General features: G+C 71.9%; 52 protein-coding genes (2 of these 52 cut by a window edge). 20 read left to right on the top strand and 32 right to left on the bottom strand.

The genetic code is table 11. The features are described from left to right. Positions 1-12: the 3' end of an MBL fold metallo-hydrolase gene (locus tag H343_RS28930; protein ID WP_051264622.1), read on the top strand. It extends 981 nt beyond the left edge of the window; the window shows 12 of its 993 coding nt (coding positions 982-993); its start codon lies beyond the left edge, outside the window; it ends in the stop codon at positions 10-12. Positions 13-47: 35 nt separating this feature from the next. Here H343_RS28930 and H343_RS0104805 read toward each other — a convergent pair whose 3' ends face one another. Further along, positions 48-701 carry a VTT domain-containing protein gene (locus H343_RS0104805; RefSeq protein ID WP_037902568.1) on the bottom strand — a complete coding sequence of 218 codons (654 nt, stop codon included), beginning with the start codon at positions 699-701 and terminating at the stop codon, positions 48-50. Between the two features lie 14 nt (positions 702-715). Then, positions 716-1519 (bottom strand): MBL fold metallo-hydrolase, encoded by an 804-nt coding sequence (locus H343_RS0104800; protein WP_028430208.1) that lies wholly within the window; start codon positions 1517-1519, stop codon positions 716-718. 186 nt (positions 1520-1705) lie between these two features. Here H343_RS0104800 and H343_RS28925 point away from each other — a divergent pair, with 186 nt between their 5' ends. Next, positions 1706-3889, top strand: a complete 2184-nt coding sequence (locus H343_RS28925; protein WP_051264585.1) for a phage holin family protein — start codon at positions 1706-1708, stop codon at positions 3887-3889. Between the two features lie 81 nt (positions 3890-3970). Here H343_RS28925 and H343_RS0104790 read toward each other — a convergent pair whose 3' ends face one another. The 9 genes from H343_RS0104790 to H343_RS28915 form a co-directional block, all read right to left on the bottom strand. Then, positions 3971-5047: an acyl-CoA desaturase gene (locus H343_RS0104790; RefSeq protein ID WP_028430207.1), complete on the bottom strand. Its 1077-nt coding sequence runs from the start codon at positions 5045-5047 to the stop codon at positions 3971-3973. A gap of 143 nt (positions 5048-5190) precedes the next feature. Then, positions 5191-5499 (bottom strand): YrhK family protein, encoded by a 309-nt coding sequence (locus H343_RS28920; protein ID WP_486586786.1) that lies wholly within the window; start codon positions 5497-5499, stop codon positions 5191-5193. 148 nt (positions 5500-5647) lie between these two features. Next, entirely contained in the window at positions 5648-6676 is a 1029-nt protein-coding gene (locus H343_RS0104780) for a PHP domain-containing protein (RefSeq protein WP_028430206.1), read from the bottom strand. Positions 6677-6748: 72 nt separating this feature from the next. Continuing rightward, the gene (locus H343_RS0104775; protein ID WP_028430205.1) at positions 6749-8386 is read right to left on the bottom strand and encodes an alpha-amylase family glycosyl hydrolase; all 1638 of its coding nucleotides are present in this window, start codon (positions 8384-8386) and stop codon (positions 6749-6751) included. After that, positions 8383-9399, bottom strand: a complete 1017-nt coding sequence (locus tag H343_RS0104770; RefSeq protein ID WP_051264621.1) for a glycoside hydrolase family 130 protein — start codon at positions 9397-9399, stop codon at positions 8383-8385. The genes H343_RS0104775 and H343_RS0104770 overlap by 4 nt, the downstream gene beginning before the upstream one ends. A gap of 76 nt (positions 9400-9475) precedes the next feature. Beyond that, positions 9476-10282 (bottom strand): carbohydrate ABC transporter permease, encoded by an 807-nt coding sequence (locus H343_RS0104765; RefSeq protein WP_051264620.1) that lies wholly within the window; start codon positions 10280-10282, stop codon positions 9476-9478. 33 nt (positions 10283-10315) lie between these two features. Then, positions 10316-11230, bottom strand: a complete 915-nt coding sequence (locus tag H343_RS0104760; RefSeq protein WP_028430202.1) for a carbohydrate ABC transporter permease — start codon at positions 11228-11230, stop codon at positions 10316-10318. A gap of 9 nt (positions 11231-11239) precedes the next feature. Beyond that, positions 11240-12526, bottom strand: a complete 1287-nt coding sequence (locus H343_RS0104755; RefSeq protein ID WP_028430201.1) for an extracellular solute-binding protein — start codon at positions 12524-12526, stop codon at positions 11240-11242. Continuing rightward, positions 12520-13611: a LacI family DNA-binding transcriptional regulator gene (locus tag H343_RS28915; protein ID WP_051264584.1), complete on the bottom strand. Its 1092-nt coding sequence runs from the start codon at positions 13609-13611 to the stop codon at positions 12520-12522. Before H343_RS28915 ends, H343_RS0104755 begins: the two co-directional genes overlap by 7 nt. Before the next feature lie 327 nt (positions 13612-13938). On the opposite strand from H343_RS28915, the gene H343_RS0104745 reads away from it, so the two are divergent. Beyond that, positions 13939-14343 (top strand): nuclear transport factor 2 family protein, encoded by a 405-nt coding sequence (locus tag H343_RS0104745; RefSeq protein WP_028430200.1) that lies wholly within the window; start codon positions 13939-13941, stop codon positions 14341-14343. Here the strand turns inward: H343_RS0104745 and H343_RS0104740 are convergent. The 3 genes from H343_RS0104740 to H343_RS0104730 form a co-directional block, all read right to left on the bottom strand. Then, positions 14333-15133, bottom strand: a complete 801-nt coding sequence (locus H343_RS0104740) for a helix-turn-helix transcriptional regulator (RefSeq protein ID WP_028430199.1) — start codon at positions 15131-15133, stop codon at positions 14333-14335. The genes H343_RS0104745 and H343_RS0104740 overlap by 11 nt on opposite strands. Positions 15134-15305: 172 nt before the next feature. Then, positions 15306-16028, bottom strand: coding sequence for a C39 family peptidase (locus H343_RS0104735; protein WP_028430198.1), 723 nt, complete (start codon positions 16026-16028; stop codon positions 15306-15308). Between the two features lie 81 nt (positions 16029-16109). Further along, positions 16110-17096: an esterase family protein gene (locus H343_RS0104730; RefSeq protein WP_028430197.1), complete on the bottom strand. Its 987-nt coding sequence runs from the start codon at positions 17094-17096 to the stop codon at positions 16110-16112. A gap of 254 nt (positions 17097-17350) precedes the next feature. Between H343_RS0104730 and H343_RS0104725 the strand changes: the two genes are divergently transcribed. Together H343_RS0104725 and H343_RS0104720 are read left to right on the top strand one after the other, a co-directional pair. Continuing rightward, entirely contained in the window at positions 17351-18337 is a 987-nt protein-coding gene (locus H343_RS0104725) for a transcriptional regulator (protein ID WP_028430196.1), read from the top strand. Positions 18338-18423: 86 nt separating this feature from the next. Next, positions 18424-18738 carry a 4a-hydroxytetrahydrobiopterin dehydratase gene (locus H343_RS0104720; protein WP_028430195.1) on the top strand — a complete coding sequence of 105 codons (315 nt, stop codon included), beginning with the start codon at positions 18424-18426 and terminating at the stop codon, positions 18736-18738. A 102-nt stretch (positions 18739-18840) separates the two neighbouring features. Here H343_RS0104720 and H343_RS0104715 read toward each other — a convergent pair whose 3' ends face one another. The 3 genes from H343_RS0104715 to H343_RS0104705 form a co-directional block, all read right to left on the bottom strand. Next, complete coding sequence (locus tag H343_RS0104715; protein WP_486586785.1) at positions 18841-20061, bottom strand: S1 family peptidase; 1221 nt, start codon at positions 20059-20061, stop codon at positions 18841-18843. Between the two features lie 326 nt (positions 20062-20387). After that, entirely contained in the window at positions 20388-21038 is a 651-nt protein-coding gene (locus H343_RS0104710) for a fasciclin domain-containing protein (protein WP_028430193.1), read from the bottom strand. 129 nt (positions 21039-21167) lie between these two features. Then, positions 21168-22787, bottom strand: coding sequence for a molybdopterin-dependent oxidoreductase (locus H343_RS0104705; protein ID WP_486586797.1), 1620 nt, complete (start codon positions 22785-22787; stop codon positions 21168-21170). A gap of 263 nt (positions 22788-23050) precedes the next feature. Here H343_RS0104705 and H343_RS0104700 point away from each other — a divergent pair, with 263 nt between their 5' ends. From H343_RS0104700 to H343_RS0104680, 5 genes are read left to right on the top strand one after another with little or no spacing between them, the layout of a single operon-like run. Then, positions 23051-24370: an FAD-dependent oxidoreductase gene (locus tag H343_RS0104700; protein WP_037902336.1), complete on the top strand. Its 1320-nt coding sequence runs from the start codon at positions 23051-23053 to the stop codon at positions 24368-24370. Beyond that, a complete protein-coding gene (locus H343_RS0104695; protein WP_051264618.1) occupies positions 24367-25122 on the top strand; it encodes a DUF1365 domain-containing protein in 756 nt (251 codons plus the stop codon). The genes H343_RS0104700 and H343_RS0104695 overlap by 4 nt, the downstream gene beginning before the upstream one ends. Positions 25123-25130: 8 nt before the next feature. Next, positions 25131-26438, top strand: a complete 1308-nt coding sequence (locus H343_RS28910; RefSeq protein WP_078505047.1) for an SAM-dependent methyltransferase — start codon at positions 25131-25133, stop codon at positions 26436-26438. Further along, positions 26435-27742, top strand: coding sequence for an SAM-dependent methyltransferase (locus H343_RS0104685; protein WP_028430189.1), 1308 nt, complete (start codon positions 26435-26437; stop codon positions 27740-27742). Before H343_RS28910 ends, H343_RS0104685 begins: the two co-directional genes overlap by 4 nt. After that, complete coding sequence (locus H343_RS0104680; protein ID WP_028430188.1) at positions 27739-28563, top strand: DUF1295 domain-containing protein; 825 nt, start codon at positions 27739-27741, stop codon at positions 28561-28563. The genes H343_RS0104685 and H343_RS0104680 overlap by 4 nt, the downstream gene beginning before the upstream one ends. A 192-nt stretch (positions 28564-28755) precedes the next feature. Here H343_RS0104680 and H343_RS0104675 read toward each other — a convergent pair whose 3' ends face one another. From H343_RS0104675 to H343_RS0104660, 4 genes are all read right to left on the bottom strand, one after another. Then, positions 28756-29667, bottom strand: coding sequence for an anti-sigma factor (locus H343_RS0104675; RefSeq protein WP_037902332.1), 912 nt, complete (start codon positions 29665-29667; stop codon positions 28756-28758). Beyond that, positions 29664-30251 carry a sigma-70 family RNA polymerase sigma factor gene (locus tag H343_RS0104670; protein WP_028430186.1) on the bottom strand — a complete coding sequence of 196 codons (588 nt, stop codon included), beginning with the start codon at positions 30249-30251 and terminating at the stop codon, positions 29664-29666. Before H343_RS0104670 ends, H343_RS0104675 begins: the two co-directional genes overlap by 4 nt. Positions 30252-30709: 458 nt before the next feature. Further along, complete coding sequence (locus tag H343_RS0104665) at positions 30710-31546, bottom strand: aldo/keto reductase (RefSeq protein WP_028430185.1); 837 nt, start codon at positions 31544-31546, stop codon at positions 30710-30712. 249 nt (positions 31547-31795) lie between these two features. Then, on the bottom strand, positions 31796-33622 hold the full coding sequence (locus tag H343_RS0104660) for a long-chain fatty acid--CoA ligase (RefSeq protein WP_028430184.1): 1827 nt from the start codon (positions 33620-33622) through the stop codon (positions 31796-31798). 292 nt (positions 33623-33914) lie between these two features. Between H343_RS0104660 and H343_RS28905 the strand changes: the two genes are divergently transcribed. After that, on the top strand, positions 33915-35039 hold the full coding sequence (locus tag H343_RS28905) for a bile acid:sodium symporter family protein (protein ID WP_078505000.1): 1125 nt from the start codon (positions 33915-33917) through the stop codon (positions 35037-35039). Between the two features lie 157 nt (positions 35040-35196). On the opposite strand, the gene fdhD is transcribed toward H343_RS28905, so the two are convergent. The 7 genes from fdhD to H343_RS0104620 form a co-directional block, all read right to left on the bottom strand. Beyond that, positions 35197-36057 (bottom strand): formate dehydrogenase accessory sulfurtransferase FdhD, encoded by an 861-nt coding sequence (fdhD, locus tag H343_RS0104650; protein WP_028430183.1) that lies wholly within the window; start codon positions 36055-36057, stop codon positions 35197-35199. Between the two features lie 101 nt (positions 36058-36158). After that, positions 36159-37025 carry a 2Fe-2S iron-sulfur cluster-binding protein gene (locus H343_RS0104645; RefSeq protein ID WP_028430182.1) on the bottom strand — a complete coding sequence of 289 codons (867 nt, stop codon included), beginning with the start codon at positions 37023-37025 and terminating at the stop codon, positions 36159-36161. Beyond that, the gene (locus H343_RS0104640) at positions 37022-38995 is read right to left on the bottom strand and encodes an NAD(P)H-dependent oxidoreductase subunit E (protein ID WP_028430181.1); all 1974 of its coding nucleotides are present in this window, start codon (positions 38993-38995) and stop codon (positions 37022-37024) included. Before H343_RS0104640 ends, H343_RS0104645 begins: the two co-directional genes overlap by 4 nt. 8 nt (positions 38996-39003) lie before the next feature. Beyond that, complete coding sequence (locus H343_RS0104635; RefSeq protein WP_028430180.1) at positions 39004-40956, bottom strand: molybdopterin-dependent oxidoreductase; 1953 nt, start codon at positions 40954-40956, stop codon at positions 39004-39006. Next, entirely contained in the window at positions 40953-41930 is a 978-nt protein-coding gene (locus tag H343_RS0104630; protein ID WP_028430179.1) for a 2-dehydropantoate 2-reductase, read from the bottom strand. Before H343_RS0104630 ends, H343_RS0104635 begins: the two co-directional genes overlap by 4 nt. A gap of 191 nt (positions 41931-42121) precedes the next feature. Next, positions 42122-42277 carry an MFS transporter small subunit gene (locus tag H343_RS35485; RefSeq protein ID WP_199778871.1) on the bottom strand — a complete coding sequence of 52 codons (156 nt, stop codon included), beginning with the start codon at positions 42275-42277 and terminating at the stop codon, positions 42122-42124. Beyond that, positions 42249-43655, bottom strand: a complete 1407-nt coding sequence (locus H343_RS0104620) for an L-lactate MFS transporter (RefSeq protein ID WP_199778877.1) — start codon at positions 43653-43655, stop codon at positions 42249-42251. The genes H343_RS35485 and H343_RS0104620 overlap by 29 nt, the downstream gene beginning before the upstream one ends. 201 nt (positions 43656-43856) lie before the next feature. Here H343_RS0104620 and H343_RS28900 point away from each other — a divergent pair, with 201 nt between their 5' ends. Beyond that, positions 43857-44288 carry a hypothetical protein gene (locus tag H343_RS28900; protein WP_037902328.1) on the top strand — a complete coding sequence of 144 codons (432 nt, stop codon included), beginning with the start codon at positions 43857-43859 and terminating at the stop codon, positions 44286-44288. 126 nt (positions 44289-44414) lie between these two features. Here the strand turns inward: H343_RS28900 and H343_RS0104610 are convergent, their stop codons facing one another. Both H343_RS0104610 and H343_RS0104605 read right to left on the bottom strand, forming a co-directional pair. Beyond that, positions 44415-45188 carry an MBL fold metallo-hydrolase gene (locus H343_RS0104610; RefSeq protein WP_028430177.1) on the bottom strand — a complete coding sequence of 258 codons (774 nt, stop codon included), beginning with the start codon at positions 45186-45188 and terminating at the stop codon, positions 44415-44417. A gap of 16 nt (positions 45189-45204) precedes the next feature. Continuing rightward, entirely contained in the window at positions 45205-45903 is a 699-nt protein-coding gene (locus H343_RS0104605) for a class I SAM-dependent methyltransferase (protein WP_028430176.1), read from the bottom strand. Between the two features lie 326 nt (positions 45904-46229). Here H343_RS0104605 and H343_RS0104600 point away from each other — a divergent pair, with 326 nt between their 5' ends. From H343_RS0104600 to H343_RS0104570, 7 genes are all read left to right on the top strand, one after another. After that, positions 46230-46907, top strand: a complete 678-nt coding sequence (locus H343_RS0104600) for a GntR family transcriptional regulator (RefSeq protein ID WP_028430175.1) — start codon at positions 46230-46232, stop codon at positions 46905-46907. 340 nt (positions 46908-47247) lie between these two features. Next, positions 47248-48429 carry an ROK family transcriptional regulator gene (locus H343_RS0104595; RefSeq protein ID WP_028430174.1) on the top strand — a complete coding sequence of 394 codons (1182 nt, stop codon included), beginning with the start codon at positions 47248-47250 and terminating at the stop codon, positions 48427-48429. A gap of 251 nt (positions 48430-48680) precedes the next feature. After that, the gene (locus tag H343_RS0104590; RefSeq protein ID WP_028430173.1) at positions 48681-50222 is read left to right on the top strand and encodes a sugar ABC transporter ATP-binding protein; all 1542 of its coding nucleotides are present in this window, start codon (positions 48681-48683) and stop codon (positions 50220-50222) included. Further along, positions 50219-51229 carry an ABC transporter permease gene (locus tag H343_RS0104585; RefSeq protein WP_028430172.1) on the top strand — a complete coding sequence of 337 codons (1011 nt, stop codon included), beginning with the start codon at positions 50219-50221 and terminating at the stop codon, positions 51227-51229. Before H343_RS0104590 ends, H343_RS0104585 begins: the two co-directional genes overlap by 4 nt. After that, positions 51226-52299: a substrate-binding domain-containing protein gene (locus tag H343_RS0104580; protein ID WP_037902324.1), complete on the top strand. Its 1074-nt coding sequence runs from the start codon at positions 51226-51228 to the stop codon at positions 52297-52299. Before H343_RS0104585 ends, H343_RS0104580 begins: the two co-directional genes overlap by 4 nt. 85 nt (positions 52300-52384) lie before the next feature. Next, positions 52385-53605, top strand: coding sequence for a Gfo/Idh/MocA family protein (locus H343_RS0104575; protein ID WP_028430170.1), 1221 nt, complete (start codon positions 52385-52387; stop codon positions 53603-53605). A gap of 87 nt (positions 53606-53692) precedes the next feature. Beyond that, a complete protein-coding gene (locus tag H343_RS0104570) occupies positions 53693-54694 on the top strand; it encodes a sugar phosphate isomerase/epimerase family protein (protein ID WP_028430169.1) in 1002 nt (333 codons plus the stop codon). Between the two features lie 239 nt (positions 54695-54933). On the opposite strand, the gene H343_RS0104565 is transcribed toward H343_RS0104570, so the two are convergent. Both H343_RS0104565 and H343_RS0104560 read right to left on the bottom strand, forming a co-directional pair. Continuing rightward, positions 54934-55119 carry a DUF397 domain-containing protein gene (locus tag H343_RS0104565; protein ID WP_028430168.1) on the bottom strand — a complete coding sequence of 62 codons (186 nt, stop codon included), beginning with the start codon at positions 55117-55119 and terminating at the stop codon, positions 54934-54936. Next, positions 55116-55946 (bottom strand): Scr1 family TA system antitoxin-like transcriptional regulator, encoded by an 831-nt coding sequence (locus H343_RS0104560; protein ID WP_051264583.1) that lies wholly within the window; start codon positions 55944-55946, stop codon positions 55116-55118. The genes H343_RS0104565 and H343_RS0104560 overlap by 4 nt, the downstream gene beginning before the upstream one ends. Before the next feature lie 484 nt (positions 55947-56430). Here H343_RS0104560 and H343_RS0104555 point away from each other — a divergent pair, with 484 nt between their 5' ends. Beyond that, positions 56431-56658, top strand: the beginning of a protein-coding gene (locus H343_RS0104555) for a PQQ-dependent sugar dehydrogenase (protein WP_078505046.1). Its footprint extends 2157 nt past the window's final position; 228 of the gene's 2385 nt are visible here — the first part of the coding sequence; its start codon is at positions 56431-56433; the stop codon falls past the right edge of the window.

Raw genomic sequence — 56658 nt, 5'->3', positions numbered from 1 at the left:
GTGCTGGAGTGAGGGCCCGCGGACCGTCCGTGCCGCCGTGCACCCCGTCAGCCCGTCTCTCCCCGCCTTCGCAGCCGCCGCCACATGCGGGGCACCGCGCTGACGGCCAGGGTCAGGGCGACCGCCGCCGCCACGCCCTCCCACGGCTCGGGGAAGAGGGAGCCGCCCAGGATGCCGATGAGCCCGTAGGTCACGGCCCAGGTGAGACAGGCCGGCAGGCTGCCGCGCACGAAGTCGCGGAGGGGCATCCGGTTGAGGAGGCACGCCAGCATGACGGGTATGCGTCCCGCGGGTATCAGCCGGGAGAGGACCAGGACGGCGACTCCGTGTTCGACGAGCCTGTCGCGGGCCTGGGCGAGCCGCTCCGGGGCGGAGTGCTCGCGCAGCCGCCGCAGCCAGCGCGAACCCTTATTCGAATCGACGCCGCGCCGGCCGAGCCAGTAGAGCGTGATGTCGCCGAGGAAGGCCGCGCCCGCCGCAACGGCGAAGACGGCCGCCAGTGACGGCGCCGGGGCGCTGTGGTGCAGAGCGACCACACTGGCGCCGCTGACGAGAGCACCCGTCGGTACGACGGGGACGAGCGAACCCACCACCACGAGCAGGAACAGCGACGGATAGGTGACCGCCTCCTGCGTGGACTCCGGCGGCACCGCCGCACCGAGCCCGGCGGCAAGGCCCGGGCCCTCCTCCAGGGCCGCCATCGCGGAGGGGAGGGTCACCGGACCACCTCCAGCGCTCTGCTCTCGCCGTGTGCGAGGCGGTGCACGTCCACCGCGGGCGCCAGCCTTCCCGCCTTGCGTGCGAACTCGTCACCCGGGGCGTGGAATTCGTGCGGGCGCACCGCGTCCATCCCGATCGGCCAGTACGTGCCGTAGTGCACCGGCACCGCGTGGCGCGGCCGCAGCCGCACCAGCGCCTGCGCGGCACGCTCCGCGTCCAGATGTTCGCTGCCCAGCCAGGGCCCCCAGCCGCCCACGGGCAGCAGTGCCACATCGACCGGTCCGACGGCTTCCGCCATGTCCTCGAAGAGGCCGGTGTCGCCGGCGAAGTACGTACGGGCCTCGCCCTGGACGACGTAGCCGAGCGCGGGCGCGTGATGCCGTCCGCAGGGCATGCGCCGGCCGTCGTGGGAGGCGGGCACCGCGTGCACCCGCACCGGCCCGGCTCCCTGCGGCCCGCCGGCGGCGGCCGCCGTGAGCGACTCACCGGGCGAGACCTCCTCCAGACGCAGCAGCCCCGCCAGCCGCCGGAGCCGGGGCAGAGCCCGCAGGGCGCCGCGCGGGACGACGACGCGCGTGCCGGGCGGCAGCCGGGCGAGCGAACCCAGGTGCAGATGGTCGGCGTGCAGATGGGAGATGAGCACCACATCGGCCACCGCGGCCCCCGGGGGCGGCAGTTCACCGCGCCGTCTGCGCAGGTGCGCCATGCGGCGCACCAGCAGCGGGTCCGTCAGGACCGTCACCCCGGAATCGCGGACCGTGGCGGTGGCATGCCCCCACCACGTCACTTCCACCGGCACCCGTGCACCTCCCGCGCGCGAGCGGACCGGGCAGGCCGCCGGCCGCGCCTCCGAGCGTATGCCCAGGGGGACGTGGCGGGGCATCCGAGGCGTCACCGGCTCCGCACACTGTGAAAAAGTGGAGAATATCCCGCGCGCGGGGCGGGTTGTCGTGTTGGTGGGAACGTACGGGGCCGAGGAGGAAGCATGCGGCTGAGGTGGTCGCCTCCGGTTCCGCCGGGGGCGTGGCCGCCGCGCTGGAGGAGCGCCGGCGCCGCCACGTTCCGTGTGCTCGCGGTGTGGGCGGTCAGCACCCTCACCATGCTGCTGCTCGCGGGGCTCCTTCCGGACTTCCGGCTCCAGTCCTCCGACGGCGACAGCGCCACGCTGATCGGCACCACCGCGGCCATAGGAGCGGGCGTGTTCGGTCTGCTCGGTGCCCTGGTGTGGCCCGTGCTGGTACGGGCGCTGCTGCTGGTGCCCGCACTCGTGCTGGGCCTGCTGGTCTTCTTCCTCAACGGCTCGCTGCTGTGGCTCGCGCTCTCCCTGGTTCCCTACGGGAGCGGTTCGGCCGACCCCGGTACGGCCGTCGTCGTCGCCGCGGTGATGTCCGCGGCGTCGTCGGCGACCAGTACGGCACTGGCCGTACGGGACGACGGCGCCTACCGCCGCCGCCTCGCCCGTCTCGCGGACCGCAGGCGGCGCCGGGAGGGTGCCGAGGGCAGGCTGCCGGGCACCCCCGGCACGGTCTTCGTCCAACTCGACGGCGTCGGCCACGACATGCTGCGCGAGGCCGTGACCGCGGACGGTCTCTCGCCGCCGCTGATGCCGGCGCTCGCCGCGATGCACGGCACGACGCACCGGCTGACCCGGTGGCGCACCGACCTCTCGTCCCAGACGGGCGCCAGCCAGCTCGGCATCCTGCACGGCACCAACAGGGACGTGCCCGCGTTCCGCTGGTACGAGAAGGACCGCGGCGAGGTCCTCATCAGCAACCGCCCCAGCGGTGCCGCCGAACTCCAGCGCCGCGCCGTCGCGGCCACCGGCCGTCCGGGCCTGCTCGCCAAGGACGGCGCCAGCCGCGGCAACCTCTTCAGCGGCGGCGCCGGACAGGTCGCGCTCGTGCTGTCCGTCGCCGCGCGCAGAGGCCGGGAGAACCGCTCCCGCGCGGGCTACTTCGCCTACTTCTCCGATCCCGCCAACGCCACCCGCACCGCGGTCTCCTTCGTGGCGGAGGCCGTGCGCGAGCTCTTCCAGTCCACCCGGGCCCGGCTGCGGGGCGAGCGGCCCCGCGTACCGCGCGGCGGGCTCTATCCCCTCATCCGTGCGTTCGCGACTGTGGTGCAGCGGGACGTGGTCGTCGCGGCCGTGCTCGGCGACATCTTCAGCGGCCGTACCGCCGTCTACGCCGACCTGGTGGCCTACGACGAGGTGGCGCACCACTCCGGTCCCCGAAGCCGCGACGCCCGGCAGGTGCTGCGCCGCCTCGACCGTTCCGTCGCGCTGATCGTCAAGGCGGCCCAGCGCGCGCCCCGTCCGTACCGCGTCGTGCTGTTGTCGGACCACGGGCAGAGCCACGGGGAGACCTTCCGCGCCGCCTACGGGCTGACGCTGGAGGACCTGGTACGGGCCGGCTGCGGGAGGCCCGTCTCGCGGCGCGTGGGGCGTACGCCCAGCGGCGCGGAGGCGCGGGAGGCGGCGCGGGCGGCGCTGCAGGGGCCGGTGCGGGCCGCTCTGCACAGGCCGGAGGAGCCCGCTCAGGAGGAGGAGCGGAGCCCGTCCGCGCGCGAGGAGCCTCTCGTGCTCGCCTCCGGCAACCTCGGACTCGTCTCCTTCCCGGACGTGCCGGGCCAGATGTCGGTGGAGCAGGTGGACAAGCGGTATCCCGCGCTGCTGCGCACACTCGCCGACCACCCCGGCATCGGCTTCCTGCTGGTGCGCAGCGAGGATCTGGGCCCGGTGGTGCTCGGCGCGGGCGGGTGCGCGCACCGGCTGGAGACGGGTGAGATCACCGGTGGGCGCGACCCGCTCGAACCCTTCGGCCCGGGGGCGGCCGAGGCCGTGCGCCGTACGGCGGGGTTCCGGCACGTCCCGGACATCATGGTCAACTCGGTGGTCGAGCCGGAGTCCGGCGCCGTCCACGCCTTCGAGGAGCAGATCGGCTCGCACGGAGGGCTGGGCGGGGAGCAGAGCGACGCCTTCCTGCTCTCCCCCCTCGAACTGTCCGCACCCGCCGGGGACGGTGAGGAGGTGGCCGGTGCGGAGCGCGTGCATCAGGTGCTGCGCCGCTGGCTGGAGGAGTCGGCCGCCTGCCGGGTGCCGGCACCGGGGCCGGGCGGCTCCACGCGTGCGGACCGGGCGGACGATCTGCCCGCGCCTCACCCGGCCTGACGGGCGGGAGCGGGAACGTCGGGGCCCGCCCGGTCGCGGGCCTCGGGTCCGACGTTTCCGCTGTCCGCGGCGTCCTGTCCCTCAGGCCCGTCCCGCCTCTCCCTCCCGGCCCTCACGGAGGGGGACGCCCACCTCACGCAGGTGGCGCAGCGCCTCGCGCCAGGAGGTGACCAGTCCCGTCTCGTGGTAGCTGATGCCCAGTTCGGCGCAGTACTCGCGGACGATGGGCCGGGCGCGGCGCAGATGCGGTGAGGGCATGCTCGGGAAGAGGTGATGCTCGATCTGGTAGTTGAGCCCGCCCAGCGCGATGTCGGTGAGCCGTCCGCCCCGTACGTTGCGCGAGGTGAGCACCTGGCGGCGCAGGAAGTCGGGCCGGTCCCCGGCGGTGAGCACCGGCATGCCCTTGTGGTTCGGGGCGAAGATCGATCCCAGGTAGACGCCGAAGACGGCCTGGTGGAGGAAGAGGAAGACCACTGCCATGAGGGGCGGCAGGACGAGGAAGAGCGCCGCGAGATAGCCGCCCAGATGTGCGAAGAGCAGCGCCCCCTCCAGCATCCGCCTCTTCATGTGCGGTTCGCGCAGCGCCCGTACGCTCGAGACGTGGAGGTTGAAGCCCTCCAGCGTCAGCAGCGGGAAGAACAGTCCGGCCTGGTGACGTCCGACGAAGCGGGGCAGCCCCCTCGCGGCGCGCGCCTGGTCCTGGGACCAGACCAGGATGTCGGGCCTGACGTCGGGGTCGAGTTCCTCGTGGTTGGGGTTGGCGTGGTGCCGGGTGTGCTTGTTCATCCACCACCCGTAGGACATGCCGATGCCGAGGTTGCCGACGAGGCGGCCGGCCGTCTCGCCTGCACGGCGCGTGCTGAAGACCTGCCGGTGGGCGATGTCGTGCGCGGCGAGCGCGAGCTGCCCGAAGACCAGGCCCATCCAGACGGCCACCGCGATCTGCCACCAGCTCTCGCCGAGCGTGAGGAACGCCGACCAGCCGGCCGCGAGGGAGAGAGAGACGAGCGTCAGCCGGAGCACGTAGTATCCGGGCCGCCGGCGCATCAGGCCTGCCTCCTCGATTCGCCGTGTCAGCCGGGCGAAGTCGCTGCCCCGGGAGGGCCGTGCGGTGCCGGTGAGGGGGGCCGGGGCGGGTAGGTCGGGTGCTGTTGTCATATCTCCAGCCTGTCGAAGGGCTGCAGGTGGTGCGAGCCGTGCAGCACGCCGGGCCACCCGGGGGCTGTCCCCCCGCGGGGGTGGCGCTGGGTACACCCCCTGCGTGCCGTCATGCGTTCCGCCCTGTTTGCCTGCCTCGCGCGTCAGAAGTCCTGGGCCGACTCGTGCGCGTAGTGGCCCGTGGCGTGCAGCCGCTGCAGATGCATGTGACGGGCCAGCCGGATCACGGGCCTGACCAGCAGTTCCACACTGCCGAAGACGAAGCACCAGGTGCCGGGCGCCTGCCAGCGCTCGGAGAAGAACATGACGCTGCCGACCAGGAACCACAGGGCGATGAGGATGTCGTTGACGATGGACGCCAGTTCGTAGCGCTGCCGCATCGCCGCTTCGTACCGGCCCGGACGGTGGGCAGGTGACCGGTGGCTCCCGTCCCGGGGGCTGTGATGCGTCACGTGCGTCCTCCTGGCTGGCTCGTCTCGTACGGTCCACGGCCGGCGGCACGGGCGCCGGAGGGGTGACCGGGTCACCCGGGTGCGTTCCTGCGGCGCGCGGCATGCGACGCGGCGCTGTCACGCACGGCGCCTTTCGGTGCCGTTCCGTTCAGCCGCCGTGGGTCCATCGCAGCAGCCGGTGCTCCGTCCAGGTGTTGATGACACGCTCGGCGGGCACGCCGCACTCGGCCGCCCGCAGACAGCCGTTCATCTGCCAGTCGAGCTGGCCGGGGGCGTGCGCGTCGGTGTCGACGGAGAAGAAGACCCCCGCCTCGACGGCCTGCCGCAGCAGACGGCGCGGCGGGTCGAGCCGCTCCGGGCGGCAGTTGATCTCCACGGCGGTGTCCGACTCGGCGCACGCGGCGAAGACCTCCTCCGCGTCGAACTCCGACTCGGGCCGGCTGGAGAGCAGCCTGCCCGTGCAGTGACCCAGCACGTCCACCAGCGGGTTCCGCACCGCCGCGACCATACGGCGCGTCATCTCCGCCCGGGGCATCCTCAGCTTGGAGTGCACGGACGCCACCACCACGTCCAGGCCGCCCAGCAGCTCCTCCTCCTGGTCGAGGGTTCCGTCCAGGAGGATGTCGCACTCGATGCCGGTCAGCAGCCGGAACGGGGCGACCGCCTCGTTCACCTCGGCCACCACCTCCAGCTGTGCGCGCAGCCGTTCCGGGGAGAGCCCCCGTGCGACCGTCAGCCGCGGCGAGTGGTCCGTCAGCACCGCCCACTCGTGCCCCAGCCCGGCGGCCGCACGGGCCATCACCTCGATGGGGCTGCCGCCGTCGGACCAGTCCGAGTGGAGATGGCAGTCACCGCGCAGCGCTTCCCGCAGCCGTTGCGCCTCCCGGGCGTGCGGCAGCGCCCGCTCCTGTTCGGCCCGGTGCTCCTCGTCCGTCTCCAGCTTCGCCAGGTAGCCCGGGACCTCGCCGCGCAGCGCCTCCCGCACCGCCTGCGCGGTCTTCGGCCCGACCCCCTTCAGCGACTCCAGCGAGCCGCCGGACGCACGCTGTTCCACCTCTTGTGCCGGCAGCCCGCGCAGCACCTCGGCCGCGGTACGGAAGGCCCGCACCCGGTACGTCGGAGCCTGCCCGCGCTCCAGCAGGAACGCGATCCTCTCGAGGGCCTCGAGCGGGTCCACCGGCTGCCTCCTCACACCACGCCTCACGCCTCACGGCGCTGCTGCCGCACCGCCGCCGCGCACGTACTGCCTCTACGGTGGCGCAATGCCGCCGCCGGTGCGCGCCGGAGAGGGCGCCGAGGGCGGGGAGAGCCACACCGTCGTGTCGGCGGGCAGCTCACCGTGCGGTACGGGGCCACTGGCCAGGAGTGTCGTCGCGCCCTCGGGAAGGGGCAGCGGCGCGGGGCCGAAGTTGACCACGCAGCGCAGTCCGGCACCGCGGTCGAAGGCGAGGCTGCTGCCGCCGGGCGGTGTGAGCAGCCGGAGCGCTCCGGCCGCGGGCGGGTGGCCCCGGCGGATGCGCAGCGCCGCGCGGTACAGGTTCAGGGTGGAGTCCGGATCGCCGCGCTGCGCCTGTGCGGTGAGAGTCCGCCAGTTCTCCGGCTGGGGGAACCAGCACTCCGACGGGGCGGCCGTGGAGAAACCGTAGGGCGGATGCTCCCCGGACCAGGGCAGCGGTACGCGGCAGCCGTCCCGCCCGCCGCCTCCCGTTCTGCTCGCCGCCGGGTCGCGCAGCCGCTCCGGGGGCAGATCGGCCTGGGGCAGTCCCAGCTCCTCGCCCTGGTAGACGTACGCCGCGCCGGGCAGCGCCAGCATCAGCAGCGCCGCGGCACGCGCCCGCCGCGCCCCGCGGCGGCCGCCGCCGAAGCGGGTGACGGGCCGCACCGAGTCGTGACTGGAGAGCACCCAGGTGACGGGCGCGCCCACGGGCCGGGCCGCACGTGCGGAGTCCTCGATGACGCGGTGCAGCGCCGCCTGGTCCCAGCCGCACTCCAGGAAGGCGAAGTTGAAGGTCTGCTGCATCTCGTCCGGGCGTACGTAGCGGGCCAGGCGCCCGGGGTCGAAGACCGCGGCCTCGGCCACCAGTATCCGCTCGGTGGGCGGGGCGGACCCGGGCGGCCCGGGCGGATGCGCGTCCAGCAGGGCACGCCAGCGGCGGTAGAGGGGGTGCAGCTCCTCCTGGTCGTAGTAGGGCATCAGATGGTTGCGGCAGGGGTCCTCGTGCTGCCCGTCCCCGGCGTCGGGCAGGCCGGGGGCCTTGAACAGGGCGTGGGCGACATCGACGCGGAAGCCGTCCACGCCGTGGTCCAGCCACCACCTGATGACGCGTTCGAACTCGGCGGGCACCCGGGGGTCGCGCCAGTTCAGGTCCGGCTGTTCGGGCGCGTGCAGGTGCAGATACCACTCGCCGTCGTCCGTACGGGTCCAGGCGGGGCCGCCGAAGGCGGAGCGCCAGTCGTTGGGCGGTTCGTCGCCGGACGGGCCGCGCCCCGGCCGGAAGATGTAGCGGCCGCGGGCCGGGGCGCCGGCGGGGGCGGCGAGCGCCTCGCGGAACCAGGGGTGTTCGTGCGAGGTGTGGTTGGGGACGAGGTCGACGAGCACGCGCAGGCCCAGCGCGTGGGCCTGCGCGGTGAGACCGTCCAGGTCCGCGACCGTACCGGCGTCCGGTGCGACGGCGGTGTGGTCGGTGATGTCGTATCCGGCGTCGGCGAGCGGCGAGGGGCAGAAGGGCGTGAGCCAGACGGCGTCCACGCCGAGGTCGCGCAGGTGGTGCAGGCGCCGGGTCGCGCCGCGAAGGTCGCCGACCCCGTCACCGTCGGAGTCGGCGAACGCGCGGGGGTGGATCTCGTAGCAGACGGCGTCGTGCCACCAGCCGTGCCGGCCGCTCATCCGGTCCGTTCCAGGCGGGCGACGCCGATGTGCGCGTCCGCCATGCCGTAGAAGACGTACCTGACGCCTTCGATCTCCTCGATCGCCGTGGGGAAGACGACGTTGGGGACGGTGCCGGCGCGTTCCTCCTCCGTCTCCGGCTCCATCAAAGGCTCCGAGGAGCGGGCGAGCACCCTCGCCGGGTCCGCCGGGTCGAGGATCATCGCGCCCGCCGCGTAGCTGACCCGCTGATTGGGCACGAAGGGGTCCTCGATGCTGCCGGAGACGCCGTGGTGGATCAGCAGCCAGCCCTCCTCGACCTGGACCGGGGCGGGCCCCGCGCCGATCTTCAGGCTCTCCCAGGGGTGTTCGGGCATCGCGACGAGCCGGTGGTCGCGCGGCCTGGTCAGTGCGGTGATGTCGCGCTCGGCCTCGGCGGCGGGCACGTAGGAGATCCAGATGCCGGGGCGTTCGTCGTCGACGCCGGCCGGCAGGTGCACGCCCTCACCGGGGCGGAACCAGCCCAGGTCCCACATGGGCCGGTGCAGCATCGCGTACGCGGGCTGGCCGTCGGGGCCCGGCACGGGGACGGGGAAGTGCACGACGTCCTTGTTGGGGAAGAGGTTGAGGTCGGTGTCCAGGTCGTGCCGGTAGGCGAACTGGAGAGGGCCCAGCCGCCGCCACTCCCGCAGATCCGTGGATACGGCGAGCGCCGGCTTCGGGCCGAGGGGGCCGTAGGCCACGTACGACATGACGTACCGCCCCAGGCCCGGAATCCAGGTCACCCGGGGGTCCTCGACGCCGGCGTTGTTCTTGCCGCGTTCCCATCCGGCGTCCGGTGCGAGGACCACGCCGCGCCGGGTGACGCCGGTGGGTACGCCCCCGCTCAGGGTCACCTCGGCGAGTCCGACGCGGGAGACGTTGCCCTCGGCCACGAGGCGCGGCAGGAGATGCAGGGTGCCGTCCCCGGTGCGTCCTGACGCGGGGTTGAGCACCCCCTCGGCCTCCAGCGGGTCCCCCGGGGAGGGCGACATGACGACGCCTTCCCGCACGAGCCGGTAGGGGATGCCGGTGGGGTCGGTGTGTGCGGTGCGGTCGTGCACGGTGTGATCAGCCCTTTATTCCGGAGTCGACGCTGGTCTGGGTGAAGTGGCGCTGGAAGAGGAGGAAGAGCGCGACGGCGGGAACGGCCAGCACGCAGGCACCGGCCATGACCGCGCCCGTCGGGTTCTCCACGGTGCCGCGCAGGTTGTTCATGAAGCCCGCCAGGGAGACGGCGAGCGGCTGCATGCCGGTGTCCTTGGTCACCAGGAAGGGCCACAGGAACTCGTTCCACGGGCCGATGAAGGTCAGCAGGGTGCCGGTGAGCAGGGCGGGACGGGCGAGGGGCAGGGCCACGCGCCACAGGACGCGCAGTTCGCCCGCGCCGTCGATCCGCGCGGCCTCGAAGAGTTCGGAGGGAAGCTGGAGGAAGAACTGGCGGAAGAGGAAGACGGCCGTCGAGTTGATCGCGAAGGGCAGGATCATCCCCAGATAGCTGTCGCCCAGTCCGTAGTCCCGCACGACCAGCACGTACAGCGGCAGCATCAGCAGCTGGAACGGCACCGTCTGGACGAGCAGCAGGGTCGCGAAGAGGGTGCCGCGTCCGCGGAAGTGAAGCCGGGCGAGGCCGTATCCGGCCAGTACGCCCAGCACAAGAGTGCACAGCAGCACACCCATCGTGAAGACGCCGGAGTTGACCAGCGAAGTGCCCAGCGAGACCGCGCCGTTGACGGCTTCGTAGTTCTGCGTCCCGCTGCTGCCGGGACGTGGGACCACCGAGCCGATCTCGCCCGTGGTCGTCTTCTGCAGCGACTCGCCGAACATGTAGAGAAAGGGGAAGAGGAAGACGACGGCTCCCGCCAGGAGCACCGCCATGTGGAGCGAACGTCCCCGGCTGCTGTTCACGGCTCAGCCCTCCTTCTTCTCGGTGAACCGGCGGGCGATGAGGGAGAGCGTCACCACGAGGACGACCAGGATGACGCCGAGCGCCGCGGCGAAGTCCGGATGCGCCTGCTCGATGCCCTTCTGGTAGAGGATCAGTACCGGCGAGGCCGAGGCGTGGTCGGGCCCGCCGCCACCGGTGAGCAGATACGGCTCGCTGAAGAGGTTGGAGCCGGTGATGATGGCGAAGACCGTGACGAGGGTGGTGGCGTGGCGTACGCCCGGCACCGTGACCGTCAGGAAGGTGCGCACCCGGCCGGCGCCGTCGACGGCTGCCGACTCGTACAGCTCACCCGGCACGCTCTGCAGCGCGGCCAGGTAGAGCATGACGAAGAACCCCAGCCCCTTCCAGGTGACGAAGACCGCCACCACCGGCATCGCCAGCGCCGGGTTGACCAGCCACGAGGGGTCGGGGGCGAGGCCGCCCAGCAGGTTGTTGACCAGCCCGTCGGTGCCGAACAGGTACGCCCACACCGCCACCAGGGCCACGCTGGCGGTGACGTACGGCACGTAGTAGGCGGCGCGGAAGAAGGAGCGCAGCGGCAGCTTCGCGTTGAGCGCCGACGCCAGCACCAGGGAGAGCACCACCGTGAGCGGCACGTTGATGACCAGGAAGATCCCGATGTTGAGGAAGGATCTGAGCACCACCGGATCGGTGAGAACGTCCCGGTAGTTGCTCAGCCCGACCCACGGCGCGTCCACGTCCGTGCCCGGTGCCGTGAAGTAGAACCGGTGGAAGGACATCCACACCGTGTAGCCCAGCGGCACGGCGAAGACCACGAGCAGGAACAGCGCGTAGGGGGAGACGAACAGGGCGCCCAGCGGCGGCCTGCGCAGCCGTGGTCCGCTGCCCGCGGTGCGCGATATGAGGGGGAGGCTCATCGGGGGACCTCAGTACTCGTCGAGGATCTCGGAGATGTCGCGGGAGGCGTCGCGCAGAGCGGTGCCGGGCGTCTGGCGGCCGAAGACGACAGACGTGGTCCAGGCGTCCCGCAGGGCCTGCCACAGGTCGATGGAGCCGGCGACACCCGGCACCTCGACGGTGCGTTCGGCCTGTTCGGCGTACGCGGTGTAGCCGGGGTTCTTCGCGAACCAGTCCCCGTAGGCGGCCGTCAGGCCGGGACGCATCGGCATCTGGCCGGTGGCTTCGAGGAATTCGCCGTCCTGCTTCTTCGACGTGGCGAACTTCAGCACGTCCCAGGCGGTGGCGCGGTTCTCGCAGGCGCTGAACATCGACACGGACTTCTCGTCGGAGAAGGTGCTGGTCTTCTCCAGCGGCCTGCCCTTCGACGTCGGTACCGGAACGACGCCCCAGTCGATGCTGTCCTTGTACGCGGCGACGGCCCACGGCCCGGCGATCGTCATGGCGGTCTTGCCGGCGGCCATCGCGTCGCCCGGGAACACCTCGCGGGGCGCCAGCTTCTCGTCGTAGAGCGTGCGCCAGAATTCCGCGACGCGGCGCCCGGCGGGGGTGTCGACCCTCGGCCTGCCGTCCTCGACGAGCTGCCTGCCGCCGCTCTCCGCGATGAAGGTCGGGTAGAAGTCGAACCAGGACTGGAAGAACTCGGAGCCGGGCGAGGGCCAGATCGCCGAGTCGGCCGCGCCGCTGCGCACGATCCTGCGTGAACTGTTCAGGAAGTCCTCGTAGTTCGACAGCTTCGGGTGCTCCGGGTCGAGCCCGGCCTTCTCGAAGAGCTTCTTGTTGTAGAGGATCATCACCGGATTGCTCTTCCAGGGCAGTTGGTAGAACCTGCCGTCCTCGAAGCGGTACTGGTCGGCGCGTTCGCCCGTACGGGAGGTGATGTAGTGCTCGGCGCCGGGGAAGTCGTCGAGCGGGACCAGACCGGCCTGCTTCTGGAACTGCGGCACCGAGGCGGGCGAGGTGTTGAAGACGAGGCACGCGCTGTTGCCCGCGATGATCGACGCGCTCAGCGCCTCCTCGGAGCTCTTGCCGGCGGGTATCTGCTGGGCGGTGATCCGCTGCCCGGGATGGGCCTCGTTCCACTCGGCCACCATCTTCTCGCCCCAGGCGACCTCCTGGGCGTTGTTCGACAGCCACACGGTGATGGGCCCCCGTGCCGAGGCCGCCTCCGCGCTGTCCGGCACCGTACGGGCGCAGCCCGCGCTCACGCCGCACAGCGCGAGGACGAGCAGCGCCGCTCCCGTCTTCCTCAGCAAGACTCTCTCCGTACTGTCGGTCCGGCGGTGGTGCCCGTGCTCCCGCCAGGGCCGCCGCAGGGGGCGGGGCCCATGGAGGCGCGCGGCAGCAGCTCGGCCGGTGCGAGCTCGACATCGTCGGCGCGCCCGGCGGCGATGACCTCGTCCAGCGCGCGGGCCGCTGCCGCGCCCCAGCCCGGTGCGTCCGCGCGGGCGGAGGCCAGGGGCGGGTGGGTGTAGGCCGCGAGCGGGGTGTCGTCGTAGCCGACGACGGAGAGCTCCTCCGGTACGGCCAGGCCCAGTTGGTGGGCGACGGCGAGCCCGGCGGTCGCGGACAGGTCGTTGGCGTAGACGATCGCGGTGGGGCGCTCCCGGCTGCCGGCCGCGAGCAGCTCTCGGGTGGCGGCCGCTCCGCCGTCGGCGGTGAAGCCGCCGGGCAGCACCGGCCCGGGGACCAGCCCGGCCGCGCGTACCGCCCGCTCCCACGACTCCCGGCGCCGCAGCGCGTGCCGGAACTCGCGCGGTCCGGCCACGTGCGCGATGCGGCGGTGGCCCAGCTCGGCCAGGCGCTCGACGGCGCTGGCGAAGGCGGGACGGTCGTCCAGGCTGACGGCGCACAGGCCCTGAGCACAGTCCGGGTCGCCCACCACCACGGCGGGCAGGCGCAGCCGGGCCGTCAGGGAGGGCCGGGGGTCCTCGACGCGCATGTCGGTGAGCAGCACGCCGTCGACGCGGCGGTCGGCGGCGAGCCGCTGGTAGGCGGCGGCCTCGTCGCCGGGGCCGGTGACGTGCAGGACGAGGGAGTCGCCTCTGGGGGAGAGCACGGACTCCACGCCCGCCATGAAGGCCGGGAAGAACGGGTCGGCGCCGATGGCGTCCGTCTCCCGCGTCAGTACGAGGCCGACAGCGCCGGCCCTGCCGTGCGAGAGGGCCTGCGCCGGGCGGCTGGGGCGCCAGCCGAGTTCCGCGGCGGCGGCCAGGATGCGGGACTTGGTCTCCTTGGCGAGACCGGGACGGCCGTTGAGCGCGAAGGAGACGGCACTGGGGGAGACGCCCGCCAGTTTCGCCACATCCGCGATGGTGGGACGCCTCTCGCCTGCTGCCATGGATCCAAGCCTGTCTGTTCGGCGGTCTGTTGAGTGTTATGTGTTGTTTAAACCGCTTTAACTCCGCTGCAATGGCAGCACTCAACCGGATGGCGCCGAGGGGTGTCAATGGGTCTGCGGACGAATACTTCCGGCCGCTGTGGCCGGATGCCCGCGGCCCGTACCCGGTCGATTACCTCGGCGGTAATCGACCCGGCCGCGGGCGCGGACCAGTCTGGAGCCGCGGTCCCGGGCCGGCGCACTCCGGCCCGGGGCACGTTCCCACGTGCGCAGCCGCCGGTTCGCAGTTCGCGATCCGTACTCCGACCGCAGCCCGGGAGGCATGTGATGAACCGCTACGAGACCGCCGTCGCCCGCTACTTCGACGCGTGGAACGCCCAGGGGGAGGCCCGGCGGGAGAAGGCCGTCACCGCCGCCTGGACCGAGGACGGCTCCTACACAGACCCCCTCGCCGAGAGCCGGGGACACCGCGAGACGGCCGCGATGATCGCCGCCGTGCGCGAGCAGTTCCCCGGATTCACGTTCGTGCACACCGGCACGGTCGATGGCCACCACGACACCGCCCGCTTCACCTGGGAACTGCGGCCGTCACAGGACGGCTCCGGCCCGGTGGAGGAGGCAGGCCCCGCACCCGTCGCCGGATTCGACGTGATCACCCTCGCCGACGACGGACGCATCCGCGCCGTCCTCGGCTTCCTCGACCGGGTTCCGGAGGCCGCCGCTACGGAATGAGCAGCCGGAGGCTCTCGGCCGTCTCCGGGTCGGCGGGAAGGAAGGTCTCCACAGCCAGCTCGGAGACGGTCACGTCCACGGGGGTGTTGAAGGTGGCGATGGTGGACAGGAACGAGAGCCTGTGCCCACGGTGCCCGACGAGCATCGGCAGCGCGAACGGGCTGTCCCGGCCCGCCAGTTCTCCGCCGCCGGGCGGCAGGGAGTAGGCCGAGACCTCCTCGTACAGCTGCCGCAGCGGCTCCGAGCGCGCGAGTGCGAGCTGCCGCTCCATCTGCCGCAGCAGATGGCCGCGCCATTCGCGGAAGTTGAGGATGCGCGGGGCGAGTCCCTCCGGATGGAGCGTGACCCGCATGGCGTTCAGCGGCGGCTCCAGCAGCCGGGGGGCGACGCCGTCCAGGAGCGCGGTGATGCCCCGGTTCGCCGCCAGGACACGGTAGAGACCGTCCACGACCAGCGCCGGGTACGGCTCGTGGGCGGCGACCATCCGCTCCAGGCCGCCCAGCAGGGGCGCCAGGGCGGGGGAGTCGGGCGCGGTCTGAGGATAGTGCGGTGCGTAACCCGCCGAGACCAGCAGCGCGTTGCGCTCCCTGACGGGTACCTCGAGATGTCCGGCCAGCCGCAGCACCATGGCCCGGCTCGGGCGGGAGCGGCCCGTCTCGACGAAGCTGATGTGCCGGGCCGAGGAGTCGGCGCGCAGGGCGAGTTCGAGCTGGCTCAGTCCTGCCCGCTCGCGCCATCTCCGCAGCAGCGGGCCCACCGTGCTGGGGGCGTCCGGCGTGGCGGTCGACATGCCGCCAGAGTACGGCCGGGCCGGCGCCCGGCGCGACGCGCGGTTCCCCGCCGCTCGGGGGGTGGCGACCCGGCGCAGTCGGCCCGCTCGCACGGGCGGCCCGCCGCGCAGGCGGGTCGCCCGTGAAAGCCGGAACCGCCGGCCGGTCGTGCCGGTCCGGCCGGAAGGCCCGTCAGGCCGCGTAGCCCTTCGGCGGTATGAGAGTGGCGAGCTGGTCGAAGGAGAGCCAGTAGATCTGGTTCCCTCCGAATGACGCGGGGTCGGCGATGAGCACCGTCCGGTTGGCGTCGTCGTAGCCGATGACCGTGAAGTAGTGGTAGATCGTCTGGTCCGGCGGGTAGCCGGGGGGCTGGTTGCCGGGCGGGGCGACGATGTTGGTCACCAGCGGGTAGTTGTTGTCGATGTCGAGCACGATGTCGCGCCACAGCAGGTCCTTCTGGGCCTGCGTGGGCGGGTCGTTCGGCATCTCCTTGGTCTCGTACCAGCCGGTGCCGAGGTTGGCGTTGAGGACGTCGGTGACCTGGCTGATGTGGTCCGTGCCTGCCTCGGTGGTGCCGAGCTGCGCGGCGAGGGCGGCCTGGCTCGGCGCGCCGATGCGCGCCGAGAGGGCGATGCGGGTCGCGGCCGGGCCGCACCAGTAACCGGTCTCCTGGACCTGGTAGTCGATCTCCAGGGTCCGGGCGGCCCTGGTGTCCACGCCGTCCACGTGGAAGCGGGTGCCGGGCTCGTTGCGCCCGCTGACGACCGCGGTGCCGGCGGTGGTGCCGTCCTCCGTCACGGACACGGGGGCGGGGGAGGGCCGGTCCTGTGCGGCGGCCGGGGTGACGAGCACCGCGAAGGCGGTGGTCGTCGCGAGGGCGGTCACGATCGCTGTCTGGATGTGTCTCTTGCGCATCGGGGCTCCTGGAGTGCTCGTCGTGGGGTTCCGTGCGGTGAGGTGCTGTCGGTGGGTGAGGTGGACGCAGGGGTGCCGGCACTACGCCTTGCGGAGCCGGGCGATGATGCCGTCGAGGTCGCGGCTGAACATGTGGGCGCGGAAGACGTGGCCGCCCGGTTCCTCGTGCTGTTCGTGGGGGATGCCCGCATCGTCGAGGCGGGCGCGGAACTCCCGCTGGCCGGCGAGGACTTGGGTCTCGGTCACCTGGTCGGCCCAGTTGACGGGGTCGGGGCTGGTCCCGGCCACCAGGAAGACGCGCTTGCCGTAGTACTCGGCCACGCGCTCCACGGGGTTGTCGGCGCTGACCCGCGCCTCGTCCCACAGCGGCACCCCGTAGACGCTGCCGCCCGCGAGGTCGGCCGCCGCGGAGGAGAGGTTGGCCCAGTGGGTGACCAGGCCCGCGTCGCGGCGGAGGCTGGCCGGGCCGGAGTGGGAGCTGACCGAGGCGAAGTGGCCGTGGTACTTGGCCGCGTACTTCAGCGCACCGAAGCCGCCCATGGAGAACCCGGCCACCGCACGCCCGTCGTACTCGGCGTACGTCCGGAAGTTCGCGTCGATCCAGGGCAGGAGCTGGTCGATGTGGAAGGTCTCCCAGTTGCGGGGACCGGTGTTGGAGTGGACGGGGTTGCTGTACCAGCCCGCGTGGCCGCCGTCGGGCATGACGACGATGATGTCCCGGCCCGCCGTCAGGGCGCGGATTCCCGCGCGGTCGAAGCTCATGAAGTCCTGGTCCAGCCCGCCTCCGTGGAGGAGGTGGAGGACGGGGTAACGCCGTCCGCCGGAGTAGCCGTCGGGGAGGAGCACGTTGACCGCCGGGTTCCAGCCGATCGCGCCGGTGGCGAAGCGGTAGTACCTCATGCGGGGGTCGCGCTCGTCGCTCTCCACGATCCGCAGCCCGGAGCCGTCCCGGGCCGCGTGCGCCGCCGTCGCCGAGGCGAGCACGCCCGCGCCGCCGAGTACGGCCGCCGCCGTCAGGCCGCCTGCGGACTTCAGCGCGAGCCGGCGGGACACCTGTGACTGACTCACCACGACCTCCTGGTGGGGGATTGTCTTCTTCGGAGCGGGGCACGGGACCGGGGCGCGGTGCATCGCCGACCCCCGTACAGAGGCGAGGAGTTGGGGACGCGGGAACCCTTGCCCGGGCGGACGGGCGTACTCCCGGCCTCTCGCCGTGCCCGCCTGCAGGGATGTTAGGTACATGACACCCAGAGCGGGGCGCAGCTTTTCGGGCTCCACCGAAAACCCCCGGTCGCAGCGCACGACGGGCCTAACCTTGACCGATGGCCGGCGTCCTGCGCATCCACTTCAGCGACCGCGACTTCCGGTACGTGCAGTTGGCGAAGTCCGCGGACCCGATGTGGGAGGCGATACTCGGGCTCCACGTCCTCACCACCTCCCCGGCCCGCCTCCCCGGACATCTGCGTTCCTGGCGGCGGGGAGCGGCGGCACGGCTGCACAACGACGAACTGCGCGCCGCCTGCCGTCTGCTGGGCGACCTCGCGCCGGCGGACGCCGCCTACTTCCCCGACTTCCTCACCCCTGCCGAGTCGGAGGAGGGGATGTCGGCCGGTCTGGACACGCTGCGCGCCACGTCCGGCCCGCGGCTCGCCCGCGAGCTGCACGAGGCGGCCAGGCACCGTCCGCTGCCCGGCTGGACCCGCCGGCTCGCCTCGGGCGACCGGTCCGTGCTCGACCGGGTCGCCGAAGCCCTGCGCCAGTTCCACACCGAACTGGTCGCCCCCGACTGGAGCGAGGTCGAAGCCACCATCGCCGCGGACCGCGAGCGCCGGATGGAGGCGATGGAGGGCGGCACGGTGGCGGTGCTGGAGAAGCTGCCGCCGTTCGCGTGGCGGGACCCGGTCCTCTCCGCGCCGTACCCGGTCGACCTCGACCTGCGCCTGCGCGGCCGCGGCGTCCGGCTGATCCCGTCATTCTTCTGCCACACCACGCCCATCGCGATCGCCGATCCCAACCTGCCGCCGGTGGTGGTCTATCCGGCCTCCCGGCAGTACCCGGCGCCGCCCGCGGCCCCTTGCCGCACGGACGCGCTCGCCGCCCTGCTCGGAACCGGCCGGGCGCGGGTTCTCGACGCGCTGAGAACCACCTTCACCACGGGCTCCGTCGCCGTGCGGCTGGGCATGTCCGCCTCCACGGTCAGCGGCCATCTGAAGGTGCTCCGCGACGCCGGGCTGATCCGCAGCGAACGGACCGGCTCGCACGTCGTGCACCGGCTGACCGGCAGGGGCCGCCATCTGCTGGGGCGCTGACGGCATGCCCGCCGGCGGACCAGCCGCCTCACGCGGACCGGCCACAGCACTACGGTGGGAAGTCCTCGACAGAGCGGGAGAGACCCATGGCTGCACAGGCACCGAAGGCGCTGACCGGGCAGGAGACCGAGGACGCACTGGCCGCGCTGCCGGGCTGGAGTACCGACGGCGACAGCATCGCCCGTACCTACTCCTTCGCCGGTCACCTGCCCGCCGCCGCGATGGTGGTCCATGTGGCGGCGATCCAGGAGGAGTTGAACCACCACTCCGAGATGTCCCTGGGCTACAACAAGCTGTCCCTCTCGGTGAACACGCACAGCGTCGGCGGCCGGATCACCGGGAAGGACGTCGAACTGGCCCGCCGCGTCGAGGAGATCGCGGCGGGCCACGGCGCGAGCTGAGGCGGCGTCACGGGCGGGGCGGGCGGGGCCGGTCACCGGCCGCCGCCGCCCGGTCCGCCCGGTGCGCCCGGTCCGTCCGATCCGGGCGTCCCGGCGGGCCGTTCAGCCGGTGCTGAGCGTCAGACCGTACACGGAGAGCGGCTCGGTCACCGGCTGGTAGTAGGTGCCGCCGCCCGAGGAGCAGTCGCCGGTGCCGCCGGAGGTGGTCCCCTGTGCCTGGTCGCCGGAGATGAAGGAGCCCCCGGAGTCGCCGGGTTCGGCGCACACGGTGGTGCGGGTCAGTCCCTCGACGGTGCCCTCCTCGTAGGTGACGGTGGCGTCGTGCTGCTCGACGGTGCCGCAGCGCCAGCCGCTGGTCGAGCCGGAGCGGCAGACCGACGAACCGGTGAGCACCTGCTGCGATCCGGAGACGGTGACGTTCGCACCGCCCGGGCCCTTCACATACGGGGAGGCTCTCCAGTCGCTGTTCGCCTCCACCCAGCCGTAGTCGTCACCGGGGAAGGCGCGCTCGCGGACGGTGCCCTGTGCCGCACGGTTGTGGCCGGTCGTCTTCGCGCCCGGGCGCCCGCAGTGACCGGCTGTCAGGAAGCCCTGCCGGCTGCCCTTGGTGACGGCGAAACCGATCGAGCAGCGTGTCGAGCCGTTGACGTAGTACGCGTCGCCGCCGCGGAGGTCCTCGGCGTAGGTGCGGGGACGCTCGGCCGACTGCGTGACCCGCACCATCGAGGAGGCGGCGCCGCTGGCGGCGAGGAAGTCCTTCGCGGCGTCGGGCTCCCCCGTCCGTACGAGCACGCTGTTGCTGCGCACGTCCACGGCCCACACGGCGGCGCTGCGGGGTGCTTGCTTCAGCGCCTTGCTGTCCAGGGTCTCCTTGGTCTTCTCCAGCTCGGTGAGGGAGTGTCCGACGACCTCGGCGGTGGCGCCCGCGGCCTCGATGGTGCCGGTGTCGCCGCGGTCGGTGGTGGCCACGACCATCTCGGAGGTCGCACCGGTCACCCAGGCACCCGCGTAGCGGGCGCCGAGCTTCTCGCGCAGCGACTTCTCGACCGCCACGGCCCGCAGCTCGTTGGCGATCCTTCTCTTCGCGTCCGCGGTGGTGATGTTCAGGTCCCGGCTGACGCTCCGGAGCACTCCGGGGGCGATCTCGGGGGAGGGCGTGGCGTCCCCGGCGGGAGTGGGCACCGGTGGCGTGGGCGCGGCGCTCGCGGGCAGAACACCGATGGCGACAGCGCCGGCGGCGAGCGCCGCGGCGGCGAGGACGGGGACCTTACGGGACATGGCGCTCTCCTCGGTCTCGCGGATGCGCGGACGTGGTCGGCTCATGCCCCACCCTCCGGTCCTGTGCCGCAAGGGCACCACCGGTGCGTGGACCAGATGGGCGTACCGGGAGCGGGACGCCTACCCGGGACAGTCAGGCGGCGCCTGCGGGAGACCCCTGTGCTCCCGTGACGCCGCCCACTGCGCCGGTCTGCGAGGCCGGTCTGCGAGGCCGTTCTGCGGGATCGGCCTGTCGCGCCGGTCCGTGAGACGGCCATGTCGCCGGGCCCTGGTGGCAGTCCCCGGACGGCCGCAGTCACGCCTCGGCGGCCCGTGCGGTACGGATCGGCTCCGGTGCCGCACGGACCTGACCGGGTCTTCCCGTCTCCCGCCTACTTCGGGGGCATCAGGACGGAGTCGACGATGTGCACCGTGGCGTTGGCCGTCTTCACGTTGCCGCAGCCGACGGCGGCCTCGTCGTTGACCTTGTAGGAGTCGCCGGACCCGGCGGTGGTCAGGTCCTCCTTCGCCAGCGTCGGGTAGGTGCCCTCGGCCAGCTTCTCCTTCGGCAGCGGCTCACCCACCACGTGGTACGTCAGGACCTTGGTGAGCATCTCCTTGTCGTTCATCACCTTCTCCAGGTCGGCCTCGGGGATCTTCTCGAAGGCCGCGTTCGTCGGCGCGAAGACGGTGATGTCCTCGGAGCTGTTCAGGGTGTCGACCAGGCCGGCCTTCTTCACCGCGCTGACCAGCGTGGACAGTTCGGGGTTGTTTCCGGCGGCTGTCGCCACCGGGTCCTGTGCCATGCCCTGGAAGCTGCCCTTGCCGCTCTCGGGCACGGCCTTACAGGCCGGCCCGAACTCGCCGCCGGCCGTCTGCTTCTCCTCCGTCTCCGGCTTCTCGGGCGCGGAGGACTTCTTGCTCTCCGACGCCTTGTCGCTCTCGCCGCCGCTGTCGCCGCCGCAGGCGGTGAGGCCCAGCGGGAGCAGTGCGGCGGCCGCGACGGCGACGGTGGTGCGGCGCATACGGGAGGTGCTGTTCATGGTTGTCTCCTGAGCTGACGGAGGCCCGTGACGGAGCCTCTGATCGGGTGAATCGAAGAAAGCCGGAAGGGTGGTCGGGCCGCGCCCGTGCGCGGCGGGGCGGGACGGCCTGTCCCGCCCGGTGTCACGTCAGGCCACGTCGACCACCACCGAATGCCGTCCGGTCGCGCCGTCGGGTACGGTCCCGGCGCGCTCGGCGGTCTGTGTCTCGCCGTCACCGTCCGTCGCCCGTACCTGGAGCCGGTGGCTGCCCGGGGTCGCGCGCCACTCCCACACCCACTGCCGCCAGGTGTCGCGGCTGTCCTCCGCGGCCAGTTCGGCGCGGCGCCACGGGCCGTCGTCGACGCGTACCTCGACGCGGCGGACGCCTCTGTGCTGCGCCCAGGCGACCCCGGCGACCCGCACCGTGCCGGTCCTCAGCGGGGCCAGCGGCCGGGGGGTGTCGATGCGGGACTGCGTCTTGACCGGCGCCTCGCGCCCCCAGTCCCGCCGGACCCAGTAGACGTCGTAGTCGTCGAACGTCGTCAGCTCCAGCTCCCGCAGCCACTTGCAGGCCGAGACGTAGCCGTAGAGACCGGGCACGACCATGCGGACGGGAAAGCCGTGCCGGAAGGGAAGGGCCTCGCCGTTCATGCCGACGGCGAGCATCGCGTCCCGGCCGTCCATGACGGTCTCGACAGGGCTGCCCAGCGTCATCCCGTCCACGGAACGGGCCACGAGCTGGTCGGCCCGGCCGCCCCGGGACGGCGGGCGCACCCCCGCCTCCCGCAGCAGCGACGCCAGCGGCACGCCGAGCCAGCGCGCGTTGCCCGTGTAGGAACCGCCGACCTGGTTGGAGACGCAGGTGAGGGTGATGTGCCGCTCGATCAGCCTCCGCTCCAGCAGATCGGCGAAGGAGAGCGTCAGCGGGCGGGCCACTCCGCGCCCGTGTATGCGCAGTCTCCACCCGCGGACGTCGACACGGGGGACGGTCAGGGCGGTGTCCACGCGGTAGAAGTCCGCGTTGGGCGTGACGAACGGCTCCAGTCCGTCGATCCGCAGGTCCGCCCCGCGAGGTACGGGCGCGGCACGCGAGGCCGGAGCCGGAAGGACGACGGACTCGCGGGACGCCTCCGCCTCCCCCCGGCGCGAGGCGGCCAGTTGCCGGCCGAGCAGCCCCGCACCCGCGGAGCCCACGGCCACCGCACCCGCCGCGAGGGCGAAGCCGCGCCGGTCGAAGGGTGCCGGGACGGGTGCAGGAGGTGCGGGGGCGGATGCCGGCACGGACGCCGGGCCGGGGGGCGTCACGCCGGGTGCGGCGGTGAGTTCCCCTCCGGTGGTCACCTCCCCCTCGGACGGCGCCCGTCGATCCAGCCGGCCCGAGAGCAGGTACAGCACGGACGCGCCGACGAGCGCGCCCACGGCCGAGGGTGCGGCGTCGGACAGCCCGGCGTCGGGCCGTTCCACGGCGGCCGCCGCACCGACGACGCCGAAGATCAGGACCCCGGCGGCGCCCGTACGCCGGAAGCGCGGTGCGAGCAGGCCCAGGCCGAGGGCGGCCAGCACCAGCAGCGCCACGATGCCCAGTTGGAGCGCGAGCTTGTCCTGGCTGCCGAAGGTCCGGATCGCGAAATCCTTCACGGCGGCGGGGGTCCGGTCGATGACGGCGCCGCCGACCGCCGTGAGCGGACTGCCCGCGGGACCTGTCACCGCCGCCGTCAGCTCCGCCGCGCTCAGTGCCGACGCCCCCGACAACAGGCCGCCGAGCATGGCCAGTACGGCACGCAGCGCGCGCGGCGCACGGCCGCCGCGGGCAACGTCGTCCGCCGCCGCGGTCGGCTCCGTGATCGGTTCCCGGTCTGTGTTCACATCCCGCATTCGGCACCCGTGCGTTCGGCGGATTGGTCGATCACCCGGGAGAAATCGCAGCTCAGCCCGTCGGAGGAAATTCCGTCACGGGACCAAGCCGCCGCACGCACGGCTCCGAACGACGTTCAGAGAGGCATGTTTTCCGGACACACGTAAGGGGCGGCATGGAGGAGCGCAGTGGCGGGGGCGCACAGCGGCGCCGGATTGCCGTGATCGGCAGCGGAGTTGCGGGACTGACCGCCGCGCACGTGCTCCGGCGCACGGACGAGGTCTCCCTGTACGAGGCGGACGACCGGCCCGGCGGTCACGCCCACACCCACGAGGTCGCCTCGGCCGGTGGCCGCGTCCAGCGGGTCGACTCCGGCTTCATCGTGCACAACGAGCGCACCTACCCGATGCTGCTGCGGCTCTTCCGCGAACTCGGCGTGCGCACCCAGGAGTCCGAGATGAGCATGTCGGTGCGGTGCGAGGGCTGCGGTCTCCAGTACGCGGGTGCGCGCGGTCCGCGTGGGCTCTTCGCCCGGCCGGACAGCCTGGTACGTCCGCGCTATCTGCGGATGCTGACCGAGATCCCGCGCTTCCACCGGCAGGCACGGCGTGTACTGGCCCGTGACGGGGAGCGGACCGGTCACGGGGCCGGGGGCGGAAGCGGAACAGCCGGCACGCTGGGGGAGTTCCTGGCCCGCGGCGGCTACTCCTCCTACTTCACCGCGCATTTCATGACCCCGCTGGTCTCCGCGGTGTGGTCCTGCGATCCCGTGACGGCGCTGGACTACCCGGCCCGGTACCTCTTCCGCTTCCTGGACAACCACGGCATGCTCAGCGTCGGCGGCTCGCCGTCGTGGCGTACCGTCACGGGCGGCTCCAGCGCCTACGTCGAACCCGCCTGCAAGCAGCTGACCGCCGTGCACACCTCCACGCCGGTGCGTACCGTCAGACGCTTCGCGGACGGCGCGGAGATCGTCACCGAGGACGGCTCCACCCACGACTACGACGCGGTCGTGCTGGCCACCCACGCCGACCAGGCGCTGCGGCTGCTCGCCGCTCCCACCTCGACCGAGCGCGCAGTCCTCGGAGCGTTCCGGTACTCCCGCAACTCCACGCTGCTGCACACGGATTCGTCGGTGCTGCCGACCGCCCGCGGGGCGCGTGCCTCCTGGAACTACCTGATGCCCGGCTGCCGCGCCTCCGCCTCCTCGGTCCGCGTCAGCTACGACATGAACCGGCTCCAGCGGCTCGACGGCCCCGAGGAGTACGTGGTCACGCTCGGCGGCGGGGACCGCGTCGACCCGGACACGGTCCTCGCCGGCATGGTCTACGAACACCCCGTCTACACACCGGAGTCGGTGGCGGCCCAGCAGCGGCTGCCGGAACTCGACTCCGCCGTCACCGTCTTCGCCGGCGCCTACCACGGCTGGGGCTTCCACGAGGACGGATGCCGCTCGGGCGCCGGAGCGGCCGCGGCGCTGGGGGTGCGCTGGTGACCGCACCAGCACAGGCGGACGCGCCGCCTTACGGAGCGGCACTCTACGAGTGCCTGGTGACGCACGTACGCACCCGCCCGCTGCGTCACACCGTCCGGCACCGCACCTACATGTGGCTGACCGATCCGGACCGGCCGCCCCGGCTGCCGCGCCTGCTGCGTCCCCTCGCCCGCTTCGAGAGCCGCGACCACTTCGGCGGTGGCGCGCCCACGATCCGCGCGGGGCTGGAGCGGTTCCTCGCCGCCCGGGGTGTCGCCGCCCCCGGCCGGGTGCTGATGCTCACCAACGCCCGCGTGCTGGGCCACGTCTTCAACCCGCTGACCCTCTACTGGTGCCACGGGCAGGACGGCGGGAGGGAGTTCGTGGTGGCCGAGGTGCACAACACCTACGGCGGACGCCACTGCTACCTGCTGCACACCGACGGGGACGGAGTGGCCTCCGCCGCGAAGGAGTTCTACGTCTCGCCGTTCTTCCCCGTCGACGGCGAGTACCGGATGCGCCTGCCCGAACCCGGCGAGAACCTGCGGCTGACGGTGCGTCTGGAGCGTGCTGAGGGAAGCCCGTTCACCGCCACCGTACGGGGCAGGCGCCTGCCCGCCGGCGCAGCGGGGCTGCTCAGGGCGACGCTCAGGCACCCCTGGCCGACGCTCGCCGTCTCCGCGGCCATCCGCTGGCACGGCGTCCGGCTGTTACTGCGCGGTCTTCGCATACGTCCCCGTCCCCGACACCGGATCCAGGAGGGTCTGGAGTGAGCCTGCACATGCCATCGGAACCCATTCCCGGCCCGGCCGTGGACCACCGTCGCTGGCCGGACGTGGCCGACGTCCCCCGTCCCGCGCCGATACGCACCGCCGTCGCGCAGAGGATCGTGCGCGGCGCCTTCGAACGGCTCCCCCTGCGGGTACGCGCCGGCGACGGCGAGATCCTCGGACTCGGCGGGCCGCTGCTCGAACTGCACGACCCCGACTCCTTCTTCCGCCGCATCGGGCGGTCGGGGCTGATCGGCTTCGGCGAGTCCTACATGGCAGGGGAGTGGGACGCGCCCGACCTCGTCGGCCCGCTCACCGTCCTCGCGGAGCACGTCACCACTCTCGTACCGCGCCCGCTGCAGAGGCTGCGCGGCCTGTGGGCCCGGCGCCAGCCGCCCCGGCAGCGCAACACGCAGACCCACTCGCGGGAGAACATCCACCACCACTACGACCTGTCCAACGACCTCTTCGCCCTCTTCCTCGACGACACCCTCAGCTACTCCTCGGCGCTCTTCCGCACCCTCCCCGCCACCTGGCCCGAACTCCGCGGCGCCCAGCACGCAAAGATCGACCGGCTGCTGGATCTGGCCGAAGTCGGCCCCGGCACACGGCTGCTGGAGATCGGCACCGGCTGGGGCGAACTCGCCCTGCGCGCCGCCGGCCGCGGTGCGCACGTCGTCACGGTCACCCTCTCCCAGGAGCAGCTCGACCTCGCACGGGAGCGCGTGCGCGCCGCCGGGCAGCAGGAGCGCGTGACTCTACTGCTGCGCGACTACCGGCAGTTGACCGGCTCCTACGACGCCGTCGTCAGCGTCGAGATGATCGAAGCCGTGGGCGCGGAGTTCTGGCCCGACTACTTCGCCGTCCTGGACAAGCTGCTCGCCCCGGGCGGACGAGCCGCCCTTCAGGCCATCACCATGCCGCACGAGAGGATGCTGGCCGGCCGCCGCACCCACACCTGGATCCAGAAGTACATCTTCCCGGGCGGGCTGCTGCCCTCCCTCGAAGCCGTCGCCGCCACCACAAGGAAGTCGACGGGACTGCGCCTCGCGCGGCACGAGGGCTTCGGGCCCCACTACGCCGAGACCCTGCGGCTGTGGCGCGAACGCTTCACAGCACATGCACCCGAAGTCGCAGCCCTCGGCTTCGACACCACCTTCCGCCGCATGTGGACCTTCTATCTCGCCTACTCCGAGGCGGGCTTCCGCTCCGGCTACCTCGATGTGAAGCAACTGCTGCTGACCAGACCCGCGTCGACCGAACCCGCGTCGACCGAACCCGCGTCGACCGCGCCCCCGAACGAGAAGAGCGCACAGTGAAACGCAACGGTGCGGCACACCGGCTCACCCCGCTGATCGAGGACGTGCTCGGCGGGCCGCTGCCCCTGCCTCTGCGCGCCTGGGACGGCAGCACCACCGCCCCCGGCCATGTGCCCGAGGACGGCGGCGGGGCCGTCGCGCAGGACGCCCCCGTGGTCGTGCTGCGCTCCCGCCGCGCGTTGCGCAGACTGCTGTGGCAGCCCGGTGAACTCGGCCTCGCCGAGGCCTACATCACGGGAGAACTCGACATCGAGGGCGACCTCGCCGACGGTCTGCGCACCGTCTGGCGCTCCGTACGGTCCCGGCGTCTGCGCCGAGTGCGCATGAGCCCCGCCGACCGCGCCCGGGCCGTGGCCCTGCTGGTGCGGCTCGGCGCGCTCGGCCCCCGGCCGCCGGTGCCTGCGCCGCGTGCCCGCCTCGGCGGGCGGCTGCACAGCCGATCCCGTGACCGCGCCGCCATCAGCCACCACTACGACCTGTCCAACGACTTCTACGCCCTGCTGCTCGACGAGTCGATGGCCTACTCCTGCGGATACTGGAAGCGCCCCGACGATCCCGCCTACGGGCCGGCCGACGCCCAGTACGACAAACTCGAACTCATCTGCCGCAAACTGGCCCTGCGTCCCGGGGCACGGCTGCTCGACGTCGGCTGCGGCTGGGGCTCGCTCACGCTGCACGCCGCACGGCACCACCAGGCACGGGTCACCGCCGTCACCCTGTCGCGCGAGCAGGCCGGGACGGTGCGGCGGCGTGTACGCGAGGAGGGTCTGGAGGAGCTGGTCGACGTGCAACTGCGGGACTACCGCGACATCGAGGCCGCCACCTACGACGCCGTCAGCACCGTCGAGATGGGCGAACACGTCGGTAACGCCGAGTACCCGGCCTTCGCCGCGTCCCTGCGCGCGAAGCTGCGGCCCCGCGGACGGCTGCTCGTGCAGCAGATGTCCCGCGGCGGTGACGCCCCCGGCGGCGGAGCCTTCATCGAGACCTACATCGCCCCGGACATGCACATGCGTCCGCTCGGTGAGACGGTCTCGCTGCTGGAGCGGGCGGGGCTGGAGGTGCGCACCGTGGAGTCGCTGCGCGAGGACTACGTCCGTACGGTCGCCGCCTGGCACCGCACCCTGGAGGAGCGGTGGGAGCAGTTCACGGCCATGGTCGGTGAGGAGGCGGCACGCGTGTGGAGGCTCTATCTGATCGGCGGCATGCTCGCCTTCGAGGAGCGTCGGATGGGCGTGGACCAGATCCTCGCGGTACGGCCCGACGCGGAGGGCCGCAGCGGAATGGAGGCCGGTGACCGGTGAACGGATTCCCCTGGGGCGACTTCGGTCTCAACGTCGCCGCCTCCTGCGCCGCCGCGCTCGCCGTCATGCTCGTCACCTTCGCGGTGGCGCTGGCCAAGGGCGTGCACCGGATCGTCGACGTGGCGTGGGGCCTGGCCTTCACCGCCGTGGCCGTGGTCTCCCTCGTCCTCTCCGACGGCCAGGGGCACGACGGGCGGCGGCTGACCGTGACCGTGCTGACGGCGCTGTGGGGGCTGCGGCTGTCGGGCCACATCGCGCTGCGCGGCCGCGGCCACGGCGAGGACCCCCGCTACGCCCGGATGCTCGCCAAGGCTCCCGGCAACCCGCACCTGTACGCGCTGCGGATGGTCTACCTGCTCCAGGGCGCGCTGGTGGCCCTGGTCTCCCTGCCCGTACAGGCCGCGATGTATCTGCCAATGGCGATGGGCCCGCTCGCGGCCGTGGGCGTGGCGGCCTGGCTGACGGGCTTCTTCTTCGAGACGGTCGGCGACGCCCAGCTCGCCCGCTTCCGGGCAGAGTCCCGTGCCCTGGGCCTGAAGGGCCGGATCATGGACCGCGGCCTGTGGCGGTACACGCGCCACCCGAACTACTTCGGCGATTTCATGGTCTGGTGGGGCCTGTTCCTGCTGGCCTGCGGCGACTGGGCGGTGGCGGCACTGACGCTGGTCTCGCCCGTGGTGATGAGCCTGCTGCTGACCATGGGCAGCGGAAAGCGGCTGCTGGAACGGCAGATGCGGGAGCGTCCCGGCTACGCGGAGTACGCCGCCCGCACCAGCGGCTTCTTCCCCCTGCCGCCGCGCCGCGACGCCGACGCGGGCTGAGCCGGAGCGGCCGCCGGCAGCTGCCGGCGGCCGGACTCGGTCAAAGTCCCCCCGCACGCGCGCGGCAGTCTCCGTCGGTGCGGACGGACCGCCCCCGACGACGACGCGGCGGCTTCGCTGGGCGGCGGACGGGACCGGCCGGGGGCCGGGCGCGACCGGATGACCGCGCGCCGGCCCTGTCGGTGAGCGGCCTCACGCCTCCGGCAGCGGCATCTGCGCCAGCGGCTCACTCGTGGGCTGCTGCGAACCGCCGGCGGGCTCCACCGTGATGCTCATCGTGGACGCCTGACCGATTCCGCCGTCCATCAGTACGGCGCCGCTGTCGGAGCCGCCCTCCATCAGCCCGGCCGAACGCATCTTCTCCCCCTGGTCGAACCAGAGTTGGTAGACCTTGCCGCTGGGAGGCGCGCCCATTCCCGTCGCGAGAAAGGCGGCCCGGTCCCGTTCGCGGGAGACGACGACCGTGCCGCTCGCGCCGCCCGGAAGGTCGGTGCTCGGCGTCGCCCGCGCGTCGGGCGCGGCCAGCACCCGTGCCAGTTCCTCCTGCTGCTGGCGCGACTGCTCGGCCTGCTCACGGGCCTCCTGTGCCGCCTGGTACTGCCAGGCGGCCACACCGCCGAAGGCGGCTGCCGCGGCCAGCGCTGCCGCCAGCGCGAGGCGGGGCAGTGTGCGCAGCCGCCGGCGCCCCCGCCCGCCGGTGCCACCCCCTGCCCCCCGGCCGGTGCTCCGGGCCGTCTTCCCGTCCGTGCCCCCGCCCGTCCGCGGCGTCTCCCCGCCGGTGCTTGCCCCGTCGGTGCTTGCCCCGTCGGTGCTTGCCCCGTCCGTGCGTGCGCCTTCCGCGCCCTCCGGCGCGTCACCGGACAGCCTCGGAGGCTCCTGCCGTACGTGCGTGATCCGCCGCAGTACCCGCTCGCGCATCTCCGGCGGTGTCGCCGCGGAGAGCGCCAGACCGAGCCGTGCCGCTGTGGCGCTCAGTTCAGACACCTCCCGTTCGCACGCGGGACAGATCGCCAAGTGCCGTTCGAACTCCCGGCGTTCGTCGTCCGGCAGCGCGTGCACCGTGTATGCGCCGGTCAGCGTGTGCAGTTCCGCCTCGCCCGTCACATCGTCACCCCCAGACAGTCGCGGAGCCGGATGAGGCCGTCCCGCAGCCGTGTCTTGACGGTGCCGAGGGGCTGCGCCAGCAGCTCGGCGACCTCCCGGTAGGTCAGGCCCCGGTAGTAGGCCAGGGTCAGGGACTGGCGCTGGAGCTCTGTGAGGGTACGCAGACAGCGGCGCACCTGCTCACGCTCCAGCCGTGCCTCCACCGCTTCGGTGACCTCGTCGAAGGCCGGTGTCTGGTCCAGCAGCGCCGCCCGCTGCTCGCGGTCGGCCGCGGCCTGTGCGGAGCGCACCCGGTCCACCGCCCGCCGGTGCGCGAAGGTCATCACCCAGGACATGGCACTGCCCTTGTCGGGCTGGAAGCGCGCGGCCGTACGCCAGACGTCCACCAGGACCTCCTGGGCGACCTCCTCCGACTGGGCCGGGTCGCGCAGCACGCTGCGCACCAGCCCGAGCACGGGTCCGGCGATGAGGTCGTAGACGGCGGCGAAGGCGTCCTGGTCGCCCCTGGCCACCTCTGTGAGCAGCTCCGCGAGGTCCGGACCGGCTCCGTCGCCCGCACCGGCGATGTGCACGGATTCGTTCACGGGGCGGCACCGACCTCGGGCACGGGGACGGGTGCCCGCCCGAAGAGCGCTGTCGGAGCGTGCTGTGGTTGCCGCGTGCGTACGCGGGGCCAGGGCGAGCCCATCGTTCCTCCCGGGAGCTGCGTTCGGGGTTCATTCGTCGCCGGGGGACGGACGGATTGGTCCCGGGCGGCAACCCTCCCACGGAGCGCCGGCCGCGCTCCGCCCGGCCGCATCGGCCGTCCCGGCCCGCTCACTCCCGGCCCGCTCAGTCCCGGCCCGAGCCGTGACGGCACGGTCCGGCACGGCTCGCTCCGGGCACGGCCCCGAGCCGGCTCCGGCGCATCCCCGATGCGCCGGAGCCGTGTGCGAGGCCGGTGCGCCGCCGCCGTCCGTACTCCTGTACCCACGGCGGACGCCGGTCCCGGACGGTCCCGGGCGGCGGCGTGTCCGGCTGTCCCGTGGGGGATGTGGTGCGGTCAGCCCATCCAGTTCATCTCGTCCGGGTCGGCGCCCAGACGGGTGCCGGAGTCCAGCCCCGCGATCGTGCGCAGGTCCTCATCGTCCAGCTCGAAGCCGAAGACGTCGATGTTCTCCCGGATACGGGAGGGGGTGACGGACTTGGGGATCACCACGTTGCCGAGCTGGAGATGCCAGCGGAGCACGACCTGCGCCGGCGTCTTGCCGTGCTTCTCGGCGACCGCCGTCAGCGTCGGCTCCTGGAGGAGGTCCTTGCCCTGTCCGAGCGGGGACCACGCTTCGGTGGCGATGCCGTGGCCGGCGTGGAACGCCCGCGGGACGTCCTGCTGGAGGTGCGGGTGCAGCTCGATCTGGTTGACGGCCGGGACGGTGCCCGTCTCGTCGAGGAGCCGCTGCAGGTGCGCGGGGTGGAAGTTGGAGACGCCGACTGCCTTGGCGCGGCCCTCCGCATAGATCTTCTCGAAGGCCTTCCAGCTCTCCACGTACTTGTCGACGTCCGGCATCGGCCAGTGGATGAGATACAGATCCACATGGTCCAGGCCGAGCTTTTCCAGCGAGGCGTCGAAGGCACGCAGCGTCGAGTCGTGGCCCTGATCGGCGTTCCACAGCTTGGTGGTCACGAAGACCTCCTCACGGGGGACGCCGGAGGAGGCGATGCCACGGCCCGTGCCGCGCTCGTTGCCGTAGATGGCGGCGGTGTCGATGCTGCGGTACCCGGCCTCCAGCGCGGTGCTCACGGCGCTCGCCGCCTCGTCGTCGGGCACCTGCCAGACGCCGAAGCCCAGCTGCGGCATGACACTGCCGTTGTTGAGGGTGATGGAGGGAACGTTGCTCACGAGCGATCGGTCCTCACGTTCGCATTGAGGTTGCTGATTTCGGTGGGTGCCGGCAGTCACCGGCACCGGGGCGTTCCTTTCCCGCCGGGCGGGACGGCCTTCCCCGCCGGGAACGCCCGCGGGAACGCGTGTACCCCGAAGAGAGCGGACGAAAGGGAGGCCCGCTCACCTTCTGCGTGGCGTTCCGGCGTCCCGGCGTCCCGGCGTCTTGGCGCCCCCTTCGGCCCCGTCCGCGCCGGCCGCCTGCGGTCAGTGGCTGTACAGCGCTTCGATCTCGACCGCGTACGCGCTCTCGATCGCCTTGCGCTTCAGTTTCAGCGAAGGTGTCACGAAGCCCTGCTCCTCGGTGAAATGCGCGGCCAGTATCCGGAAGGTACGGATCGACTCGGCCTGCGAGACCTGCGTGTTGGCGGCGACCACCGCACGCCGCACCTCGGTCTCCAGGTCGGGGTCACGCACCAGATCCGTGTCCTTGAGGTCCGGCTTGTCCCGCATCAGCAGCCAGTGCGAGACCGCGTCCGGGTCGAGGGTGACCAGCGCCGAGATGTAGGGACGGTCGTTGCCGACGACGATGCACTGTGCGACGAGGGGATGGGCGCGGACCCGTTCCTCCAGCACGCCGGGGGAGACGCTCTTGCCGTTGGAGGTGACCAGGATCTCCTTCTTCCGGCCCGTGATCGTGAGATAGCCGTCCTCGTCCAGTGCGCCGAGGTCGCCGGTCGCGAGCCAGCCGTCGTGCAGGGCCTCGTCGGTGCCTTTGCGGTTGTTGAGATAGCCCTGGAAGATCTGGTCGCCGCGCAGCCATATCTCGTTGTCCTCGGCGATGTGCACCGTCGTACCGGGCAGCGGGCGGCCCACGGTGCCGAACCGCGTGCGCTCCGGCGGGTTGACGACGGCGCCCGCGCTGGTCTCGGTCAGCCCGTAGCCCTCGTAGATCCGTATGCCGATGCCGTCGAAGAACAGCCCGAGCCGCCGCTCCATCGCGCTGCCGCCCGACATGGCGCCCCGGCAGCGTCCGCCCATGGCGGCGCGCAGCTTGCTGTAGACCAGCCTGTCGAAGATCTGGTGCTTGAGCCGCAGGGCGGGGCTGGGGCCGGGCCCGGTGCGGAACGCGCGGTTCTCGACCGCCTCCGCGTACTGGACGGCGACCTCCACGGCCTTCTCGAACGGCTCGATCTTGCCTTCGCGTTCGGCCTTGCGGCGTGCCGCCTGGTAGATCTTCTCGAAGAGGTACGGCACGGCGAGCATGAACGTCGGCTTGAAGGACGCCAGGTCCGGCAGCAGAGCCTCCGCCGCCATCACCGGCTGGTGGCCCAGCTTGATCTTGCCCCGTATGCACACCAGCTGCACCATCCGTCCGAAGACGTGCGCGAGCGGCAGGAAGAGCAGCAGGGACGGCGGCTCGCTGGGCTTGGCGTTGAAGACCGGCTGGTACCGGGCGATCAGACTGTCGGCGTCGGCCATGAAGTTGGCGTGGGTGAGCACACAGCCCTTGGGGCGGCCCGTCGTGCCCGAGGTGTAGATGATCGTGGCCGTGGAGTCCGGGGTGACCGCCAGCCGGTGCCGGTGCACGACGTCGTCCTCGATGTGGGTGCCCGCCGCCATCAGCTCCTTCTCGGCCTGGGCGTCGAGCTGCCACAGCCGCTTCAGCTTCGGCAGCCGGTCGATGACGGACCCGATCGTCATCGCGTGGTCCTCGTGCTCGACGACGGCGGCCGAGACCTCCGCGTCGTGCAGCATCCAGCAGACCTGCTCGGCGGAGGAGGTGGGGTAGAGGGGGACCACGTGCGCGCCGATCGCCCACAGGGAGAAGTCCAGGAGCGTCCACTCGTACCGGGTGCGGGACATCACCGCGACGCGGTCACCGAAGCGCAGGCCCTCCGCCAGCAGCCCCTTGGCCATGGCCATCACCTGATCGCGGAACTCCGCCGCCGTCACGTCCTGCCAGTTGCCCGCCGCGTCCTTGCGGGACAGGGCGACCCTCTCCGGGTCCTCGGTGGCGTGATCGAAGACGGCGTCGGCCAGCCCTCCAACCTGGGGCGTGGGCGCCGCAGCCGGGACGGTGAACTCGCGCAATGGGTCTGCTCCTCGCATGCAGTGCAGCTGTACGGCACGGCGGAGTGACCGTATCCGATGACAGGGCCGGTGGGGAGAGCTGTGAATACCAGCCAGTCGGTCATTTCAGGCACTTCGGAAAGGGGTTGTCAGGTTGTTGCACATCGTACGAGCTTTCTGCACCGAACCTCCCCCGAGTGAGAACGCTCCCGCCGCGCGCGAGAGGATGCCCTGAAACGTTCCGCACGACGGCCCGTACGCGCAGCTCACAGCATCCCCTCGCGCCCGCGGCCGCACCGCGCCGAGGGAGCTCATGCGCCGCCTGGCACGACTGGCCGACCCCTATGTCGCTCTGCTCCTCGGCACCGTCCTTCTCGCCGTGCTGCTCCCCGCGAGCGGCGCGGCCGCCTCGGGGTTCGCCTGGAGCAGCAAGGCCGCCGTCGGTCTGCTCTTCTTCCTCTACGGCGCTCGGCTCTCCACCCGGGAGGCCGTGGAGGGCATGCGGCACTGGCGGCTCCATCTGGCCGTCGTCCTGTGCACGTTCGCCCTCTTCCCGCTGCTCGGGCTGGCCGCGTACGCACTCGTGCCCCACGTGCTGACGTCCGAACTGCACGCGGGGCTGCTCTTCCTGTGTGTCGTGCCCTCAACCGTCCAGTCCTCCATCGCCTTCACTTCGGTGGCGCGCGGCAACGTGCCGGCCGCCATCTGCGCCGGCACCTACTCCAGCCTGCTCGGCATGGCCGCCACGCCCCTGTTCGCGGCGTGGCTCATCGGCTCCCACGCGGCGGTCGGAACCGACGGGCTCGTGGGGATCGTCAGCCAGCTTCTGGCGCCGTTCCTGGCCGGGCAGTTGCTGCGCCGCTGGATCGGTTCTCTGCTCACCCGGCACCGGGGGGTCCTCGGCCTGGTCGACCGGGGCGCGGTCCTGCTCGTCGTCTACACGGCCTTCAGCCAGGGCATGAACGAGGGCATCTGGGGCCGGGTCACTCCGCTGCGCCTGGTCGGCCTGCTGGGCGTGGAGGCGGTGCTGCTGGCGCTGATGCTCACGCTCACCTGGTACGGGTCGGCCAGGCTCGGTTTCGTGCGCGCCGACCGCGTCGTGGCGGTCTTCGCCGGCTCCAACAAGTCGCTCGCCGCCGGACTGCCCATGGCCAGCGTTCTGTTCGGGGCGCACGCGAGCATCGCGGTGCTGCCCCTGATGCTGTACCACCAGATGCAGCTCATCGTCTGCGCGTTCCTCGCACGCCGCTTCGGGGACGGTGCCACCCGTACCGGCACCGGCGCGGGCGGCGGCACCGGCGGCACGGCGCACGCCGGAGCTGAGGGAGCGGCGGCAGCGGAAGGAAGTGACGGCGGGGGGTCCGTACGGGAGGAGCCCGTACGGGAGGGGACCGTCCGGGGAGCCGGACGCGCTTCCGGCGCGTTCACCGGCACCTGAAGTGGCCCGCGCGGGAGTCCGGCCCCGCACGACCCCGGCCCGTCCACGGCGTCCGTCACAGCCCGCGCGTACGGCTCGGGACGCACGGCAGGGCCCGGCCGACGCAGGGGGCGCCTCCCGCCGGCCGAGCCCTATCCCGTGCAGCAGGCGAGGACCGTCAGGCCCGGCCGGCTGTTGTGCGCAGCGCGAGACGGTGCTCGCCCGCGTACACGTTCATCGATGTCCCGCGGAGGAAGCCGACGAGCGTCAGCCCCGTCTCCGCGGCCAGGTCCACCGCCAGCGAGGACGGTGCCGAGACCGCCGCCAGCACCGGAATGCCCGCCATGACCGCCTTCTGCGCGAGTTCGAAGGAGGCGCGGCCGGAGACCATCAGCACGGATTGCCGCAGCGGGAGCGTGCCCTGCTGGAGCGCCCGTCCGACGATCTTGTCGACGGCGTTGTGGCGCCCCACGTCCTCCCGCAGGTCGAGCAGTTCACCCTCGGAGCTGAAGAGCCCCGCCGCGTGCAGCCCGCCCGTCCGCTCGAAGACCCGCTGCGCGGCCCGCAGCCGGTCGGGCATGCGGGAGAGCACGGCGGGCTCCAGCCGGACCGGTGGGTGGCGCTGGTCCGGTTCCTCCACGGACCAGCGTGCCGTCGTACGGACCGCGTCCAGGCTGGCCTTCCCGCACAGGCCGCACGAGGAGGTGGTGTAGACGTTGCGTTCCAGCGCGATGTCGGGCACGGGGACGCCGGGCGCGAGCCGGACGTCCACCACGTTGTAGGTGTTGGAGCCTTCATCCGTCGCCCCGGCGCAGTAGACGATGTTCGCCAGCTCTTCCGCCGCGCCGAGCACACCCTCGCTGACGAGGAAGCCCGCGGCCAGGGCGAAGTCGTCACCCGGCGTGCGCATGGTGATGGCGAGCGGCTTGCCGTTCAGCCGGATCTCCAGCGGCTCCTCGGCGACGAGGGTGTCGGGGCGGGTGGTGACAGCCCCGTCCCGGATGCGCAGCACACGCCGTCGCTCTGTGACCCGTCCCATTCGATCAGTCCCGTCGGTGAGTCTCGTGCCCCGGCCGGTCGTCCGTACCGCCCGCGCCCCGTCCGGTCCCGCTGTTCAGCCGGACCGGACGGGGGCGTCCGTCAGCCCGCGTTCCCACCGCCGACGTGCTGATAGCCGAAGCGGCCCTTGATGCACAGGTTCCCGTGCGTGACGGGATTGTCGTGCGGTGAGGTGACCTTGACGATTTCATTGTCCTGCACGTGGAGGGTGAGGTTGCAGCCCACGCCGCAGTAGGCGCACACCGTCGTGGTCTGCGTCTGCTCCTCCTCGTCCCAGGTTCCCGCCTCGCGCATGTCGAACTCCGACTTGAAGCTCAGCGCGCCCGTCGGGCACACCTCGATGCAGTTGCCGCAGTAGACGCAGGCGGACTCGGTGAGCGGGCCGTCGTGCTCGACGGAGATACGGGCGTCGAAGCCCCGGCCCGCGACGGAGATGGCGAAGGTGTTCTGCCACTGCTCTCCGCAGGCGTCCACGCACTTGTAGCACAGGATGCATTTGTCGAGGTCGCGGACGTACAGGTCGTTGTCGACCTTGGGCCCGTCGTTGAGAGTGGCGGCGTCCGCGCCGAACCGGTCGGGCTTCGCCTCGTACTCCTTGATCCACTGTGCGACCCCGGGGGTCGTGGACAGGTCCGTGGCCGAGGCGAGCAGTTCGAGGACGATCTTGCGGCTGTGCCGGGCGCGTTCGGTGTCGGTACGGACCTCCATGCCGGCCTCGGCGCGGCGTGAGCAGGCGGGTGCGAGCGTACGGGCGCCCTCCACCTCGACGACGCAGACGCGGCAGGCGTTCTTCGGCGTGAGCGTGTCGCCGTAGCAGAGCGTGGGGACGTCCTTGCCCGCGGCCTCACAGGCGTCCAGGATCGTGGAGCCCTCCGGGACCCGGGCAGGTTCGCCGTCGAGCGTGAACTCCACGAGACGGCGCGGGGGATTCAGCGGTACGGCTGTCATGCGTAGGCTCCCAGTCGGTCGATGGCGGACTCCACGGCGTTCCACGCGGTCTGGCCCAGACCGCAGATCGAGGCGTCGCGCATCGCCTCTCCCACCTCGCGGAGCAGCGCGATGTCGGTGGCCGCGTCGGGCCCCTCGGCCCGCTCGGCGAGACGGCCCAGCGCCTCCTCCTGACGTACGGTGCCGATGCGGCAGGGCACGCACTGGCCGCAGGACTCGTCGCGGAAGAACTCCGCGATGCGCAGCAGGATTCTCGGCAGCGGCACGCTCGAGTCCAGTGCGAGGACCACGCCCGAACCGAGCGTCGTCCCGGCCTGTCTGGTCCCCTCGAAGGTGAGCGGGATGTCCAGTTCGTCACCGCGAACGAAGCCGCCCGCCGCCCCGCCGAGCAGCACCGCCCGCAGGTCCCCGGCGGCGCCCGCGAGTCCGAGCAGGTCACCGAGCGTCGCGCCGAAGGGCAGTTCGTAGATGCCGGGACGCTCGACGCTGCCGGAGACGCAGAAGAGCTTGGGGCCCGTGGAGTTGCCGGTCCCGATGGCGGCGTACGCCTCGGCACCCAGCTCCAGCACCGTCAGCACGTTCACCAGGGTCTCGACGTTGTTCTCGGCCGTCGGCTTGCCGAACAGCCCCTTCTCCACCGGGAAGGGCGGCTTGGAGCGCGGCTCTCCGCGGTAGCCCTCCAGCGAGTTGAACAGGGCCGTCTCCTCACCGCAGATGTAGGCGCCCGCGCCGCGCCGTATCTCGATGTCGAAGGCGTAGCCCTGGCCGAGCACGTCCGGGCCGAGCAGCCCGCGCGCCCGCGCCTGCTCGATCGCGTGGTTCAGCCGCCGCAGCGCGCGCGGATACTCACCCCGCAGGTAGAGGTAGCCGTGGTGCGCGCCGGTGGCGTAGCCCGCGATGGTCATCGACTCGATCAGGGCGTACGGGTCGCCCTCCATCAGCACCCGGTCCTTGAAGGTGCCCGGCTCGCTCTCGTCGGCGTTGCAGACCACGTAGTGCGGCTGGTCGGGCTGGGCAGCCGTGGCCTGCCACTTGCGGCCCGTGGGGAAGGCCGCGCCGCCGCGCCCGACCAGCCCGGAGTCGGTGACCTCCCGCAGGACCTCGGCCGGCCCGATCGCGAACGCCCGCCGCAGCGCGCGGTATCCGCCGTGCGCGCGGTAGTCGTCCAGCGATGTCGGGTCGACGACGCCGATGCGGGAGAGCAGTTTGAGGGAGGGGTCGCCGGCCTGAGGCACGGCCAGGCCCGCGTGGGGCTCCTCCGGAGCGTCCTGCGGGGCGCGGGCCGCCGCCTCGACGGCCTCGGCGGTGGCGGGGGCGACCACCGCGGTGGCGTACGTCCGCCCGTCCGGCACGGTGACCCCGGCCGCCGCGCCGGAAGCCCCGGCCGCCGGCCCGTTGCCGTTGGCACCGGCTGTCCCGGCTGTCCCGGCTGTCCCGGCTGTCCCGGCGCCGGCCGGGCATCCCTGTACGCCCGCCCGTACGGTGAGGGCCGCCGGTGCGCGCTCGCACAGGCCCAGACAGGGGCTGGGCTCCCACACCGCGCCGTCACGGGCCTGCCCGGCGGGGCCGAGCCGCCTCTCCACATCCGCCCGGAACGCGTCCGCGCCGGGCGCCGCCGCGCACGCGATGTCCGTGCAGACGTGCACGACGGTCGCCGGACGCGGACGCATGGAGAACATCGAGTAGAACGTGGCGACGCCGTAGGCCTCCGCGGGCGGAACCGTCAGCCTCCGGCACAGATAGGCCAGTGCCCCCTCGCTGATCCAGCCCACCCGGTCGCTGACCGCGTGCAGCCCCGGCAACAGCAGGTCGCGCCGCTCCCGCGACTCCCGGCCGCCCGTGGCCCAGCGCAGATCGGCGGTACTGCGGTCGTCCGCGCCCTCCCACGCGCTCGGGGGCGGGCCGAGCAGGTCGTCGACGGCGGCCTTCTCCTCGTCCGTCGGCTTGCTGTCACCGAAGCGCAGGTCCATCGCAGCTCTCAGCTCCTCACGGCTGCCGGGACCGGCAGCTTCTCGATCCGTATCGCGGACGCCTTGAACTCGGCGGTCCCGGCGATGGGGCAATTGGCCTCGATGGTCAGCAGGTTGGTGTCGACCTCGTCCGGGAAGTGCATCGTCATGAAGGCCAGGCCGGGCCGCAGCCCCGGGTCGATCCACACGGGCGCGACCACCGAACCGCGACGGGAGCTGACCCGGACCTCCTCCTCCGCGGTCACGCCGTAGTGCTCGGCGTCCTCGGGGCACAGCTCCACGTACTCGCCGCGGCGCAGCGGGGAGGCGAAACTCCCGCTCTGCACACCGGTGTTGTACGAGTCCAGGCGTCGTCCCGTCGTCAGCCGCAGCGGGTACTGCTCGTCGGTGTGGTCGACCGGAGGGTCGTGCTTGACGATGCCGAACGCCGCCGGCTTGCCGCGTGCGCCGGGCTCCGTCTCCCACAACCGCCCGTGCAGGTACGTCGGTTCGATGCGTTCCGTGCTGGGGCAGGGCCACTGGATGCCCTGGTGCTCGGCGAGACGCTCGTATGTCATGCCGTAGTGGTCGGGTGAGACGGCGCGCAGCTCGTCCCAGACGGCCTGCGAGTCGGCGAACTTCCAGTCGTGGCCCAGGCGTGCGGCGATGTCGCAGATGATGTCGATGTCCTCGCGGGCCTCGCCCGGGGGTGAGACCGCCTTGCGCACGCGCTGCACGCGACGCTCGCTGTTGGTGGTGGTGCCGTCCGTCTCGCACCACGCGGCTGTGGCCGGCAGGACGACGTCGGCCAGTTCGGCTGTCTTCGTCAGGAAGATGTCCTGCACGACGAGGTGTTCGAGAGCCTCCATGCGCTCGACGGCCTGCCCGCTGTCGGCCTCCGACTGGGCGGGGTTCTCACCGATGCAGTAGACGGCGCGCAGTTCGCCCGACTCCATGGCCTCGAACATCTCGGTGAGGTTGCGTCCGTGCCGGGGCTCCAGCGTGGTCTCCCACGCCGCTTCGAACTTCGTCCGGGTCTCCGGGTCCAGGACGTCCTGGAAGCCCGGCAGCTTGTTCGGGATGGCGCCCATGTCACCCCCGCCCTGCACGTTGTTCTGGCCGCGCAGCGGCTGGAGTCCCGAGCCGTAGCGGCCCACGTGGCCGGTCAGCAGGGAGAGGTTGATCAGGGCGCGTACGTTGTCGGTGCCGTTGTGGTGCTCAGTGATGCCCAAGGTCCAGCACAGCTGGGCCCGTTCGGCGGTGGCGTAGGCGTGCGCGAGGTCGCGGATCGCCTCCGCGGGCACGCCGGTGACCTCCTCGGCCGCGCTGAGCGTCCAGGGCTCCACCTCGGCCGCGTACTCCTCGAAGCCGCTCGTGGCCCGTTCGATGAACGCCCTGTTGGCCAGGCCGGAGTGGATGATCTCGCGGCCGATCGCGTGCGCCAGCGGGATGTCCGTGCCGACGTTCGGACCGAGCCAGCTCTCCGCCCACTCGGCGGTCGAGGTACGGCGCGGGTCGACGGCGTACATCCGGGCGCCGTTGCGGATGCCGCGCAGCACGTGCTGGAAGAAGATGGGGTGCGCGAAGCGGGCGTTGGAGCCCCACATCACGATCAGGTCCGTCGATTCGACCTCCTCGTAGGAGGAGGTTCCGCCGCCCGAGCCGAGCGCGGCGGTCAGGCCGGCGACGCTGGGCGCGTGACAAGTGCGGTTGCAGGAGTCCACGTTGTGGGTGCCCATGATCACACGGGTGAACTTCTGCGCGACGTAGTTCATCTCGTTCGTCGCCCGGGCGCAGGAGAACATCCCGAAGGCGTCCGGCCCGTGCTCCTGGCGAATCCGGCGGAAGCCCTCCGTCGCCCTCTCCAGCGCCTCGTCCCAGCTCGCCCGGCGCAGCGGTCCGCCCTTCTCGTCCCGCACCAGGGGGTGGGTCAGCCGCGGGTACTGCGTCGACGGTGCTTTTCCGCGCTCGCGTTTGCTCATGCCGCGCTCCTTACAGTCTGTGCCAGCAGGTCGGTGACGGCGTGGATGGCGCAGAGCTTCGGCACGGGGGTGCGTGTCAGCGCGGCGAGTTCGACCACGGCGGCCAGGAGCACGTCCAGCTCCATGGGCTTGCCGCTCTCCAGGTCCTGGAGGGTGGAGGTCTTGTGGTCGCCGACGCGTTCGGCTCCGGCCAGGCGCCGTTCGACTGAGATGTCCGGGCGGCAGCCGACGGCCTCGGCCACCGCAAGGGTCTCGCGCATCATCGTCTCCACCAGCGCCCGGGTGTCCTGGTGGCGGCATATCTGCGCCATCGTCGCGCGGGAGAGGGCGCTGAGCGGGTTGAAGGCGATGTTGCCGAGCAGCTTGATCCAGATGTCGTTGCGGATGTCCGCCTCGACGGGGCACTTGAGGCCGCCTGCCTGCATGGCCTCACTGAAGGCTTCGCACCGCGCCGAGTCGGTGGTGTCCGGCTCGCCGACGGAGAAGCGGGTGCCTTCCATGTGCTGTACGACACCGGGCCCCTGGAGCTGGGTCGCGGCGTAGACGACGCAGCCGATGGCCCGTTCGGGAGGGAGCACCGCGCTGACCGCTCCGTCCGGGTCCACGCTCTCGACGCGGCGGCCCTCGTAGGGGCCTTCGAGACCGTGGAAGTACCACCACGGGATGCCGTTCTGCGCGGCCACGACGGCCGTCTTCCCGCCCAGCAGGGGGTGGACCAGCGGCCCGCACGCCGCGTAGGAGTTGGCCTTCAGCCCCAGGAAGACGTAATCGACCGGCCCGATGGAGGCCGGGTCGTCTGTGGCGTGCACGCGCGCTGTGAAGTCACCGCGCGGGCTGAGCACCTGGACGCCGTGCTGCTTCATGGCCGTCAAGTGCTCTCCGCGGGCGATGAGATGGACATCGGCGCCCGCTCGATGCAGAGCTGCTCCGACGTAGGCGCCGATTGCACCGGCGCCGACCACTGCGACTTTCATATCCGCTCTCCGTTCGGTTGAGGGGACCGAGCGTGGGATGGAACTGGGATGGTCGACAGAATATTGTATACACTCGCCATCGTGAACCGGCAAGGGGTGTGCAGTGGCTTGGTTCGCCCGGAAATGTCACCGCCGTGCCTCCCTCTCCCCGCCGGCGGTCCGGCGCCCGGAGAGGGAGGCACGCAGGCCGGTCAGCCGGTGAAGAGCTGCGCGGCCTTGTGGGCCAGTTCGTAGAGTCCGTAGGCCATCGGCACGCCCACCCAGACCCAGGCCAGGATGCTCAGCGGAATCCGCGAGGGCTCCGCCGCCGCGCTTCCGTCAGGTGTGCTGCTCGCGCCGTTCGTCATCGGCCGCCGCCTCCTCGTGTGCGTCGTCGCCGGCCCGGTCCGTGGAGGGTGCGGGCTCGTGGTACTTGGGATTGACGGGCCGCACCAGCTCGTTGGCGACGAAGCCGACGGCCAGCAGCCCGATCATGACGGACAGGGACAGGCCGTAGAGCTCCGGTCCCGAACGGCCCGCCTCCGCCTGGGAGTCGGCGACCCAGTTGACGATGAGCGGCCCCAGCACGCCGGCCATCGACCACGCGGTCAGCAGCCGCCCGTGGATGGCGCCCACCTCGTACGTCCCGAACAGGTCCTTCAAGTACGCCGGTACGGTCGCGAAGCCGCCGCCGTAGAAGGAGAGGATGACCAGCGAGCACGCGATGAACAGCGGCTTGGAGGTGTCGCCGAACTGCACGATGGCCAGGTACATCAGCGCACCGACTCCGAGATATACCCGGTACATGTTCTTGCGGCCGATCACGTCGGAGGTGGCCGACCACAGGAAGCGCCCCGTCATGTTCGCGAGCGAGAGCAGTGCGACGAAGCCGGCGGCGGCGGAGGCGCTGACGGCGGCGGAGGTGCCGGCGAAGAAGTCGCCGATCATCGGTGCGGCCTTCTCCAGAATGCCGATGCCCGCGGTCACGTTCATGCACAGCACCACCCACAGGCACCAGAACTGCGGCGTGCGCACGGCGTTGCGGGCGGAGACGTCCGCGGTGGTGACCAGGGGCCGCTTGCGCTGCCGCTCCTGGGGCGTACGTCCCGAGGGAGGCCGCCAGCCCTCGGCGGGGACGCGCACGAGCAGCACGCCCAGGGCCATGAAGGCGGCGTAGACCAGCCCGTGCACGAGGAAGGCCGAGGCGATGCCGTCGCTGTCGGAGCCGAACGTCTCCAGCATCTGCGCCGACCACGGGGAGGCGATCAGTGCCCCGCCGCCGAATCCCATGATCGCGATGCCGGTCGCCATGCCCGGCCGGTCGGGGAACCACTTGATGAGGGTGGAGACGGGGGAGATGTAGCCGATGCCGAGGCCGATGCCGCCGAGGAAGCCGTAGCCGAGGACCACCAGCCAGAACTGCTCCAGGGACGCGCCCAGCGCGGAGAGCAGGAACCCGGAGGAGAAGCAGACCAGGGAGACCGACATCGCCCAGCGGGGTCCGTTGCGCTCCACGAGGGTTCCGCCGAAGGCCGCGGACAGGCCCAGCATGACGATGCCGAGCTGGAAGGGGAGTGCGCTCGCCGTCCCGGACAGGCCGAGGGAGGACTCCAGTGGAGGTTTGAAGACGCTCCACGCATAGGCCTGGCCTATGGAGAGATGGACCGAGAGGGCGGCGGGAGGCACCAGCCACCGGCTCCAGCCAGGCGGGGCGACGGTATGGGAGCGATCAAGAAACCCGGGCATCATGGGCCGGAACCCTAGGTAGTTGAAGGGGCGATGACCAGAGGTCCGGCAGATTTTGTCGACTGTATGCCGCGGGCCGTGGCGGATGTTCACAGGGTGCGCCGATTGAGGGTCGCAGGAACGACTCAAGCGTGTCGTTCTTCATATTTGCATCAGAATGCGCAGATTTGTTCTGTCAGTACCCAGGAGAAAGGCAATCACATGCGACCGGTCATCCGCCCCGTTCTCGTCAGCCTCGCGGCCGTAGGTATGGCCCTCACCGGTGCCGCGTCCGCGCAGGCCTGCGAAAAGCACGAAGCGCCCAAGCCGGAGTCGTCCGTCAGCGACGGCGGTCACCAGGCCCCCGACTCGCAGGGGCCGCGTGGGACGGGCGAGAGGGGCGGCCACGAGGCCCCTGAGCCGCAGAAGCACGGCCAGCACGGCCAGCACAGCGAGAACGGCCGGCACGGCGGGAACGGCGAGCACGGCGAGAACGGCGGAAACGGCGGAAACGGCGGGAACGGCCAGAACGGCGGTCAGGCGCCGCAGCAGTCGACGCCCCAACTGACCGTCAACAACGTCGAGACCGGCTTCAAGAACTCCGACAACAACAGCATCGTCAACCACTTCTACTTCGGCGACGGGCACGCCTGACCGGCCTCCGGGGCGCGGCCCCGCGGCGCCTTCCTGCGCGGGTGGAGCGGTTCACGGCGCTGCTGCCGGGGCCGCTCCGCCCCGTCTGCCCGCAAAGGGACGGGCCGGGGGCGGGCCGGGCGGCCCTCAGAGAACCGCCTGACCGTGGGCGCCGCTCCCCGGACGTACGTGCCGGCCTGGTGCGGCAACGGTGACGGGGCCGGTGAAGGACGCGCAGGCCGCCGCGACGGCGTCGCCGTGCGGGGTGCCCGGCCACAGATGCGTCAGCATCAGGTGTGCCGCCCCGGCCTGCCGGGCGTACCGCCCCGCCTCACGGGCCGTGAGGAGTGTGCCCGACACATCCGCGGGGGTCTCCTCGGGGTGCGTCGCGTCGCAGAGGAACAGATCGGCGTCGCGGGCGAGTTGAGGGATGAGAGGGCTCGCTCCCGTGTCGCCGGTGAAGGCGAGGACCGTGCCGCCCGGGTCGGTCAGCCGGATGCCCGCGTTCGGTACGGAGTGCGGGAGCGGCGAGGTCTCGACGGTGAACGGCCCGATGCCGAAGCGGGCTCCCGCGGTGAACTCGTACAGCGCGTAGGTGTCTTCGAGCATGGCGCGCCGGTCGAGGGCGAGTACGGCGTCGAGTGCGCCGGGCAGCGCGAACAGGGGGAGCGGCGGGGGCGGTTCGCCGGACAGTGAGCGGGCGCGCAGCAGCGGGTTGATGTCCGCGCAGTGGTCCGGGTGTCCGTGGCTGACCAGTACCGCGTCGACCTCTTCCGCCCGGATGTGGCCGAGCAGTACCGGCAGCGTGGCGTACCCGGGGTCGAGAAGCAGCCGGAATCCGTCCCGTACGACCAGATAGCCGCTGCACGCCTGGGTGGCCGTCGGGAAGGCCCCGCTGCCGCCGAGCACGGTAACTTCCACGGTCTCTCCCCGGCTCTCAGCGCTTCACACAGGTGTAGGAGGCGTACACCGACGCGCGGAAGGCGCAGTCGGTGATCTCGAAGCCCGCGGCGGTGAGCATCGGCTCGAACAGCCAGCGGAACGTGCTGTGTTCGGTACGCACGTGCTCCGCCAGATCCGCCCGGGTGTAGGCGGCCGACGGGTCCGTGGCCGCGTCCGTGAGCCAGCGCTCCACGGAGCTGACCGCCTCGTGCGGGGCGAAGTCGTAGACGAGGTCGTGCAGTCGCAGAATCCCGCCGGGTCTGAGGAGCGAGGCGATGCGGCGCAGCGCGATCACTTTCCAGAAGTCCGGCAGTTGATGCAGAGCGTGGCGGGTGAAGACCGCGTCGGCGGGCGGGCCGGTGTGCTCGTAGCTGAGGAAGCCGCCCCTCGCGCACTCCAGTGAGGACGGCCCCCGGCTGGAGGCGCGTTCACGCAGCACGTCCCGCATCGCGGGCGAGATCTCCGCGGCGACCACGCGTCCGAAGTGCCGTGCGGCCGGTACGGCGAACTGGCCCGTACCGGCGCCGAAGTCGACGACCACGGAGTCCTCGGTCAGCCCGTGCGCGCGCAGCAGCGCGATGTCGGCGGCGGGGTCGGGGTGTCCCTGTTTGCGGTCGAAGCCGGAGACGAAGGCCGCGTCGAGGTGCTCGGGGCCGGCATGGGCGATTTCGTCCAGCATCCAGTCGGGGTCCATGGGAGAGGAGAGTGGCACGGGGGAGCGGCCCGCCGCGCGGCAATAAACGCGGTGGCCGGCCTCCCTGCGCCAAGGGCGGCACGGCACCCCGCGTCAGCGGCGACCTGGGCCGCGCGGAAGCCGGACCGGGCACTCGGATACCGTGCGGGGCCCGTGTGCGTGCGACGCCTGCGCGGGGCGCCGCCGGCCCGGCAGACGGCCGGGCCGGCCCGATGGCGTGTATCGCGTCACAAACGGGCGGGGGATGCCCGGGGCGTCCCCCGAGGCACAATGCACTCCGTAGACTGTATCCAATAGCCAAGACAGGTCGAGAACGGGAGTCGCGAATGCTGTCCGCAGGACTGCCGGAAGGCGCCATGCCCAAGCTGGAGCGGCCGGGCCCGCTGCGGGAGCGGGTCTACGAGGCGCTGCTCGAACTCATCACCACGCGTGCCCTCAGGCCCGGCCAGCATCTCGTCGAGAGCGAACTCGCCCAGCATCTGGGGGTCTCCCGGCAGCCCGTGCGGGAGGCGCTGCAGCGGCTGAACACGGACGGCTGGGTCGATCTGCGTCCCGCACAGGGTGCGTTCGTGCACGAGCCGACGGAGGAGGAGGCCGACCAGCTGCTGACCGTACGTACGCTGCTGGAGGCGGAGGCCGCCCGGCTCGCCGCCGTCAACGCGGACGCGGCGGGCATCGCGGAGCTGGAGGAGCTGTGCCGGCGGGGGGAGGCCGCCGTCGGCGGTGACGAGGTCGAGGCGGTCGTGGAGGCCAACGCCGCGTTCCATGCCCGGGTGATGGGCCTGGCGGGCAACGCGGTGCTCGCGGAGCTGGCGAGTCAGGTCGACCGCCGGGTGCGGTGGTACTACACGCCGGTGGCGCGGCAGCGCGGCGCCCAGTCCTGGACGGAGCACCGTGCGCTGATCGCGGCCATCGCCGACGGCGACGGTGAGCGGGCCACGGCCGTCATGCGGGAGCACACGGAGCACACCCGTCGCTCGTACCACGAGCGCGAACGAGGCTGAGCCGGGCCGGCGCCCGTCACCGGCTGTTCCTTCCCTCCGCCGGCCTGCGGATGGCGGGGCGTGCCCGCCCGCTGCCTCCTCCGCTGCGCCTGAGGCGCTCGACTCCCCTGCTGTGCGGGGGAGTTCGTCATGTGCGGCCGAACGCGCCCGTCCCAGGGTCCCGGTGCCGGGTTTTCTCCTGTCCGCATCTTTGTCCACTACATGGAGAAAGTAGAAGCAATTCCTGCAGAACTTCTTCCCCGTTGCGCACAGTGCTGGTACGTTCCCAGTCAATCCAGGCATCGCCCGGACGTACAACGGAAGCCCGCGGGCAGGGGAAGGAGGGGTGGCGGTGAGACGTATGACGGCCCGGCCCGCCAACGCGCACCAGGCACGGCTCCTCCGTCTGCTGCGGGACGGCGGCCCCAACTCCCGTGCGGAGCTGGGCGATCAGGTCGACCTCTCCCGTTCCAAGCTCGCCGTGGAGATCGACCGGCTGCTGGAGACCGGGCTCGTCGTCGCCGACGGACTGGCGGCCTCCCGCGGCGGACGCCGCTCGCACAATGTGCGGCTCACCCCCCAACTCCGCTTCCTCGGCGTCGACATCGGCGCCACCTCCGTCGACGTGGCCGTCACCAACCCGGAGTTGGAGGTCCTGGGCCACCTCAATCAGCCCATGGACGTCCGTGAGGGCCCCGTCGCCGTCTTCGACCAGGTGCTCGCGATGGTCGCCAAGCTCCGCGACTCCGGTCTCGCCGAGGGCTTCGACGGCGCCGGGATCGGCGTGCCCGGACCGGTGCGGTTCCCCGAGGGCGTGCCCGTGGCACCGCCGATCATGCCCGGCTGGGACGGCTTCCCCGTGCGCGAGGCGCTGAGCCAGGAGCTGGGCTGCCCCGTCATGGTCGACAACGACGTGAACCTCATCGCGATGGGCGAGATGCAGGCCGGAGTGGCACGCTCCGTGCGGGACTTCTTCTGCGTGAAGATCGGCACCGGCATCGGCTGCGGCGTCGTCGTCGGCGGCGAGGTCCACCGCGGCACGACAGGGAGCGCCGGCGACATCGGCCACATCCAGGTCGAGCCGGAGGGCCGTCCCTGCCCCTGCGGCAACCGCGGCTGTCTGGAGGCGTACTTCGGCGGCTCCGCTCTCGCACGGGACGCGGAGTCCGCCGCGCGCGACGGACAGTCCGCCGAACTCTCGGCCCGGCTGGAGGCCGCAGGGCGGCTCACCGCCGAAGACGTGGCTGCCGCGGCGGCCGCGGGTGACGGCACGTCGCTCGATCTCATCCGCGACGGCGGGGCCCGCGTGGGCCAGGTCATCGCGGGGCTCGTCAGCTTCTTCAACCCCGGCCTGGTGGTGATCGGCGGCGGCGTCACCGGACTCGGCCACACCCTGCTCGCCAGCATCCGCACTCAGGTCTACCGCCAGTCGCTGCCTCTGGCGACCGGCAACCTCCCCATCGTCCTCGGCGAGTTGGGCCCTGTCGCCGGGGTGACGGGGGCCGCCCGACTCATCAGCGACCACCTCTTCTCCCCGGCCTGACCGGTCCGACCGGCTCCATCCGTTCCGGCCCCCGAACCCGGCCCACCGGCCGGCGGGCCACGTGGCACAGCGCGCGCACCGCCCCGCTCGACTGCACGTACCACCGCCTGCACCACCGACTCGGCACCGCAGCACGGCACTTCGGCACCTGTACGGCACCGCACCCGGCACCTCAGCACCGCGTCCCCGTCCGGTTCGAGCTCAGCACCCTTCCCACGGTCCCGCCTGCCCGCACGCACGGAGGCCCCTCCATGGCTTCACCGGCTCCACTGCTGACCATGTCCCGCATCACCAAGACCTTCCCCGGCGTACGCGCGCTGGACGGCGTCGACCTCCAGGTCGAGGCCGGCGAGGTGCACTGCCTGCTGGGGCAGAACGGCGCGGGCAAGTCCACCCTGATCAAGGTCCTCGCGGGCGCCCACCAGCCGGACGAGGGCGAGATCCGCTGGCAGGGCGGGCCCGTACGGCTGCACACGCCGATCGCCGCCATGCGGCTGGGCATCGCCACCATCTACCAGGAACTCGACCTGGTGGAGCACCTGTCGGCGACCGAGAACATCTTCCTCGGCAACGAGGTCACCACCCGCGGCTTCATACGGTCACGCCACGCCCGTACCCGCGCGGCGGAACTCCTCGCCCGCCTCGGACACCCCGAGATCGACCCGGACGTCCCGGTCGGCGCGCTCTCGGCGGCCGGAGCGCAGATCGTCTCCATGGCCCGCGCCCTCTCCCACGACGTGCGCCTGATCGTCATGGACGAACCCTCCGCCGCCCTCGACCCGGACGAGGTCTCCAACCTCTTCCGCATCGTCGCCGGCCTCACCGCCGAGGGTGTCGCCGTCGTCTACATCTCCCACCGTCTGGAGGAGATCCGCCGCATCGGCGACCGGGTCTCCGTGCTCAAGGACGGCCGGGTCGCCGCTCGCGGACTGCCCGCCCGCACCACCGAGACACGGGAGTTCGTCGCGCTGATGACGGGCCGCGAGGTGCAGTACGCCTTCCCCGAACGTCCCCCCGTTCCCACCCCCGGCCCGGACGGCCAGGTGCCGCAGCCCCCCGAGCCGGTGCTGCGCACCCAAGGACTCGCGCGCCGGGGCGAGTTCGCGCCCCTCGACCTCGAACTGCGCCCCGGCGAGATCGTCGGACTCGCCGGACTCGTCGGCTCGGGACGCTCCGAGATCCTCGAAACCCTCTCCGGCGCCCGCCGCCCCACCGCGGGCCGCGTCCTCGTCGGCGGGGCCGCGCTGCGGCCGGGCGACGTCACCGCGGCCGTACGCGCCGGAGTGGGCCTCGCCCCCGAAGAACGCAAGTCCCAGGCGCTGTTGATGCTGGAGTCGGTCACCCGCAACGTGTCGGTCTCCTCGCTCCCGCGCTTCTCCCGCGGCGGCTGGATCGACCGCGCGCGGGAGCGCACCCAGGCCCGTGCCCGCACCCGCGACCTCGCGCTGCACCCCGACGACCCCGAGCGCCCCGTACGCACGCTCTCCGGCGGCAACCAGCAGAAGGTCGTCCTCGCACGCTGGCTGCTGCGCGACTGCCGCGTACTGCTGCTGGACGAGCCCACCCGGGGGGTGGACGTCGGGGCACGCGCCGAGCTCTACACCGTCATCCGCGGCCTCGCGGACTCCGGCGTCGCGGTCCTGCTCGTCTCCAGCGAAGTGCCCGAGGTCCTCGGGCTCGCCGACCGGGTGCTGGTGATGCGCGAGGGACGCGTCGTGCACACCGCCCCCGCCCGGGAGCTCGACGAGCACCGGGTCCTCGACCTCGTCATGGAAGGGAGCCCCTCGTGCTGAGCTCACCCGGTGCCGAAGCGGTCAAGGAGCCCGCGCCGCCGCCGACTTCGTCCTCCAGGCGCCGGATCAGCGCACCCCGGCTCGGCCTGCGCCACCTCTCGCTGGCCGGCGTGCTCGTCGCGCTGGTCATCGTCGGCGCCGTCACCAGGCCGGAGCAGTTCCTGAGCACCGGCAACCTCCAGCTCATCCTCACCCAGTCCTCCGTCATCGGGGTCGTCACCGTCGGTGTCACGTTCGTCATCATCGGCGGCGGGATCGACCTGTCGGTCGGTGCGATCGTCGCGCTCGCCTCGGTGTGGGCGACGACCGTGGCCACACAGGAGTTCGGACTCGGCGGCATGCTGCTGTGCGCCCTGGCGGTCGGTGTGGGCTGCGGGCTGGTCAACGGCATGCTCATCGCGTACGGGCCGATGGTGCCCTTCATCGCCACCCTCGCCATGCTCGCCTCGGCACGCGGACTCGCACTGCTGATCAGCGAAGGCAAGACGCAGGTGGTCACGGTGCAGTCCGTCCTCGACCTCGGCGTCTCCGACAGCTACGTGCTCGGGGTGCCGCCGCTGGTGCTGGTCTTCGCCGCCGTGGCGGTGCTCGGCTGGCTGGTGCTGGGACGTACCACCTTCGGACGCCGCACCGTGGCCGTCGGCGGGAACGCCGAGGCGTCCAGGCTCGCCGGGATCGCCGTGAAGCGGCAGCGGCTCCTGCTGTACCTGCTGTCCGGACTGTGCTGCGGCATCGCCGCGTTCATGCTCGTCGTCCTCACCGGCTCCGGCCAGAACACCAACGGCAACCTCTACGAACTCGACGCCATCGCCGCGGCCATCATCGGCGGCACCCTCCTGAGCGGCGGCCGCGGCACCATCACCGGCTCCGTCCTCGGAGTGCTGGTCTTCACCACGATCACCAACCTGTTCGCGCTCAACAACCTCCAGAGCGACGTCCAGCAGATCGCCAAGGGGGCGATCATCGTCGCCGCAGTCCTGGTCCAGAAGGGTCGGAAGACGCCATGACCGAGAACTCCAGCACACCCCGCAACGAGATCCCCTCACCCACCTCCCGCAGGAACCTGCTCTTCGGGACGGCCGCGGCCGGAGCCCTGCTGGCAACCGGCTGCACCAGCAACAAGTCCAACGACGACAAGGAGGCCGAGACCGGCCAGGCCAACGTCGCCGACGACAAGCCCGGCAAGGAGGTCACCATCGGCTTCGCCGGGCCGCAGGCCGACCACGGCTGGCTGAACGCCATCAACGAACAGGCCACCGAACGCGCCAAGAAGTACAAGGACGTCACCCTGGAGGCCACCGAGGGCTCCAACGACAACGCTCAGCAGGTCGGCCAGATCGAGACGCTGATCAACAAGAAGGTCGACGTCCTCGTCATCCTCCCCGCCGACGGCAAGGCCCTCACCCAGGTCGGTCTGAAGGCGATGCGCGCGGGCATCCCCGTGGTCAACCTCGACCGGGTCTTCGCCTCCCAGCAGGCCTACCGCTGCTGGATCGGCGGCGACAACTACGGCATGGGACTCAACGCCGGCCGCTACATCGGCGAGAAGCTCAAGGGCAAGAAGAACGCCAAGGTCGTCGAACTCGCCGGCATCGACAACCTGGAGCTGACGCGGGAGCGCACCGAGGGCTTCGACGACGCCCTGAAGAACTACCCCAACATCGAGAAGGTCGCCCGTCAGGCCGCCGAGTTCACCGTCGAGTCCGGGCAGTCGAAAATGGCCCAGCTGCTGCGCGCGGAGCCGGAGTTCGACGCGCTGTGGAACCACGACGACGACCAGGGCGTGGGCGCCGAGAGGGCCATCAAGCAAGCGGGCAGGGACGAGTTCCTCATGGTCGGCGGCGCCGGGTCACGACGCGTCATGGACGCCATCAAGGCGGACAACAGCGTCATCAAGGCCACCGTCCTCTACCCGCCGACGATGGCCGCCTCCGCCATCGACCTCGCCCGCGCCCTCGGGCAGGGCAAGGGCGTCGCGGGACTCGCCGAGTTCGAGATCCCGGCCTCCATGACGCTGTACTCGGCCGTCGTCACCAAGGACAACGTCGACGAGTACCTCCCGACCGGCTTCAAGTAGGCACCGGGCGGACCACCGTCACGGCGCGGCGCCGAGCGCGCCCGCCGCCGCCCCCGCAGCGCACACCCCGACAGGGAGGAGTCCCATGTCCGACGACACCGCGCCCGCTCCTGCACCCCGACGCCCCGAGCAGCCCGCCTCGGCGCCACCGATCGGTGTGGGAATGGTCGGCTACGCCTTCATGGGAGCGGCCCACTCCCAGGGCTGGCGCACCGTGGGCCGCGTCTTCGACCTGCCGCTCGCACCGGCCATGACGGCCGTGTGCGGACGGGACGCGGACGCGGTACGGGCCGCGGCCGGACGGCTGGGCTGGACCTCGACGGAGACCGACTGGCGGGAGATGATCACCCGCGAGGACATCCAGCTCGTCGACATCTGCACACCGGGTGAGAGCCACGCCGAGATCGCCGTCGCGGCGCTGGAGGCGGGCAAGCACGTGCTGTGCGAGAAGCCGCTCGCCAACTCGGTCGAGGAGGCGGAACGGATGGCGGCCGCGGCGCAGCGTGCCCGTACGCGCGGCCAGTTGACGATGGTCGGCTTCAACTACCGCCGCACACCCGCACTCGCCCTCGCCCGGCGCATGGTGGCCGAGGGCAGGCTGGGGGAGCTGCGGCACGTACGCGTGAGCTACCTCCAGGACTGGCTGGTCGACCCCGGATTCCCGCTGGCGTGGAGGCTGCGCAGGGAGGCGGCGGGATCGGGCGCCCTCGGCGACCTGGGAGCGCACGCCGTCGACATCGCGCAGCACCTTGCGGGCTCGCCGCTGACGGGCGTCTCGGCGCAGACGGAGACGTTCGTGACCGAGCGTCCCCTGCCCGGCGGCGATCCCGGCGGCGCCCTCGGAGAGGTCACCGTCGACGACGCGGCGCTCTTCCACGGGCGGCTGGACTCGGGGGCGCTGGCCTCCTTCGAGGTCAGCCGGGTCGCCGCGGGGAGGAAGAACGCGCTGCGGGTCGAGCTGAACGGCACCCGTGGATCAGTGGTGTTCGACCTGGAGCGCCTCAACGAGCTGCAGTTCCACGACCACACGGACGCCGCGACCGAGTCCGGCTTCCGGCGCATCCAGGTCACCGAGTCCGAACATCCCTATCTGGAGGCGTGGTGGCCGCCGGGCCACGGGCTGGGCTACGAGCACACCTTCGTGCACCAGGCGCGTGACCTGCTGTACGCCGTCGCCACCGGCACGGACCCCGAACCCTCCTTCGCCGACGGCCTCCAGGTCCAGCGGGTGCTGGCGGCGGTCGAGGAGAGCGCGGACAAGAACAGCGCGTTCACGCCCGTCGCGGTCACGCCCGTGGCGGGCTGACGACGACCGCTGCCCGTCCATCCGGCGGCCCCGCGCGGCGCCGACCGCCCGGGGAGCCGGGAGACACAGATCAGGAGGCACCGCAACATGCCCCGACAGTTCACGCTCTTCACCGGCCAGTGGGCGGACCTCCCGCTGGAGGAAGTCTGCGCCCTCGCCCGCGACTTCGGCTACGACGGCCTGGAACTCGCATGCTGGGGCGACCACTTCGAAGTCGACCGCGCACTGAACGAGTCCGGCTACGTGGAGGGACGGCGCACCCTGCTGGACAAGCACGGCCTCAAGTGCTGGGCGGTCTCCAACCACCTCGTCGGCCAGGCCGTCTGCGACCATCCCATCGACGAGAGGCACCAGGGCATCCTGCCCTCGCGCATCTGGGGAGACGGCGAGCCGGAAGGTGTACGGCAGCGCGCCGCGGCAGAGATGAAGGACACCGCACGGGCCGCGGCAGCGCTGGGCGTACGTACCGTCGTCGGATTCACCGGATCGTCGATCTGGCATCTGGTGGCGATGTTCCCCCCGGTGCCGCCGCACATGGTCGAGCGGGGCTACGAGGACTTCGCCGAGCGCTGGAACCCCGTGCTGGACGTCTTCGACGCGGAGGGAGTGCGCTTCGCCCACGAGGTCCACCCCAGCGAGATCGCCTACGACTACTGGACGACACACCGGGCCCTGGAAGCCATCGGCCACCGCCCGGCCTTCGGGCTCAACTTCGACCCCAGCCACTTCGTCTGGCAGGACCTGGACCCGACGGGCTTCCTCTACGACTACCGCGACCGGATCTACCACGTCGACTGCAAGGAGGCCCGCACCCGGCTCGACGGACGCAACGGGCGCCTGGGCTCCCACCTGCCGTGGGGCGACCCGCGGCGCGGCTGGGACTTCGTCTCGGCCGGGCACGGCGATGTGGCCTGGGAGGACGTCTTCCGGATGCTGCACTCCATCGGATACGACGGACCGGTCTCGGTGGAGTGGGAGGACGCCGGCATGGACCGGCTGGCCGGGGCGCCGGAGGCGCTGCGGCGGCTGAAGGCGTTCGACTACGATCCGCCGTCGTCGTCGTTCGACGCGGCGTTCAGCAGCGACTGAGGGCTGGGCGGTGGGGCCGGCGGTGCCGGTGGTGCGGGTGCGTGCCGCTCCGGCGGTGCCCCCGGGACGGCATGATTTACGGCCCGGCGCAGCTCTGTTGCGTCAACTGGCGCCCGTCGGAGGCGCCGGGCCGCAAATCACGCTTGAGTGTCCCGGGGCCACCGCCTGCGCGTCCCGCCCCCTCCCGCGGCCGGGCGGCTGTCCCGGCACGGCACTGAGGAGTGGCCCTCCGAGGAGGGTCAGTCCCGGCCCGTGAACGAGACGAAGCGTGCCCAGGCGGCCGGGGACAGTGCGAGCCGGGGGCCCTGCTCGAACTTGGAGTCCCGCACGTGGACGGTGTCCGCACAGGCGGCCACCTCGACGCAGTCGTCGCCGGAGCCACTGCTGTAACTACTCTTGTACCAGGACGGTTCGGTGCTGCTCATAGCGCTCCTCGCATCCCCTGCAACAGGCTCAGGGATTCCTCGGGGGAGAGTGCCTGTGAGCGCATCCTGGCATACCGCATCCGGTGCACGCTGAGCACCTGCGGGTCGGAGATGAACTGGCCAATCTCCTGTCCCTCGCTGTAGCCGAAGAACAGGTTCCCCGGAGCTTCCAGAAGCCGGATGGGACCGTGCAGCCCTGCGTGGTTCTCCTTCACCAGCGGCATGACCTGGATCTCCACGTTCCGCAGTTCCGCAGCTGTCAGGACGTGGTCGATCAGTTCCCGTGTGACCTCGGTGCCGCCGGTGCGGCGCAGGAAGAGGTGCTCTTCGAGGATGAAGCTGTAGGCCGTGTGGGGCCGTTCGGTCAGCAGGCGCTTGCGCTCCTCCCGTGCGGTCCACTGGGCCTCGATCTGGGCGTCGTCCAGTGGGGGGAGTTGGTTGACGAAGAGGGTGCGAGCGTAGGACTCCGTCTGCAACAGGCCCGGGATCAGGCGGCATTCGTAGGTGCTGAGGGCCGTCGCCTCTGCCTCCAGCCGTGCCCACTGCCGGAACCAGCTCGCCAGACCGGGACGGCGTGAGACGTGCCGTGCCGCTCCCTGCAGGGCTCCGAAGGCGTCCAGCGTCTCCTCGGCGCGCTGCACGAACTGCGGTGGGGGGAAGCGGCGTCCCTGTTCGATCGAGGCGACCGTCGGGTGCGAATAGCGCACGAGTGGCGCGAACTCCTCCTGGGTCAGCCTCGCCCGTCTCCGGAAGGCCTTGAGGACTTCTCCGAACGCCTTCAGGCTGTCCGTGGACTCCGGTTCGCCGCCGCCTGTGCCTTCCGTCATGCCCGGCCGCCCTCTCGCGTTCTCGTTCAGTCAACTCCCGCAATGGTCACCGAATGTGACTCTCCGTGTCCATCTGAGTGCACGTACGCCCCGGGTCTGTACGGGTTCTGTGACCGTGGGTAAGTCGAGACTTTGTCCGCATCGTGGATGAAGCCAACTTAAGCGCTGTCAAAGGGGTTTCCGTATGAGACGAAGATGGTTACCGTCCTTGTGGTGTACCGGACATGAGCCGCTTTCCCCCTCGATCTCCTGCACGACCGGTACGTCCGCACTCCGGTGAAAACCGGGCACGGCCCGGAATACTTCGGCGCGACGGCGCGCGCCTGTGCTTGCTCGACGGTCAACGACACCTGCGTCCACCACCGTTCTCCCTCACAGGAGGAGTCGCGTGCACAGGATCATTCGCTCCACTTCCCAGTCCCCACCACTGTCCGCCAGGCGCCGTACCTTCCGCGCCCGCGTCGCCGTACTCGTCTCCTGCGCGATGGCAGGCGGCCTGCTGACGCTCGGCGCCGCTCCGCCCAAGGCGGACGACTCACCGGCCGCCGCCGCCGACTTCCAGCAGGTCACCCTGGCCAAGGGGGCCGCCGAGACCGGCGAGCCGATGACGATGGCCGTGCTGCCCGACCGTTCCGTCCTGCACACCTCCCGCGAGGGCACGGTGCGCCTGACCGACGAGGGCGGCGCCACCAAGGTCGCGGGCGAGGTGCCC

The organism is Streptomyces sp. TAA204 (assembly GCF_000424965.1).
Note: the sequence above shows the minus strand (reverse complement) of the source record. Positions and strands in the feature narration are given on the sequence as shown.

Excerpts from the sequence above, each read along its gene's own strand:
- H343_RS0104580 (WP_037902324.1), top strand. The coding sequence starts at position 51,226 with ATGACCGAGAACTCCAGCACACCCCGCAACGAGATCCCCTCACCCACC.
- H343_RS0104740 (WP_028430199.1), bottom strand. The coding sequence starts at position 15,133 with ATGTCGACCGCCACGCCGGACGCCCCCAGCACGGTGGGCCCGCTGCTG.
- H343_RS28925 (WP_051264585.1), top strand. The coding sequence starts at position 1,706 with ATGCGGCTGAGGTGGTCGCCTCCGGTTCCGCCGGGGGCGTGGCCGCCG.
- H343_RS0104710 (WP_028430193.1), bottom strand. The coding sequence starts at position 21,038 with ATGAACAGCACCTCCCGTATGCGCCGCACCACCGTCGCCGTCGCGGCC.
- H343_RS0104620 (WP_199778877.1), bottom strand. The coding sequence starts at position 43,655 with ATGCCCGGGTTTCTTGATCGCTCCCATACCGTCGCCCCGCCTGGCTGG.
- H343_RS0104765 (WP_051264620.1), bottom strand. The coding sequence starts at position 10,282 with ATGGCGGTGCTCCTGGCGGGAGCCGTCGTCTTCCTCTTCCCCTTTCTC.
- H343_RS0104635 (WP_028430180.1), bottom strand. The coding sequence starts at position 40,956 with ATGAGCAAACGCGAGCGCGGAAAAGCACCGTCGACGCAGTACCCGCGG.
- H343_RS0104560 (WP_051264583.1), bottom strand. The coding sequence starts at position 55,946 with ATGACGGAAGGCACAGGCGGCGGCGAACCGGAGTCCACGGACAGCCTG.
- H343_RS0104705 (WP_486586797.1), bottom strand. The coding sequence starts at position 22,787 with ATGCTCGGCGGCCTGTTGTCGGGGGCGTCGGCACTGAGCGCGGCGGAG.
- H343_RS0104590 (WP_028430173.1), top strand. The coding sequence starts at position 48,681 with ATGGCTTCACCGGCTCCACTGCTGACCATGTCCCGCATCACCAAGACC.
- H343_RS0104640 (WP_028430181.1), bottom strand. The coding sequence starts at position 38,995 with ATGGACCTGCGCTTCGGTGACAGCAAGCCGACGGACGAGGAGAAGGCC.
- H343_RS0104760 (WP_028430202.1), bottom strand. The coding sequence starts at position 11,230 with ATGAGCCTCCCCCTCATATCGCGCACCGCGGGCAGCGGACCACGGCTG.
- H343_RS0104595 (WP_028430174.1), top strand. The coding sequence starts at position 47,248 with ATGACGGCCCGGCCCGCCAACGCGCACCAGGCACGGCTCCTCCGTCTG.
- H343_RS0104735 (WP_028430198.1), bottom strand. The coding sequence starts at position 16,028 with ATGCGCAAGAGACACATCCAGACAGCGATCGTGACCGCCCTCGCGACG.
- H343_RS0104720 (WP_028430195.1), top strand. The coding sequence starts at position 18,424 with ATGGCTGCACAGGCACCGAAGGCGCTGACCGGGCAGGAGACCGAGGAC.
- H343_RS0104715 (WP_486586785.1), bottom strand. The coding sequence starts at position 20,061 with ATGAGCCGACCACGTCCGCGCATCCGCGAGACCGAGGAGAGCGCCATG.
- H343_RS28905 (WP_078505000.1), top strand. The coding sequence starts at position 33,915 with ATGCGCCGCCTGGCACGACTGGCCGACCCCTATGTCGCTCTGCTCCTC.
- fdhD (WP_028430183.1), bottom strand. The coding sequence starts at position 36,057 with ATGGGACGGGTCACAGAGCGACGGCGTGTGCTGCGCATCCGGGACGGG.
- H343_RS0104645 (WP_028430182.1), bottom strand. The coding sequence starts at position 37,025 with ATGACAGCCGTACCGCTGAATCCCCCGCGCCGTCTCGTGGAGTTCACG.
- H343_RS28910 (WP_078505047.1), top strand. The coding sequence starts at position 25,131 with ATGCCATCGGAACCCATTCCCGGCCCGGCCGTGGACCACCGTCGCTGG.
- H343_RS28915 (WP_051264584.1), bottom strand. The coding sequence starts at position 13,611 with ATGGCAGCAGGCGAGAGGCGTCCCACCATCGCGGATGTGGCGAAACTG.
- H343_RS0104790 (WP_028430207.1), bottom strand. The coding sequence starts at position 5,047 with ATGACAACAGCACCCGACCTACCCGCCCCGGCCCCCCTCACCGGCACC.
- H343_RS0104605 (WP_028430176.1), bottom strand. The coding sequence starts at position 45,903 with ATGGACCCCGACTGGATGCTGGACGAAATCGCCCATGCCGGCCCCGAG.
- H343_RS0104770 (WP_051264621.1), bottom strand. The coding sequence starts at position 9,399 with ATGTCGCCCTCCCCGGGGGACCCGCTGGAGGCCGAGGGGGTGCTCAAC.
- H343_RS0104565 (WP_028430168.1), bottom strand. The coding sequence starts at position 55,119 with ATGAGCAGCACCGAACCGTCCTGGTACAAGAGTAGTTACAGCAGTGGC.
- H343_RS0104600 (WP_028430175.1), top strand. The coding sequence starts at position 46,230 with ATGCTGTCCGCAGGACTGCCGGAAGGCGCCATGCCCAAGCTGGAGCGG.
- H343_RS0104725 (WP_028430196.1), top strand. The coding sequence starts at position 17,351 with ATGGCCGGCGTCCTGCGCATCCACTTCAGCGACCGCGACTTCCGGTAC.
- H343_RS0104575 (WP_028430170.1), top strand. The coding sequence starts at position 52,385 with ATGTCCGACGACACCGCGCCCGCTCCTGCACCCCGACGCCCCGAGCAG.
- H343_RS0104630 (WP_028430179.1), bottom strand. The coding sequence starts at position 41,930 with ATGAAAGTCGCAGTGGTCGGCGCCGGTGCAATCGGCGCCTACGTCGGA.
- H343_RS0104570 (WP_028430169.1), top strand. The coding sequence starts at position 53,693 with ATGCCCCGACAGTTCACGCTCTTCACCGGCCAGTGGGCGGACCTCCCG.
- H343_RS0104700 (WP_037902336.1), top strand. The coding sequence starts at position 23,051 with ATGGAGGAGCGCAGTGGCGGGGGCGCACAGCGGCGCCGGATTGCCGTG.
- H343_RS35485 (WP_199778871.1), bottom strand. The coding sequence starts at position 42,277 with ATGACGAACGGCGCGAGCAGCACACCTGACGGAAGCGCGGCGGCGGAG.
- H343_RS0104805 (WP_037902568.1), bottom strand. The coding sequence starts at position 701 with ATGGCGGCCCTGGAGGAGGGCCCGGGCCTTGCCGCCGGGCTCGGTGCG.
- H343_RS0104775 (WP_028430205.1), bottom strand. The coding sequence starts at position 8,386 with ATGAGCGGCCGGCACGGCTGGTGGCACGACGCCGTCTGCTACGAGATC.
- H343_RS28900 (WP_037902328.1), top strand. The coding sequence starts at position 43,857 with ATGCGACCGGTCATCCGCCCCGTTCTCGTCAGCCTCGCGGCCGTAGGT.
- H343_RS0104745 (WP_028430200.1), top strand. The coding sequence starts at position 13,939 with ATGAACCGCTACGAGACCGCCGTCGCCCGCTACTTCGACGCGTGGAAC.